Source organism: Flavobacterium sp. (genome assembly GCF_036782315.1).
GTDB lineage: Bacteria > Bacteroidota > Bacteroidia > Flavobacteriales > Flavobacteriaceae > Flavobacterium.
Genome location: NZ_DAIPZK010000007.1, coordinates 1 through 57671, shown reverse-complemented (window position 1 = coordinate 57671; position 57671 = coordinate 1). Strand labels below are relative to the sequence as shown.

Here is a 57671-nt window from a genome sequence, read left to right as displayed (position 1 = left end):
TAAGATTTTTTTTCCGTAAGGCGTTAAGACACTTTCTGGATGATATTGCACGCCTCGAATATCAAAATGTGCATGTTTCATTGACATAATTTGACCGTTTTCATCAGTAGAAGTTACGATTAAATCAGCCGGAAGGTTTTCGTTAGAAACAACCCAAGAATGGTAACGCCCAACTTCAAACTCGTTTGGTAAATCGTTGAAAATGAAGTCATCTTCGATTTTTGTGACTTTGGTTGCCACACCGTGATAGACTTTTTCTAAGTTGGTTAATTTTCCGCCAAAAACTTCACCAATAGCTTGTAAACCTAGACAAACTCCGAAAATACTTTTGCTTGAAGCATATTTTTTGATAACTTCTTTCAATAAACCCGCTTCATCTGGAATTCCTGGTCCTGGCGAAAGTAGAATTTTATCGAATTTTTCTAATTCATTCAATTCAAATTCATCGTTTCTGAAAACGGTTACGTTCGCATTCAAATCCTCTAAATAGTGGACTAAATTGTAAGTAAAACTATCGTAATTGTCTATAACTGCTATTTTCATTTCTTTAATTTTTTTCAATTTCAAGGACAAATTCAAGTTCAAAATTCAAGTTGTTTTTTTTGGAACACAGATTTAATAAATTTGATAAATCTAAAAAGTCTCGACTTCGCTCGACTTGACAATTTGTTATTGAACTTGTTCTTGCACTTGTTTATATGTTTTCTGCTAAATCTAATGCTTTTTGTAAAGCTCCTAATTTGTTGTACACTTCTTGCATTTCGTTTTCTTCTGATGAACTTTCTACAATTCCTGCACCAGCTTGAAAATGTAGCGTGTGATTTTTACTCAAAAAGGAACGAATCATAATCGCGTGATTAAAATTGCCTTGAAAATCCAACACTCCGATGGCGCCACCGTAGAAACTTCTATTAGTTTTCTCAATGTTTTCAATCAATTGCATGGCTTTTGCTTTTGGTGCTCCGGTTAATGTCCCTGCTGGAAATGTCTTCGCAACTAATTCCATAAAAGTATGATTTTCTTTTAATTTTCCGGATACTTTTGAAACCAAATGAATCACGTGAGAGAAAAACTGTACTTCTTTGTATTTTTCTACTTTCACATCATGACAACTTCGACTTAAATCGTTTCTTGCTAAATCGACTAGCATGACGTGTTCGCTGTTTTCTTTGGCGTCTTCGCCTAATTTTTTGGCTAATTCAGCATCTTGTTCGTCGTTTCCTGTGCGTTTGAATGTTCCTGCTATTGGGTGAATTTCGGCAAATTTTTTTTTGATTACCAATTGCGCTTCAGGCGATGAACCGAATATTTTGAAATTTCCGTAATCGAAATAAAATAGATACGGAGAAGGATTGATGTTTCGTAAAGCGCGATACACATTGAATTCGTCACCTTTAAATTCTTGCGAAAATCTTCTGGATAACACCAATTGGAATACATCGCCACGTAAACAATGTTTTTTCGCTAAAGAAACGTAGTTTTTGAATTCCTCATCAGTTAAGTTAGAAGTTCCGGTTCCTGATTTTTGAAACGAAAAAGAAGCAAAGTTTTTCGCTTGTAATAATTGTTCGATTTCAGCGATATTATTGCTACCATCATAGCTATGACAGAACAAATAAGCTTCATTTTTGAAATGATTGATGGCGATAATGTTTTGATAAACAGCGTAAAAGATTTCAGGAATTTTGTTTTCCAATGACTTTTTAGCAATTGAAACTTTTTCAAAATATTGAATCGCATCGTAGGCTAAATAGCCAAATAGTCCTTGCGTAATGAATTTAAAATCTGACTTTTCCGTTTGAAATTGATTAGAGAAATTCTCGATTTCTTTGGCAACATTAACATCAGCATCAATCGGAATAATTTCTGAATATCCATCTGGAAAATTCGTTTCAATTTTTTGATTTTCTACTTTTATGGAAGCAATCGGATTGAAACAGATGTACGAAAAACTGTTGTCATTCGCATGATAATCCGAACTTTCCAATAAAATGCTATTCGGAAATTTATCGCGAATTTTTAAATAAACACTTACTGGCGTAATGGTGTCGGCAAGAATTTGTTTGTAGTTGGTATGTAATTTATATTTTTTCATATTTCTTTAATTTTTGACAATAAAAAAAGGCTTGTCGTGATTGACAAGCCTTTTCTATGTATTGGTTTTAAATTATACTATAGCAGGTTTCGCTCACGACGTTTGACGTAAGTTAGACCACCACCAAGTATTGTTTAAAATTGAAATCATTTTCTTAATTGTATGTTGCAAATGTTTCTAAATATTTTTTAAATAACCAAATTTTTTAATACAAACTTGGATATTTTGTTGGATTTGCCTCATTCATAATCGCATATACTTTCTCAAAAATGTCTTCTGCAGAAGGTTTTGAGAAGTAATCGCCGTCTGTTCCATAAGCTGGTCGGTGTGCTTTTGATGTTAAGGTTTGAGGTGCGCTATCTAAATGTTTATAGGCATTTTGATTCTCTACAATTTCTTGTAAAATATAGGCACTTGCTCCACCAGGAACATCTTCGTCAATTACTAATAAGCGATTTGTTTTTGCAACCGATTTTACAATATCGTGATTGATATCGAAAGGTAAAAGCGATTGAATATCAATTATTTCTGCGCTAATTCCTACAGATTCTAACTCATTTGCAGCTTGTTCTACTAAGCGTAATGTTGATCCGTAAGAAACTAAGGTAATATCTGTACCTTGTTTGATTGTTTCAACCACTCCGATAGGCGTTTTGAATTCACCTAAATTCGTTGGCATTTTTTCTTTCAAACGGTAACCATTCAAACATTCAACTACTAATGCAGGTTCGTCAGTTTCTAACAAAGTGTTATAAAAACCTGCGGCTTTGGTCATGTTTCTTGGAACTAAAACGTGAATTCCTCTGATGGCATTGATAATCATTCCCATTGGAGAACCTGAATGCCAAACACCTTCTAAGCGATGACCACGAGTTCTGATGATTAACGGTGCTTTTTGACGACCAGCTGTTCTGTATTGTAACGTTGCTAAATCATCACTCATGATTTGAATAGCATACAGCAAATAATCTAAATATTGAATTTCAGCAATTGGACGTAATCCTCTCATTGCCATTCCGATTCCTTGACCTAAAATTGTTGCTTCACGAATTCCTACATCGGCAACACGTAATTCTCCGTATTTCTCTTGCATGCCTTCCAAACCTTGGTTTACGTCACCAATGTTTCCTGAATCTTCACCAAAAATTAACGTTTCTGGATATTTTGAGAAGATAGCATCGAAGTTGTCTCTTAACACCAAACGCGCATCCACATCTTCTGCAGTTGCATCGTAGGTTGGAGCTACTTCTTTCGTTTTTAAAACCGTTTTATCCGATTGCGAAAATAAGTGCGAACTGAATTTTGGTTGGATTTTTTCGGTATAATTTTCAATCCAAGTAGCTAAAGTAGCACGAGAATTTTCTTTGATAATCATACGCAATACTTTACGAGCTGCTACTAAAATATCTTTACGAATTGGTTCTTTTATTGAAGCAACATCGTTAGCAATTTTCTCGATAAAGACTTTATTTTCACTTTGTGAAGCGATGGTATTTAACAAACTAACCAACTCTTGTTGCTCAGCTTTAATTGGAGCTGTAAAGTTTGTCCAAGCGGCTTTTTTACCTTCTAAAACGTCTTTTTTAGCTTGGTTGTCAATCTCATCTAATTCTTCAGAAGTAGCGATATTGTTTTCAATTAACCAAGTTTTCATTTTAGCTACACAGTCAAATTCTGCTTCCCAAGCCAAACGTTCTGCATTTTTGTAGCGTTCGTGACTTCCAGAAGTTGAGTGACCTTGCGGTTGCGTTAATTCGCTTACGTGTACTAAAACAGGAACGTGTTCTTCACGCGCAATTTGCGATGCTTTTTGATACGTTTCAACTAAAGCTGGGTAATCCCAACCTTTAACTCGTAAGATTTCGTAACCGTTATTTTCTTCATCACGTTGGAAACCTTTTAAGATTTCAGAGATGTTTTCTTTTGTTGTTTGATGACGGGCGTGAACTGAAATTCCGTATTCGTCGTCCCAAACACTCATTACCATTGGTACTTGTAAAACACCAGCAGCATTGATAGTTTCAAAGAATAATCCTTCAGAAGTTGAAGCATTTCCGATAGTTCCCCAAGCTACTTCGTTTCCGTTTTCTGAGAAGTTGGTTTGGTTGATTCCTGAAACATTTCTGTATATTTTTGAAGCCTGAGCCAATCCTAATAAACGAGGCATTTGTCCAGCAGTAGGAGAGATGTCAGAACTCGAATTTTTTTGTTGGGTTAAATTTTTCCAATTTCCGTTTTCGTCTAAAGAATGCGTTGCGAAGTGTCCGCCCATTTGACGACCGGCACTCATTGGATCAAAATTAATATCAGTATGGCCGTATAATCCAGCGAAGAATTGCTCAATATTCATAGCACCAATTGCCATCATAAAGGTTTGGTCACGGTAGTATCCTGAACGGAAATCTCCATTTTGAAACGCCTTTGCCATGGCTAACTGTGGTACTTCTTTACCATCGCCAAAAATTCCGAATTTAGCTTTACCTGTAAGTACTTCTTTTCTTCCAAGAAGACTACATTCTCTACTGATTCGGGCGATTTTATAATCGTTAATGACTTCTTTTTTAAAATCTTCAAAAGAAACTACTTCCGATGTTGTTGCTGTTTTCATAAGCCGTTTATACGAAATTGATAATTCAACAAATTTAATTAAAACGACTTATAAAACAATACATGAGATAATATTTTTTTAATTATTATTAAATTAACAATAGTTTTGATTTGAAAAACGCAATGAATCTATTAAAAAATGATTTTTTATTATTAAATTATCAAATAAATAGATAAAAAGCTATTAAAACCATTTTCTAGTAAATAGTGAAATTAATGTTTTAGGACTTAATGTAACTACAAAACGAATTTTTTCGCCATAATTGTTAGAATTTATTTCTAAACCATTTGAAGAATAAACGGGTAAAAATAATTCAAAATAATCCGGTACTAAATTTAAATGTAGGCCAGAATCATATACAAATTTTGGGCTAGTATATTGATTTTTGAACATTCCTGCATCACCATATACTTGAATCCAATTCCAAATATTGAATGTTCCATTGATTGTTGTCATCCATTGATTTGCAAAACGAGTGTCTAATTTCGATTTAAAACCACCTTCAGCATATACATATTGTTGACTGTAAATCCCTGTAGTTTCACTTCTACCTAGCAAATTATAATCGAACATATAATCGTTTGGTCTGTCTAAACCAAAGTTGAAAAAATTTGAGTTGGTGCTTCTAAACATAAAGGCTCCAGCAAAAAAACGAAGACTAATTTGTCGATTGTTTTCAAATAGTTTTCGATAGTGAATTTCGGTTGAAATTTTGCCAAATGAATTTGCAATTTGTAAATCGTTTAGCAATGAAAAATGTTTTGTTCCTTCAGATTGATAGTTGCCATATTTTGCATTAAATATGTTGTAGTTTTCCGTATTGGCTTCGGTTATTAATGGAGATTTATCTCTGTTGACATAAACTTGTCTAAGCTGAATAAATTCGGTTTTATTAACTCTGAAATTTTCATCTCTAAATCTGAACTGAACTACAGGAACAAAATTTGTATAAAAAGCATCTTCAGTAAAATGAAAGCGACTACCAGTAACCATATATCGAATGTTATATAGTTTACCTTTTTCACGAATATTGTCCTCAACCATTGCAGAAAATTTTCCTACTAAAGTTCCTGTATTACTGGAATACATTGGTGTTGCACTAAATGTAAAAGGTTTGTTTAGAATGGATTTGTTGTTTAATCTCATTCCTAAAGCAATTCCATCATAAATATTAAATTCTACTTCAGGAACAAAGAAAAGTTGATTGTAATGAGGTTCTTCTAAGTCTTTGAAAAATAAAAATTTAAAAGGTCTGTTGTTGAAAAAGAAACCTTTCAACGATTTCCAGTTGTTTCTAAGATTATATTCTGGAACTTCATTGTAATAATTTAAAGTTAATTTATCAGCATTAAATCTTGGAATAACAATAGTAGAGTCTGAAGTAATATTTGTAATCCAACTTTTATGAATTACTTCATTATTTTTTATGTGATAGAGCGAAATAGGTACATTAGTTCCAGTTTTATTGATAATGTTGACAGTCAAAGAATCATTAGTTTTTGTTACTTTTCCAAATTTATAGTCGATTAAATTGCGAGTTTCTATTACAGTTCTAAAAAACCAATTTATGTCTTTTGTACTATTTTTAACAAGAACGGTTTCAAACTGTCGAGAATTAGTTCCAAAATATTGGTTTTCTTGAATATATTCTTTGATACTTTTATGAACAATGTCATTTCCTAAATAGCTGTCTAAATATTTTAAACTCAATCCTGCTCTATATTTACTAGCAATTTGTTCATTGAATTTTACTAAGCGATTTTTTGGTTCATTAAGAGGTTGATCTAAATTTTTACGCGCCATCAACATATACAAATAATTGTATTGTTGATTAAAATCGAGGTTTACAAAATGGTACGGTTTTAATATTTTTAAATGCGCCACATTTCCTGTCATTTTTAATTCAGGAAAATATTCATCTGCATATTGCATCATGAGAAATATCTGGATTCCGTCTGAAATCCAATAATCGCGTCTTTGGTTTAAATTTAGGTTTTCTTTTAAATAATTGTTTAAATAGGTTTTTAAGAATTTTAATTCAAACATCAATTCATTAGAAAATGGACTCAAAAAACTGGGCAATTGGTTCAAACCATAAAAAGGTTGACGTGCATAATCTTCTTGAGTAATTAAGATTTTTGAAGTAAGAGGTAAGCCTAGTTTGGAAGCTACAAATCGGCTTACTTTGTCAAAAATTAGTACTTTATCAATTTCATTAACTCTAGAATCTTCAATTCCACAACTTACTTCAATAATTTCATTTCGGTATGTTTGATAAGAGTTTTTTGGTTCTAAGGAAATGACAACTTCATTTTTGTTTTTTGAATTTAATAGTATTTTCTTAGTATCGATAAGTTCTATTGAATTGATTTCTTGCAAATTACTTGATAGGGAAAAGTTAACGGGTAATTCAAACTCTATTTCAAAATCAGAAAAAGCATTTGGAATATCATCTAAATTTTCATTGCTGTATTGTATAAATTGTTTGTGTTCAAAACGAGCAGGATGTAAATACCAGTTTTTTAATATTATTCGACCATTATTATCGTAACCATATTTGGTAAACTTGGAGTCGGGAATCTTTACAGTATAGGTAAAAGTGAATGTTTGTTTTGAACAAGGTAAAATGGGTTGATTGAGTTCTAGTTTTACTAAGTCAACTTTACCATTTGGTCGATTCCAAAAAACGGTTTGAAAATTATCATCTACAATCGATTTAATATGGGTAAAACCTCTTTCTTTTTCACTTGCTAAATGAAAAGCTCTTATAAATTCGTCTGAAAATTTTTTGGCTAAAGCGGATGATTTTGATGAAAATGCATGATTCCAATCATTTAAAATGATATGTTTTAAGGTATCGTTTCCTGTATTGTTGTAGGTTAAAATTTGTTGAATCAATAACGTTTTTTCTTCTGTATTAACTCTAACAGACATTCGGGTAGAATGTTGCGAGAAAATCAGAATTGGAAAAAAAAGAAATACTATTTTAACTACAAATTTCAAATTAAGATATGGTTTTTACAATTAGATGACAAAGTAAACTAAAAGTTGCTTACAAACCGCAAAATATAAAAATACTCGTACAATAGCATTAAAAATGCCTTAAAATTTGCAAGTATTGAAATAAATTGAAGGTAATTTCACTTTTATATTCGTAATTTTGATAAAAATAGTTTTTATGCTCCAAAAATTACTTATAAGTTTTTTTCTGTTGTTGGGAATTTCTGTTCGTTCTCAAACTGTTGTTATAAATGAGATTGATGCAGATACGCCTGGTTTTGATGTAGCAGAATTTGTTGAATTAAAATCATTTGATTCTAATGGAATTGCATTACCAAATTACCCATTAGATGGTTATGTTTTAGTTTTTTACAATGCAGGCTCAACCCCTTTCTTAGGAACTACTTGTTATTACTCTATTGATTTAGATGGGTTAGTAACTGATGTGAATGGTTTAATTTTAATAGGTAATTCAGGTGTTTCACCTTCACCTTTTAGATTTTTTCCTTCAAACACTTTGCAAAATGGTCCTGATGTTGTTGCACTATATATTGGTAATGATACAGATTTTTTGATTGGTTCAACAGCAACTAATACAAATTTGGTATCTGCTTTAGCTTATTCGAATGCATCAAATACTCAACCAACTACATTGATGTCAATTCTAAATTTGACGATTTGTATTAATGAAAACGCTACATCTAATGCAGCAAATCATTCAATTCAAAGAAAAAATGATGGGTCTTATGAGGTTAAAACGCCTACTCCAGCATTCAATAATGACGGTTCGGGTATTCCTATTAATTACATAACGGTTTCATTTCCTCAAACAAGTTTTAATGAAGGTGATAGTTTTAACATTACATTTACAACTAGTCAACCTGTTCAGAATGAAAACTTGATCATGAATTTTACATTAGCAAATGGAAATTTTACAAATCTAGATTTTTCAGGAGGTTTAACCGTTGTTATTCCAGTGGGTCAAACTACCGCTCAAAACGGGATAATTATATCGAATGATGGAATCGACGAAGGAGATGAGGAAATGAAGTTTGTTTTACAACCCTTACCAATAGGTTATGTTTCTTATAACAATAATATTGTAATCAGGGTAAATGACGCAAATTTTGCTACAGATCCATGGGGAACTCCTTTAAATCCTACGTATAATTTAGTTGCTCCCACAATTCCTCAAGGATATTATGATTCATTAGAAGGTTTGTCTGGAGCTGCATTGAAACAAGCAGTTCAAAATATAATAGCAAATCCGGCAGTGGTAAGATTGCATAGTTACGCTGATATTTGGGAAATTTTGAGAACTTCTGATCGAAATCCTAGAAATAACAATCAAGTTTGGTGTATGTATATCGAAGCCCCTATGTCAAAATTAGACCAGCAAAATACAAGTAGTATTGTGGGAAAATGGAATAGAGAGCATATTTTCCCCCAATCAAGAGGAGGTTTTGAAGTTAGAAATGGAGATATAGCAGATGGAATAAACGTTTGGACCACAACAGGACCTTATACAACTTCTGATGGTGTATCTGATGCTCACCATATTAGAGCAGAAAATGGTCAAGAAAATTCTTCTAGAGGAAATAAAAATTATGGTACTGTAAATACATCTACTGTTTATGCTGGTATGGCAGGAACACAAGGTTCGTGGCGTGGTGATGTGGCTAGAGCTTTATTTTATATGGCTGTACGCTTTGATGCGTTAAACATTGTGAATGGCGATCCGATGGAGTTAAGTGGCTCTAATCCTTCATTTCAAATAGGGGATTTGGCTACCTTGCTATCATGGAATACTGTTGATCCTAGAGACGATTTCGAAATGAATCGTAATAATTACATTTATACTTGGCAAATGAATCGTAATCCTTTTATAGATTATCCTAATTTAGCAAATTATATTTTTGGAGCAAATTATGGACAACAATGGTTTTCTACCTTATCTACGCAAAATCCAATTGAAAACAAAGTAGTAGTATATCCAAATCCAGCTTCAGATTATTTAATTATTTCTGGTTTAGACGGTGCTTCAAAAGTTGAAATTTTTACAATTACAGGTCAAATAATACAAAGTCAAGATTTTGAAAATGAAACCCGTTTGAATTTAGATTTAAATGCAGGAATCTACATGGTAAAAATCATTAATGGTGTACAAACGATCACAAAAAGAATTATTATTAAATAACTTTTGTTGTAGCAATTATATAGGAGTTTTTAAAAGTTAAAATTTTCTAAAGAAACAATTTTTGGCAGTATTATTTGTTTTAACATTTTATAACTATTAAATTTAATGACTATGGAAACTATTAAAAACAGAATAGCAACACTTTTTGGGGTATTAATTTTAATATTTATGTTGGTAGTTCCAACAGACGTTTTTTCTCAAGGCCCTCCACCTTGGGCACCTGCTCACGGATATAGAGCAAAAACAAGACATATTTATTTCCCTGATCAAAATATGTATTATGACATCCAAAGGGGAGTTTATATTTATTTTAATAATGGAAAATGGGCTGTTAGTGTAAAAGTACCTTCTATTTTTGTAGGTATTAATTTAGGAAGAAGTACTCAAATTGAATTGGATTTTTATGGTGATAGTCCTCAACGATATAATTATTCACATAAAGTTAAATATAAAAAGAATAAAGGAAACTCGTCAGTACACCCAAAATCAAAAGGAAATGGGCATCCTGGAAAAGGGAATAAAGGAAAAGGTAATGGTAAATAAAATATCTTTGATTTAAAAAAAAATCCTTATCTTTAAAAAGTTAAGGATTTTTTTATGAATAAAAACGAACAAGAAATTGAACGATTAAAGTCGTTAATGGCCTATAATATTATTGATACATTAAAAGAAAAAGAGTTTGACAAATTAGCTCAATTAGCTTCAATTATTTGTGAAACTCCAATTGCACTAATTTCATTAATAGATGATAAAAGACAATGGTTTAAAGCTAAAATTGGTATTGAAGCAGAAGAAATGCCAAAAGAACTTACATTTTGTCAATATACCATCCAAAAAAATGAATTGTGGGAAGTTGAAGATACCACAAAAAATGATTTACTCAAAGATAATCCAAATGTAACCGCTGAAAATGGAATTCGATATTATGCTGGATTACCCTTGCAATGTAGTTTAGGGTACAACATTGGAACACTTTGTGTTGCCGATTTAAAACCAAAAAAAATTACAAATAAAGAGAAAATTGCATTAGAAATTATCTCCGAGCAAATTATGATTTTGCTAGAAGCAAAAAAGAGAAATGAGAAATTAATTCATGAGTTAAAAGAAATAATTGAACAAAAAGAGCTTGAATCACAAAAAATTATTGAGAAAAGTTCTGAGGAGATTAAAATGTTTTATGATTCAATTTCTAATTCAAACGGTATCATTGAAATCAATCCTTTTGGTAAGATTATCAATTCAAATCAATTAATAGTTGAACTATTAGGCATTTCAACAAATGAGCTAATAGATAAACCTTTTTCTAACTTTTTTGAAATGGAATTAAATGAAAATTCCATCAATAACTTATTGGATGTCAAAAACCATACATTAAAATTTAACAGGAAGTTTAATTCTGAGAAATGGATTCAAGCTAACTTTATAAAGATAGAGAATATTGATGGTGATATGGAGAAACTCATCGTGGTTTGCCAAGATATAACTAATAGAATTCAAGGACAACAAGAGCTTGAAAATGCAAAGAATGTTTCAGATTATTTGAATAAACAAAAAGATCAATTCATTGCTACTGTTAGCCATGAAATTAGAACCCCAATTAATGCAATTCTTGGTTTTACAGATGTTTTGCTAGAAATTGAAGACGAAGATAATAAAGTTGATTATATAAGTTCCATCAAAATAGCTGGTTTAGGATTATTACATATAGTTAATGATATTCTAGATATTTCAAAAATTGAAGCTGGAATGCTCCAAATTGATGCAACACCTTTTCAATTGAATGAAGTAGTAAATAATGTTATATCTACATTAAAATTAAAAGCTAGCGAAAAAAACATCAAACTTTTGTATGCAATTGATTCTGATGTAACTAATAATTTAGTAGGTGATAAAAATAGATTAAATCAAATTTTAATTAATATTGTTGGGAACGCTATTAAGTTCACGGAAAAAGGAAAAGTTGAGTTGCGAATTGCTAATAAAAAAACTAAGAATAATACTATTTTCATTGAGTTTTCTATAAGTGACACTGGAATTGGTATCAATCACAATAAATTACAATCCATTTTTGATAGATTTTCTCAAGCTGAAGTTTCTACTTCTAGAAAATTTGGTGGAACAGGCTTAGGATTGAGTATTTCAAAAGAATTAATTGATATGCAAAATGGCTCAATTTCTGTTGATAGTACTGAAAATATTGGAACTACTTTTACATTTGTGATTCCATATGAAATTAGTTTATCAACTACACATTTTCTTGAAGACAAAAAAGAAGTTGAGTTATTTGCATCTTTTTCAAATAACATATTATTGTGTGAAGACAACGAATTAAATCAAAAATTAATAACTACTATTTTTGAGAAAACTAATCACAAAATCCAAATTGTTAATAATGGAGTTGAAGCTTTAGAATTACTCAAAAAAGAAGATTTTGATATTATTTTAATGGATTTACAAATGCCAAAAATGGATGGTTATGAAACTACAACTTTTATTAGGAATGAATTGCACTTAACCACTCCAATTATAGCGCTTACAGCTAATTCATTAATATATGAAAAAGAACGATGTATGAATATGGGAATGAATGATTATTTATCAAAGCCATTTTCAAAGAAAGAATTATTTGAAATTTTGAATAAGAACATTTTTTCTGAAGATAGAAAGATAACAACTCCCAAAATCGTTTCATTAGATAAACTTAAAGAGTTTATAGGAAAAGATGTGGAAGGCATTTTTTATTTTATAAAAATTTTTGAAGATCAATTATTAAAATTTTTATTGGAAATTGATCAAATTTCGATAAGTAAAAATTATGATGACATAAGAAAAAATGCACATAAATTAAAAACATCTTTCGGAATGTTTGGTATCTATGCAAAAGAATTAGAAAAGGTTGAATTTGCTAATGATAAAGAATTTGAATTAAATGCAGATGTAACGATTGTTCCCCTAAAAAAACAAATTAAACAAATTGTTGATGAAATAAAAGTTATTAAAAATGAAATTGGTACTTATTGAAGATGAAGAAATATTAAGAAAATCTTTAACTTTTTTTTTAAACGCAAATGGTTTTCAAGTCTATAATTATGATAATGGTTTAGAAGCTTTAAACTTTATAAATGAAAACCATAGCGAATTGAGTTTAATTATCACAGATTTGAATTTACCCTTCACTAGCGGTAAACAAATTGTCTTTGAAGTAAAGAAAAACTATGAAATTCCAGTGATTGTTTTGACTGCTTCTGGTGTTGAGCAAACAGAAATGGAAATTTTAGAGCTTGGTGCGGATGATTTTATTGTAAAACCATTCAGTCCTCCTGTTTTACTTCAAAGAATGAAAAGAATTGTAAAAAATAAAGAATAGGTTTTTATGTTGAAATGTAAGTTTTTACTTGTTTGTTTCTTGTATTCTATTGCTTTTTACGCTCAAAATGAAGAACTTTCAAAAATTACAACTTTAATCGAAAATAAACAATTTGATGAAAGTATTTATGAGCTATTGGTTTTAGAAAAAAAATATCCAACAGCTGTTGAGGTAAAGTTCAAATTAGCACAAGTGTATTTTTGGAATGCAAAGGATGATTTGGCTTTTGATAAAATTTCCGAAATTGAAACAACGGTAACGAACGAAGACATTATTAATTTAAAAATTCAAGTTCAGCAAAAAAGAAATCAATTTGAACAAGTAATAGCAATATGTGATTTTGGAATTTCAAATTATAACAATCCTGAATTTTATCATACTCAAAAAGCATTAGCTTATGCCGCTTTAGATGAAATAGATTTAGCACTAGCTAGTTTGTCAAAAATTGAAATTTCAGATTCGAATAAATCAAAAATTAATTATTTAAAAAAGGAAATTCTAAACAAAAGAAAAAACTTTATTACTGTTGGATATCTTCAAACTAATACCATTAGTGATGATTTTCCTACATGGTATTTGGGAAGTTTAGAATATGCTCGTAAATTTAAAAAACACACTGTTATTGGAAGAGTAAATTACTCTTATTTATCAGAAATTGATGCTGTTCAATTTGAAGTGGATTGGTATCCCAAGCTTTCTAAAAAGAATTATGGTTTTGTATCTTTAGGAAAATCTAATGACATTTTGTTTCCCAATTATAAAATTTCAGCCGAATTATTTCATGAAAATAAAGCTATAACGGCTTCTTTAGGTGGAAGAAAGTTAATTTTTGATCAATCGGATATTAATATGTTAACGGGGCATATTGGGTATTTGTTTCAATCGTATAAAATTAGCTATCGCGGTTTTTTAATTTTTCAGGAAAACCAAGACCATTCGTTTTCGCATTTGGTAAGTTTTATGAAGAAATTTGATGAAAAAGATACTTTTATTCAATTGGAGTTCATTTATGGTAACGCGCCATACTTTTATTATACAACCAACAATTTTTCTACTTTATCGAATTATCGAATTGGATTACTTTCTAAGTTCAAGATTACAGATTCTATTTACGGTCAACCCAATATTCAGTATGAAAAGGAAGAAATTTTACCCAATAATTTTAGAGAGAAAATAAACTTACAAGTTAACTTAATTTATGTTTTTTAATGTCGGTATTATCACAACATTCTTTATTTAATTTCCAAACTGAGCTATTCTTGCTTCTTATTTTAATTTCTTTCTTTTTGATTGGAAGTTTTTTTACACTTGTAATTACATTAGTTAAAAGACAGAAAAAAATCACTTTAGTAAAGACAAAAAAAGCGTATGAAAGCCAAATAGAATCTTATATTTTACGTTTTTTATTCGAAAATGATGAACAAGCAACAGCTGATTTTATAAAAAATCCGAATTCAAAAAAGACTTTGTTTAAGAAGTTAACCATGAAATATTGCTTAACCATGCATCAAAATTATACAGGAACAGTTCAAACCAGTATTTTAGATTTTTTGTATAAAACCAACATGATTTCTTATTCAAGAGAGAAAATAAAATCTAATATTTGGAAGCATAAAGTTGAAGCTATTCGTGATTTATCTACATTAAACGATAGAGAATCCTTGCCTACAATTCAAAAGTTAATATCACATTCCAATAAAAAAATTGCGATTGAATCTATTATAGCTTTAATTAAATTTGATGGAATTGGAACATTATCCCATTTAAAAACGATTTCATTTCCCATTGATGATTGGTCACAAGCTTTAATACTTTCGGTAATTAAAAATAATAAAATTCCTTATGATGATTCTATTAAAGTATTACAACAATCTAAAAATCAATCCATACAATTATTAGCATCTCGCATTATTCAATTTTACAATTAAAATTATGACTGAAATCGCTTGGCTAAATAAAGATATTGCAATTTTCAATTATTTCATATTAGCATTCGCTTTTACTGTAATGTTGTCTTATTTAGGTTTGGCAGTCATTTCGGCTTATTCATTAAAGCAGTATCTAAAAAGGAACCGATTAATTCCTTATAAATCGTTATTGGCTTTTAAAGATGCTCCAAAAATTTCGATTGTTGCACCAGCTTATAATGAAGGATTAACCATCAAAGAAAATATATTATCGCTTTTGTCTATCCAATACAACAACTTTGATGTAATTGTTGTCAACGACGGAAGTAAAGATAATTCAATGGAAATTTTACTTACGGCTTTTGATTTAATTGAAAGTAAGGATGTGTATGAGCCTAAAATAGCTACTAAAAATGTAAAGAGAGTTTATGTTTCTAAAAATCCTACATATTCCAAATTGATAGTAATTGATAAAGAAAATGGAGGCAAAGCAGATGCTTTAAATGCTGGTGTAAATTTTTCTAAAAACCCTTATGTATTATGTATTGATGTGGATTGTATCATTGAAAAAGATGCATTACTTAAATTAGCAAAACCATTTTTAGAATCTTCAAATAAAAGAATTATTGCAACAGGAGGCGTTGTCAGAATTGCTAATTCTTGTGAAATTAAAGGTGGAAAATTAGTTAAAGTAAACGTTCCTGATAATTTGTTGGCTCGAATACAAGTATTAGAATATTTAAGAGCTTTTATATTAGGAAGAATGGCTTGGGAAAAACTAGATGGTTTGTTGTTAATTAGCGGAGCTTTTGGAATGTTTGATAAAGATATTGTTTTAAAAGTGGGTGGTTATAATACTAAAACTGTTGGAGAAGACATGGAATTGGTTGTTCGTATGCGACGCTACATGAATGAAAACAAACTTCCATATACAGTAAAATTCATACCAGACCCTTTGTGTTGGACCGAAGCACCGGAATCGTACAAAATTTTAGGAAAACAAAGAAGCCGATGGACAAGAGGAACAATGGAAACCTTGTGGATTCACAAAAAAATGTTTCTAAATCCGAAATATAAAATTTTAGGGTTAGTTAGTTATCCTTATTGGTTGCTTTATGAATATTTAGCACCAATTATAGAATTAACAGGACTTTTGATTACGTTTTTAATGGCTTATTTGGGAATAATCAGTTGGACGTTTTTTGCTTTATTGTTTTTATTTGTTTATTCATTTGCTTTCTTCTTTTCATTACTTGCTATTTATTCAGAAGAAGCTACTTTTAAGAAATACGAATCCATTAAAGATATTTTTAAATTAGTCTGGGCAGCATTATTAGAGCCTTTTATTTTTCATCCTTTTACCATTTATGCCGCTTTGAAAGGAAATTGGGAAAAAATAAGAGGTAGTCATTCTTGGGGTGATATGACTCGAAAAGGATTTGAAAAAAAGCCAGAGTAAAACTCTGGCTTTAATATTTAAATTCCTGCTATTTCTTTTAATTCTTTAACGAATCTTTCAGCTAAAACATCCGCTTCATTTTGTGTTGGAGCTTCAGTATAAATTCTAATAATGGGTTCGGTGTTTGATTTTCTTAAATGCACCCATTCGGTTGGAAAATCAATTTTCACTCCATCAATATTAGATATGTTTTCTGATTTGTATTTTTCGGTTAATGTAGCTAAAACATTATCTACATCAATTTGTGGTGTTAACTCAATTTTGTTTTTACTCATATAATACTGAGGAAAGCTAGCTCTAATTTCAGCAACCGTTTTATCTTGATTTGCTAAATACGTTAAAAATAAAGCCGCACCTACAATACTATCTCTACCGTAGTGCGATGAAGGATAGATAATTCCGCCATTTCCTTCGCCACCAATGATTGCGTTAGTTTTCTTCATTAATTCAACTACATTTACTTCACCCACAGCACTTGCTTGATAGCTTCCGCCGTGTTTTTCTGTAATATCGCGTAAAGCACGAGACGATGACATATTGGAAACTGTATTTCCTGGAGTTTTTGATAAAACGTAATCCGCAACGGCTACTAAAGTATATTCTTCACCAAACATTTCACCGTCATTAGAAATGAAAGCTAATCGATCCACATCTGGGTCAACTACGATACCAAAATCCGCTTTTTCTTCTACAACTAATTTACAAATATCACCCAAATGCTCTTTCAAAGGTTCTGGATTATGCGGAAAATGTCCGTTTGGTTCGCAGTATAATTTTACGACTTCAACGCCCATTTGTTCTAGTAAATTCGGGATAATAATTCCTCCTGAGGAATTTATACCATCAACTACTACTTTGAATTTTTTAGTTTTTACCAAATCAGCATCTACCAAAGGTAATTCTAATACTTCATCAATGTGAATATCCATGTAAGCATGATTTTCAGTAACTTCTCCTAACGAATCTACATCAGCAAAATCAAACGCTTCGGCTTCTGCAATTTCTAAGATTTTAGCACCATCTGCTCCGCTTAAAAATTCACCTTTTGCATTTAATAATTTCAATGCATTCCATTGTTTTGGATTGTGAGAAGCCGTAAGAATAATTCCTCCATCTGCTTTTTCCATTGGAACGGCAATTTCAACGGTTGGAGTAGTGGATAAACCTAAATCGATAACGTCAATTCCTAATCCAATTAAGGTGTTCACTACCAAATTATGAATCATTGGTCCTGAAATTCTGGCATCTCTACCAATTACTACTTTGAGTTTATCTTTTGCAATGTTTTGTTTTAGAAAAGTTCCGTAAGCAGAAGCAAATTTTACGGCATCAACTGGAGTTAAATTATCACCCACTTTTCCGCCAATAGTTCCGCGAATTCCTGATATCGATTTTATTAGAGTCATTTTTTTTGTTTAAAAGTTTAGTATTAAACCGAATTAGACACAAATATAAAAAGTTCAACATTTGTATTCTATAAAAGATGTAAAGATTTTTATATATTTACGATATTGTTGAACTTTTAAACGTTTAACCTTGTAACCTTTTAACCTTTACAATTTGAATTTTCTAGCTCATATTTATTTGTCAGGTGAAGATGATTTTGTCAAAATTGGCAATTTTATGGCAGATAGTATTCGAGGCTCTCACTATTTGGATTATCCAAATGCCATTCAAAAAGGTATTTTATTACACCGTCATATTGATAGTTTTACAGATGCGCATCCGATTTATCGAAAAAGTAAACATCGTTTACATCACAAATACGGACATTATTCTGGTGTGATTATGGATATTGCCTACGATCATTTCTTAGCTAAAAATTGGAGTAAATATTCCAATGAAAAATTGGAAAATTATGCTGCAGATTTTTATCAATTAATGCAAGATAACTATGAAATTCTTACCGAGAGAACAAAAGGAATGTTGCCTTATATGATTGGTCGAAATTGGTTGGTAAGTTACGCTACCATTTCTGGTTTGGAAATGATTCTTTTTCAAATGGATTATCGAACAAAACATCGAGCACATATGCAAGAAGCGATTATGGAAATTCAAGATTTTTACACCGAGTTTGAATCCGAATTTTTTCAGTTTTTTGAAGAATTAGTAATTTCGTCCCAACAAAAATTAAAAGAACTCAATGAAGTTTTGTAACGAATTAGAAATTGGTTTTCGGAAAGAAGCTAATCCTGAGTTGGCTATTCCGATGGAGAATTATATGAAAAATAATTTTTCTTTTTTAGGAATACAAACTGAAAAAAGACGAGCTGTTTTAAAATCAATTCAAGAGCAAAACATTACAGAAATTAAAAATAATTTTAGAACAATTGCATGGGAATTATTTCAATTAAAAGAACGAGAATTTCATATAGCAGCAATTGATATATTAGTTAAAGAATTCAAGAAGAATTATTTTTTAGAAGACATTAAGTTAATTGAAAAACTTATAATTACTAATTCTTGGTGGGATTCTGTAGATACAATTGCTAAATATTTATTGGGTGGCTATTTGTTGCATTTTCCTTCAGAAACTTTAAAAGTAATTGAGCGTTTTTCCAATTCCGAAAACATGTGGTTAAACCGAAGCGCAATTTTGTTTCAATTGAGTTATAAAGAGAAAACCAATTTCGAAATTCTAAAATCAGAATGTGAAAAGCATAAAAATTCCAATGAGTTTTTCATTCAAAAAGCAATTGGTTGGGCATTACGCGATTATAGTCGTTTTAATCCAAATGGAGTTGCAACATATGTTAATTCAACCAATTTGAAACCATTAAGCAAAAGAGAAGCCTTACGTTTACTCTAATTTTGTTTTATTTTTGATATTAAAGATTTACCTTCGTAAAATACTTCAAAACAATGCCAAGAAAGAAATCTTTTTCCTTAAAAACGTTTTTACATAAAACCTTCAGACGTTTGGAGCGATTTGTTTTTCTTTTAAAATCGTTACTCACACCACGTCAATTTATTTATTTTTCATGTGTTTTAGTGGGAATTTCATCAGCATTAGCAGTAATTATTCTAAAAACATTTGCGCATTGGGTTTTTAAATCAGCTCAAAAGTTAGATGATATTTTTCATCTTCCTTACAGTAATAGTACTTTACCTATTATAGGAATTTTAATTACCGTAATCGTTATAAAAAAGGTTTTAGATGGTTCTATAGAAAAGGGAACTGCCCAAATTATGTATGCCGTTGCTAAAAAACGCGGTATTATGTCAAGAAAACAAATGTATGCCCAAATTGTCACAAGTTCGTTTACAGTAGGTATGGGTGGAAGCGCCGGTTTAGAGTCGCCAATTACCATTACTGGAGCCGCTTTTGGTAGTAATTATGCACAAAATTATCGTTTAAGTTATAAAGACCGAACGCTATTATTAGCTTGTGGTGTCGCTGCTGGAATTGGTGCTGCTTTTAACGCACCAATTGCTGGAGTTTTATTTGCTATCGAGGTAGTTTTAGCGGAAATTAGTATAACGGCGTTTATTCCTATCATGATTAGTGCAGCAACAGGAGCTTTAGTTTCAACCGTAATGTTAAATGAAGATATTTTGTTTTCGTTCAAAAAAGTACAATTTTTCGATTATCACAATTTGCCTTATTACATTTTACTTGGCGTTTTATGTGGTTTGGTTTCTATAAACTACGCACGAACTTTTAGAAAAATTGAACATTATTTTGCTCATTTGAAATTTAATACAATTAATAAAGCCCTTTTCGGAGCAGGAATTTTAGGGATTTTGATTTTCTTGTTTCCATCGCTATTTGGTGAAGGATATGAAAGCATTAAACTTTTAGCCGACAGTAATCCTGAACGATTAGTTCAAAATACCGTTTTTGAGCGTTTTGAAAATTCTAAGTGGATTTTGTTGTTGTTTGTTGGCGCTACCATGTTGATTAAAGTTTATGCTACAAGTTTAACACTAGGTGCTGGTGGAAATGGCGGAAATTTTGCACCTTCACTTTTCGTTGGTTCGTATTTAGGATTTTGTGTGGCTTATTTCTTCAATATCATTGGTTTTGCCAAATTGCCTATTGGAAATTTCACGCTTGTAGGAATGGCTGGAATTTTAAGTGGCTTATTTCATGCACCCTTAACTGCAATTTTCCTTATTGCCGAAATTACGGGTGGTTATAATTTAATGGTTCCGTTAATGATTGTTTCTTCGGTAAGTTTTGCGATTTCTAAACGTTTCGAGCCGTATTCATTTGATATTAAAAATTTAGCAGATAAAGGCGAAGTTTTTACAGATAATCGTGATGCTAATATTTTGAATTCTATTGATGTTGCTAAATTAATTCAAACCGATTTTAAAGCAATTTCGGTTAGTGATAATTTAAATGAATTAGTAGAGAAAATCCAACAATCGGATGCTGATATTTTTCCTGTTTTGGATGAAAAAAATAGGTTGTTAGGTTTGATTTTATTAGATGAAATCCGCCCAATTGTTTTCTCACAATTCAAAGTAAAATATACTTCTACAAATGAAGTTATGCAACCACCAAAAGAAATTATTTTCTATGACGAAACCTTAGAAACCATTATGGAAAAATTTGATGCTTCAGGTTGTAAAGTGTTACCCGTTTTAAAAGATGGCATCTTCCTCGGATTCATTTACAAACAACTTATCTTAGAAAAATACAGAATGCGATTGAAATCGATGATTATTGAGTAAATCAAGTTCAACTTCAAGTACAACCTCAAAATTCAACTTATTTTTTTTTGGAACACAGATTTTAGAAATTGGCGAAATCATTAAAAATCTTTCATCTAAAATCTAATTTCTATTGTCTAATATCTAAATATCGGATAAAATATTTTTTTTATCTATACGATATTAGTAACTTTGTGGTGAGAATAAATAAATTATGTGGAATATTGATTTATCATATCGCGAAGAATTTCAATCAACATTCGATAGATTGTATGATAAATTGGCTGTGCTCAATCAAAATAGACCACTTCCTAATGCCGCTATTTCAAAAATCAAAGAATCACTTTCCATTGAATGGACGTATAATTCTAACAGTATTGAAGGAAATACACTTTCACTCAGAGAAACACAAATGGTGCTTCAAGATGGAATTACGGTCAAAGGAAAATCATTGCGAGAACATTTTGAAGCAAAAAATCACGAGCATGCGATTAATTATTTATATCAAATTATCAATGATGATTATGTGTTAAGAAGTATTGATATTTTATCGCTACATGGCTTGGTGTTGCGCACCATTGAAGATGATTTTGCAGGAAGAATTAGAAATGCTGGCGTTCGAATCACTGGAGCAAATTTTGTTCCACCAAATGCAAATAAAGTTTCAGATTTGTTAGATGAATTAATTCAATTTGTAAATGAAAATCCATTGCAATTGAATGATATTGAGTTGGCTACTATTTTTCATCACAAACTCGTTTGGATTCATCCTTTTTTTGATGGAAATGGAAGAACTGTTCGTTTAGCTATGAATTTATTGCTCATACGAAGAGATTTTCCACCGGCAATCATCTTAAAAAATGATAGAAAGAAATATTATGATGCATTAAATCAGGCAAATAATGGTAACTATCAAAAGTTAACATTGTTAATGTGTCAAGCTTTGGAAAGAACCGTAAATATTTATTTAACTTCTATTCCAAGTGAAAACGATGAAGACTATCAATCCATTGCAAATATAGTTAGTGAACCAAATACGCCTTACAGTCAAGAATACGTGAGTTTGTTGGCGCGTCAAGGTAAAATTGATGCTTATAAAGAAGGAAGAAATTGGGTCACCACTAAAAAAGCCATTAACGATTACATTTCAAATAGACAGAGAAAGCGTTTACTTTAGCGCTTTCTTTTTTTAATTTCTTCACACTTGTCTACTACAAAAATTGGTTAAAATTGAATATCTTTGCGTTTTGCCAAAAAATATGCAACACACAGAAGAAACTATCGAAATTATTGGAGCAAGAGCTCATAATCTTAAGAACATAGATGTTACCATACCACGTGAAAAACTGGTGGTTATTACAGGTTTATCGGGTTCAGGGAAATCCTCATTGGCTTTTGATACGATTTATGCCGAAGGACAACGAAGATACATCGAAACTTTTTCGGCTTATGCACGTCAATTTCTTGGTGGATTAGAACGTCCCGATGTAGATAAAATAGACGGACTTTCACCTGTGATTGCTATTGAGCAAAAAACTACCAGTAAATCACCACGTTCTACTGTGGGAACGATTACCGAAATTTATGATTTCTTACGTCTGTTGTATGCTCGTGGAGCCGATGCTTACAGTTACAATACGGGCGAAAAGATGGTTTCGTATTCGGATGAACAAATCAAGCAATTAATTTTAGAGGATTTCAATGGAAAACGCATCAATATTTTAGCACCGGTTGTTCGTTCTCGTAAAGGACATTATCGCGAATTATTTGAGCAAATTGCCAAACAAGGCTTCTTAAAAGTTCGTGTAAATGGCGAAATTCGTGATTTAGAATACGGTATGAAAGTCGATCGTTATAAAACGCATGACATTGAAATCGTAATCGATAGAATGGCAATTGATACTGAAGAAGATACTGACAAACGCCTTTCAGAAAGCATAAAAACAGCCATGTATCATGGTGAAGACGTAATGATGGTCATCGAACAAGAAAGTCATGAAGTACGTTTTTATAGCCGTAATTTAATGTGTCCGTCTTCTGGAATTTCGTATCCAAATCCAGAACCCAATAACTTTTCATTCAACTCTCCAAAAGGCGCTTGTTCGTGTTGTAACGGATTAGGAACTGTAAATGAAATCAATCTTCAAAAAATTATCCCAAATCCAAAAGCTTCCATAAAAAATGGTGGTTTTGCACCTTTGGGAGAATACAAAAGTTCGTGGATTTTCAAACAATTGGAAATTATCGCTCAAAAATATAATTTCAAAATAACCGATGCCATTGAAGATATTCCGCAGGAAGCAATGGATATGATTTTGTATGGTGGAAACGAGAAATTCTCGGTCGTTTCAAAGGTTATGGGAATTACGAAAGATTATAAAATCGATTTTGAGGGAATTTCTAACTTCATTAAAAATCAATACGATAATTCCGATTCAGCAAGTATCAAACGTTGGGCAAAAGAATTTATGGATGAAAATGATTGTCCAGAATGCGAAGGAACGCGTTTGAGAAAAGAATCGTTGTATTTCAAACTAAACGGAAAAAATATTGGCGAATTAGTTCAAATGGACATAGCCGAATTGTCCGAATGGTTTGCCGATTTACCAAATCACCTTTCTGAAAAACAACAAGTTATTTCAACTGAAATTTTAAAAGAAATTACGGCTCGATTACAGTTTTTGTTGGATGTTGGTTTGAACTATTTATCCTTAAACCGAAGTTCAAAATCGCTATCTGGTGGTGAAGCGCAACGTATTCGATTGGCAACGCAAATTGGTTCGCAATTGGTTGGTGTTTTATATATTTTAGATGAACCAAGTATAGGTTTGCATCAAAGAGACAATGAGCGTTTGATTAAATCGTTAGAAAGTTTGCGCGATATCGGAAACTCAGTAATCGTGGTTGAACACGACAAAGACATGATTGAACGTGCTGATTATGTTATTGATATTGGTCCAAAAGCAGGTCGTTTTGGTGGACAAATCATCAGTAAAGGAACACCAAAAGAATTGCTAAAAGAAAATACGATTACGGCTCAGTACATGAGTGGTAAAATGCAAATTGAAGTACCAAAAACACGTAGAGAAGGCAACGGAAAATCCATCAAATTGTCAGGTGCTACGGGAAATAACTTGAAAAATGTTTCGATTGAAATTCCTTTAGGAAAATTGGTTTGTGTAACGGGTGTTTCAGGAAGTGGAAAATCGACTTTGATTAATGAAACCTTGTATCCAATATTAAATGCTCATTTTTTCAATGCTGTTAAAAAACCACAACCATACAAGAAAATCGAAGGTTTAGAACATATCGACAAAGTAATTGACATCGACCAAAGTCCGATTGGAAGAACACCGCGCTCTAATCCAGCGACATATACTGATGTTTTTTCGGAAATCAGAAGTTTGTTTACCCAAGTTCCAGAAGCGATGATTCGAGGTTATAAACCAGGAAGATTTAGTTTTAACGTTTCGGGAGGAAGATGTGAAACCTGTGAAGGTTCAGGAGTTCGAACGATAGAAATGAGCTTTCTACCAGATGTTTACGTGGAATGCGAAACTTGTCAAGGGAAGCGATTTAACCGAGAAACATTGGAAATTCGTTACAAAGGAAAATCAATCTCTGATGTTTTGAATATGACCGTAGATGAAGCAGTAGATTTCTTCGAAAATATTCCAAAAATCTACCGAAAAATTAAGACGATTCAAGATGTTGGATTGGGTTATATTACATTAGGCCAACAAAGTACCACACTTTCAGGCGGTGAAGCACAACGAATAAAATTAGCTACCGAACTATCTAAAAAAGATACTGGAAATACGTTTTATATTCTAGACGAACCAACAACAGGTTTACATTTTGAAGATATTCGAGTTCTTATGGATGTCATCAATAAGTTGGTTGATAAAGGAAATACGGTGTTAATTATCGAACATAATTTAGATGTTGTTAAATTATCGGATTACATTATCGACATTGGTTATGAAGGTGGAAAAGGTGGCGGAGAAGTTGTAGCAATAGGAACTCCTGAAGAAATTATAAAAAATAAAAAAAGCTATACAGCGCAGTTTTTGAAAAAAGAATTATCTTAGCACCCTAATTACTACACACAACAACACTGCTAAAACTTTATTAATTAATCGTAATAGTTTGTTTACAAACAAATTAACTAAAATTATTATGGCAGCAGATCAGTACGAAAACGAAGATCACAGAATTCAAGAGAAATTCAAGCAAAAAACTTGGAATGAAATAAGAACCAATGATTCATGGGCAATTTTTAAAATCATGTCTGAATTCGTAAATGGTTACGAATCAATGGGAAGAATTGGTCCTTGTGTATCTATTTTTGGTTCAGCTAGAACAAAACCAGAAGACAAATATTATTTATTAGCTGAAAAAATTGCTTATAAAATCAGTAAAGCAGGTTACGGAGTAATTACGGGTGGTGGTCCTGGTATCATGGAAGCCGGAAACAAAGGAGCTCATTACGGAGGAGGAACTTCTGTAGGTTTAAATATCGAATTGCCTTTTGAGCAACACTTTAATCCGTATATTGACAAAGATAAAAACTTAAATTTTGATTACTTCTTCGTGCGTAAAGTAATGTTTGTAAAATATTCACAAGGTTTCGTAGTAATGCCAGGAGGTTTTGGAACGTTAGACGAATTATTCGAAGCGGTTACTTTAATTCAAACAAAGAAAATTGGTAAATTCCCAATTATTCTTGTGGGAACCGAATTTTGGTCAGGTTTATTAGATTGGATTAAAACAGTTATGATTGACAAAATGAAAAATGCCAGTCCAGAAGATATGAACTTAATTAAAGTTGTAGATACAGAAGATGAGGTATTAGAAGCATTAGATAACTTCTACAAAAAATACAATTTATCACCTAACTTCTAAAAAAGCAAAAGTCCTTCAAACAGAAGGACTTTTTTATTTTGAAATGAAATCTTTAATTTTATTTATTACATTTTCATCCCCCAGAATTTTACGATGGCCTAAACCTTCTGTAATCACAAGTTCTGAATTTTGTAAATGTTCATGAATATGAAACGCCGCTTTAACTGAAACATCATCATCTTCTTTATCGTGCATAATTAAAACAGGAATTTTAATTGTTTTAGCTGCTTTGTAGGCTGAATAATCATCCATTTTTCCAGTAAATCGTTTTTCAAAATGATCTCTTAATTTGATTCCATATTCAGGTTTTAATTGTAATTTTTGTATAAAATCATCAATTATATCCTGAATAATATCACCAGCTCCAATGGTTACTGCTTTCTTAACCTGAAGATTTTGTTTAATCGCATTTAAAACAGACATGCCTCCAAGAGAATGTCCAATAGCATATTCAAATGAACCATATTGTTTTTCCAATTCTAAAATGGAAGCAATAAATTCGGTCATAATTGAATAATTCCCTTTTGATTTTCCGTGAGCGGGTGCATCAAAACTAATAGTCATATAACCCATTTTAAGTAATTCATCTGCAATTTTAACCAATTGGGTTCCTCTACCAGACCAACCATGAACTAAAAGTATTTTTTTATTACTTTTCCCATATTCATATATCACAATTTCTTTATTTATAGCTGGAACTATAATACTTTTTTGAACACTTTCGCGTTCCATATGTAATTCACGTTTTGGTAATTTATGACGGATAGGAGTAGTAAAAAGTTTGGCAGCAAATTTGGTTGTCAAATTTGGAGATATAGCTTGTAAAAATTTAGCAGTAAACAAAATAGGCTTAGGAATTTCGATAACTTGCGATTGTTTTTGTTTCTTTTTAGGCATGTTGTAAAATTTTATGCAAGTTACAACTTATATAAAGTTAGAATCAAAAGGAGATTATAAAAAATAGTTAAAAAAGCCATTAAAGTGGGATTTTTATAACACAGAAAAAATTAAAAAGGTGTAAATTTGTAAAAAAATAATTACCATGAATTTAAAATTTAAAATTATTGTTCTTTTTGCTTTAGTACTTGCAGTTTCTTGTGCTAAAAATCCGTTTACAGGAAAAAGCACTATGGCTTTAGTTCCTAACAGTCAAATTTTTCCAATGGCATTTCAACAATATAATCAGTTTTTATCTGAAAATAAGGTAATTACTGGTACTACTGATGCTAAAAGAATTGAAACAATAGGAATGAAAATAAAAACGGCATCAGAAAGATGGTTAACAGCAAATAACCAGGCCGATTATTTAAAAGATTATGCTTGGGAATATAAATTAGTTGATAGTAAAGAAGTGAATGCATGGTGTATGCCAGGTGGAAAAATTGTTTTCTACACGGGTATATTACCTATTTGCAAAGACGATGCAGGAATTGCCGCTGTAATGGGACATGAAGTTGCTCACGCATTGGCAAATCATGGGCAACAACGTATGAGTGCGGGTTTACTACAACAATTAGGCGCAGTAGGTACTCAAGTTGCAGTTGGAAATAAAGATCCTCAAACCCAAGCTCTTGTTATGCAAGCGTATGGTATTGGTTCGCAAGTAGGAGGAATGTTACCTTTTAGTCGCGCTCATGAAAGTGAAGCAGATATGATAGGCTTAACTTTAATGGCCATTGCGGGTTATGATCCTATTAATGCAGTTAAAGTTTGGGAACGTATGTCTGCAAATTCAGGAGGACAAGCACCACCCGAAATCTTAAGTACACATCCAAGTAATGAAACACGTATTAAAGAATTAACTGCTTTGATTCCGCAAGCCAAAGCAGAAGCTGCTAAGTTTGGTGTTACTTTTAAATAATTAAAAAATTACTACTATATTTGAATCCCGACTATGTCGGGATTTTTATTTAATATGACTTTTATGCAACAACTTCAAAAAGGAGATTCAAAACTTTTAAATGCTTGGGCTTTCTATGATTGGGCAAATTCAGTTTATGCATTGGTAATTTCATCTACAATTTTTCCTTTGTATTACGGAGCTTTATTTCGTCAAAAAAATATTGAAGAAATTGTTTTATTTGGATTTTCTATTCGAAGTGAAGCTTTAATAAGTTATGTTACCGCTTTAGGATTTTTAATCATTGCTTTTATTTCGCCTTTATTATCAGGAATTGCTGATTACATGGGAAATAAAAAGTTTTTCCTGAAACTTTTCTGCTATGTTGGTGCTGTTTCTTGTATGTCGTTATATTTTTTCTCATTAGACACTGTTGTTTTAAGTTTAGTTTCTTACTTACTCGCATTGATTGGTTTTTGGGGAAGTTTAGTATTCTACAATTCTTATTTACCCGATATTGCTCACAAAGAACAACAAGATAAAATCAGTGCAAAAGGATTTAGTTTGGGATATGTGGGAAGTGTTGTTTTGCTTCTGATTTGTTTGGCATTGGTAATGTCTGTAGAAGATGAACAAAAACTAGAAATGATGCGCTATTCGTTTTTATTTGTTGGTATTTGGTGGCTGGGATTTAGTCAATATACTTACTATTATTTACCAAACAATAAAAACACGAATAAACTACATCGTAACATTGTTTTTAATGGATTTAAAGAATTACGCAAAGTTTGGTACCAACTCAAAGAGTTGAAACCGTTACGACGTTACTTAGCAGCTTTCTTTGTTTACAGTATGGCAGTACAAACCATCATGATTATTGCGGCTTATTTTGGAGAAAAAGAAGTGCAATGGGGAAGTGATAGCAAACGAACTATGGGTTTAATTGTTAGCATCTTATTAATTCAATTGATTGCCGTTTTTGGGGCTTGGTTAACCTCAAGAGCATCGGCTAAATTTGGTAATATAAAAGTATTGATTTTTATAAATTTCTCTTGGATTCTAATTTGCACTTATGCGTATTTCGTAATTACACCAAATGATTTTTATATTGCTGCAGCCTTTGTAGGATTGGTAATGGGAGGAATTCAATCTTTATCGCGTTCTACTTATTCTAAATTTATTCCAGAAAATACAGTTGATACCACTTCTTTCTTTAGTTTTTATGATGTAGCAGAGAAAATTGGTATTGTAATAGGAATGTTTACTTATGGTTATATCGCCGATGTAACAGGTAAAATCCAAAATGCCATCTTATTTTTAATCTTATTTTTTGTGATAGGATTACTTCTTTTGTTACGAGTTCCTAAAAAGTAAGGTTCTTGGCATACATCTTGAACTATAGTTGTTGAAATTAGTATTTAAAATTATTTTATGATTTGATTATCAATAAAATAACGCTTTTATGCGTAACTTTGAATACTATTTCAAATGAATAATACTGACAAAAAGACCATAAATTATATTATGCCGAATCAAAAAATACTAGCGCTTGACAATTTGTCACTTCAAGAAATGGATCCAGATGCGGAATTGATTCCGTTAATGACGCCTGAAGATGAAGAAGAAATGAATAACGAGGCTTTGCCCGAAGACATTGCCATATTACCTTTACGAAATACCGTTTTATTCCCCGGAGTTGTAATTCCAATTACTGCGGGAAGAGATAAGTCAATTAAATTAATTAATGATGCCAATGCCAAAGGAAAAATTATTGGTGTTGTGGCACAAATTGATGAAAACGTAGAAGAACCAACTCCAAATGACGTGCATCATGTGGGAACAGTGGCGCGAATTATGCGTGTTCTTAAAATGCCTGATGGTAATACAACCGTAATTCTTCAGGGTAAAAAGCGTTTTGAAATTGAAAGTTTTACTCAGGAAGAGCCTTATTTAAGAGCTACAATTAAAGAAGTTGCAGAAGAACGTCCTGATACAAAAGATGTTGAATTTAAAGCGATTGTAGAGTCAATCAAAGAATTGGCTATTCAAATTATCAAGGAAAGTCCAAATATCCCAACCGAAGCTACTTTTGCTATCAAAAACATTGAAAGTAATCCTTTTTTAATCAATTTTGTTTCTTCTAACATGAATCTTTCGGTAGAAGAAAAACAAGCATTACTATCAATTCCTAATTTAAAAGATAGAGCTTTAGAAACGTTGCGTTATATGAATTTAGAGCTTCAAAAATTAGAAGTTCGCAACGATATTCAGTCTAAAGTACGTTTCGACTTAGATCAGCAACAGCGCGAATATTTCTTGCAACAACAAATGAAAACTATTCAAGAAGAATTGGGTGGCGTTTCATATGAAGCAGAAATTGAAGAAATGCGGGCCAAAGGGAAAAAGAAAAAATGGGACGAAAAAACTGCGCAACATTTTGAAAAAGAATTGTCTAAGTTACAACGTACCAACCCCAATTCACCTGATTTTGGTATTCAAAGAAATTACATTGAGTTGTTTTTAGAATTGCCTTGGAATGAATTTACCAAAGATAATTTCGATTTAAAACGTGCTCAAAAAATTCTTGATAGAGACCATTATGGTTTAGAAGATGTTAAAAAGCGAATTATAGAACATTTAGCCGTTTTAAAATTGCGTAACGACATGAAATCGCCAATTCTTTGTTTATATGGACCTCCGGGTGTTGGTAAAACATCTATTGGTAAATCTATCGCGGAAGCATTAGGTAGAGAATATATCAGAATGTCATTAGGTGGTTTGCGAGATGAAGCTGAAATTCGTGGTCACAGAAAAACCTATATTGGAGCGATGCCAGGACGAATTCTTCAAAATATAAAAAAGGCTAAAACGTCAAATCCTGTTTTTGTTTTAGATGAAATTGATAAATTATCAATGAGCCATAATGGTGATCCATCTTCGGCTTTGTTAGAAGTTTTAGATCCAGAACAAAACAAAGAATTCCATGATAATTTCTTGGAATTGGGTTATGATTTGTCAAAAGTAATGTTCATTGCAACATCAAATAGTTTGTCAACGATTCAACCTGCGCTTCGTGATCGTATGGAAATTATCGAAATGACAGGTTATACAATTGAAGAGAAAATCGAAATTGCTAAAACGCACTTGTTACCAAAACAATTAAAAGAACACGGATTAACAGCTAAAGATTTACAAATTGGTAAAAAGCAGTTAGAAAGAATCGTAGTAGGTTACACACGCGAATCAGGTGTTCGTGGTTTAGAAAAGAAAATTGCTCAAATGGTACGTCATGCGGCAAAATCGATTGCTATGGAGGAGCCGTATAATGTTAAAGTTACTGATGCCGATATTTTAGAAGTATTGAAATCGCCACGTATGGAGCGCGATAAATATGAAAATAATGATGTGGCGGGAGTAGTTACAGGTTTAGCATGGACATCTGTTGGTGGTGATATTTTATTTATCGAATCCTTAATTTCAAAAGGAAAAGGAGCAATGACAATGACCGGAAATTTAGGAACGGTCATGAAAGAATCGGTAACGATTGCTTTAGAATATATTCGAGCTAATGCAGAATTTTTAGGCATCAATCCAGAAGTTTTAAATAATTATAACATTCACATTCACGTTCCTGAAGGGGCAACGCCAAAAGATGGACCAAGTGCTGGAATTGCAATGTTAACATCTATGGTGTCTTCTTTCACACAAAAAAGAGTGAAAAAACACATTGCAATGACAGGTGAAATCACACTTCGTGGAAAAGTGTTGCCAGTAGGTGGAATCAAAGAAAAGATTTTAGCTGCGAAAAGAGCCAATATCAAAGAAATCATTTTGTGTAAAGAAAACAAACGTGATATTGAAGAAATTAAAGCGGATTACATCGAAGGATTAACGTTCCATTACGTGGATAGAATGAGTGAAGTTTTAGATATTGCTATTACCAATCAAAAGGTAAAGAATCCTAAAAATCTGGAAGTCAAAAAGTAATTTTTATAAATAAAAAAAGAACTCTCAATAATTAACGTATTGGGAGTTCTTTTTTTGTTTCCTAACCGATATAATTTTATCTTCGCAGTTGCGTTATAAGTAAGATTAACAATAAAAAATGCTAAGAAAACTCGTATTCCTCTTATCCCTACTACTATCGGCTACTTCATTTGGCCAAATAGGAGGTCAGAGCGTATATCAGTTTTTAAACTTAGTACAATCGCCAAGACAAGCCGCTTTGGGAGGAAAAACCGTTACCGTTGTGGATTATGATGTAAACCAAGCGTTTTATAATCCTGCTACAATTAATGAAAAAATGAGCAATCGCTTGTCGGCCAATTATGGTAGTTATTACGGTGAAGTATCTTATGGAACGGCGGCTTATGCTTACACTTACGACCGACATCTACAAACCTTTCATGCTGGAATTAGTTATATCAACTACGGAACTTTTGAAGGAAGAGACGAATTAGGAAATCTAACGTCTGATTTTACAGGAAGTGAAGCTGCTTTATCTTTTGGATATGCTTATAATATTCCTTGGACAGATATGTTTGTGGGTGCTAATGCAAAATTAATTTCTTCTACTTTAGAAAGTTATAATTCTTGGGGTGCTGCGGTTGATTTAGGTTTTTTGTATGTGGATTATGACAATGATATTAATTATGGTTTAACGGTTCGAAATTTAGGATTCCAAATTAAGCCGTATGAAAATACGAATGAAAAATTACCCTTAGCTATTGATGCTGGAATTTCTCAATTGATGGAAAATGTACCCATTCGTTGGCATTTAACGTTAGAAAATTTACAGCAATGGAATATCGCTTTTTCTAATCCCAATAGAGCAGAAGGAAGTTTAGATGGCGGTTCTAAAGAAGAAAAGGTATCGTTTTTCAATAACGCTTTGCGTCACGTAATTGTAGGAGCCGAATTATTTCCAGAAAAAGGTTTTAATGTACGTTTAGGATATAATTTTAGACGTGGTGAAGAATTAAGAATTGTTGACAAACGTAATTTCTCTGGAATTTCAGTTGGTTTTGGAATTCGATTCGGAAAAATTAAATTTGATTATTCGTATTCGAGATATACTATCGCTGCCAACACGAGTTTGTTTGGTTTGATGATCGATTTGAATTAAAGAAGAGTAAAGAGCAAGAACAAAGAAATGAAAAAAATTACCATAGCAATAGACGGTTTTTCGTCAACTGGAAAAAGTACATTAGCAAAGCAATTGGCTGCAGCATTAGGTTACGTATATGTAGATACAGGAGCAATGTATCGTGCGGTGGCTTATTATGCGATGCAACACAATTTAGTTTCTGAAACCCATTTAGATGCAGCGGGATTAGTAGCTCAATTACCTAATATCAATTTGCGTTTTCAATTCAATCCTACTTTAGGATTTGCCGAAATGTATTTGAATAACGAAAACATCGAAACACAAATCAGAACGATTGAAGTTTCGCGTATGGTGAGTAAAGTAGCCGAAATTTCAGAAGTGCGTGCTAAATTAGTCGAGCAACAACAAACTATGGGCAAAGACAAAGGCATTGTGATGGATGGAAGAGATATCGGAACCGTAGTTTTCCCTGATGCCGAGTTGAAATTATTCATGACAGCAAGTTCGAAAACCAGAGCCCAACGCAGATTTGACGAATTAGTTGAAAAAGGACAACACATTACTTTTGAAGAAGTGCTTCAAAACGTAGAAGAGCGCGATTACATTGATACACACAGAGAAGATTCGCCACTTGTTAAAGCAGCCGACGCTATCGAAGTAGATAACTCAAGTCTTACCAAAAAAGAACAATTTGAATTGGTTTTGAATTTGGTTAAGGATAAACTTTAATTTTTCCCCTGTTTCGCTTTCTCCTTCGCTTGTTTCTTAAAATAACCTCTAAACAAGAAATTGTGTTTCAAAGCTTCTAAATCTTCGTTTAGTTTTATGCTCGCTTTGTTGATATTAGTAATTGTGGAATCAATTTGCTTTACCAATTTTGGATCATTCGAAAGATAATTTATTGCACCTTTTCCTTCTTTTACATTGGTAATGGTCGTATTTAAATTGGTAACTACTTTATTAATTTCGACACTCGATTTTTCTAAGTTCACAATAATTTTTTTCATTCTATTCGCCACAACCGTATCGTTTAAAGTACCAATAACATTGTCTTTTCGGTTTAATTCATTTATTAGTTTATTCAAATTAGCCACTGATTCAGAAGTTCCTTTTGAAGTTTGTCTCAAATAACTCATAGTTGCTTTTAAATCTTGTGCCATAAGTGTATCTCTTATCAAAAGTCCAACCGTTCCTTTTCCTTGCGTGATTTCTTGTGTAATTTTCAATAAATCTGCGGTTAGCATGGCGGCATTTTCATTGGTAACATTCAGCGTTTCTAACATCGCATCAGTTCCAATGCGACTATAGGATTGAATCGTATCGCCATTTTTTACTTTTGGAGCAGCTCCTTTTCCTGGAATAATATTGATAATCATATTGCCCACCAAACCATCCGAACTTATCGTAGCAATTGCATTTGTTTTAATGTGTTCCATAATTTTGTTATCAATAATCATATGAACGCTAATAGTAGTATCGTTAATCATTTCGATTTCTTTCACCGTACCAATGTCAATTCCTGCATAACGAACATTATTTCCAGGTTGCAATCCATTTACATTAACAAAAACAGCTTTTAAATGCGACGTATTGCCAAACATATTTTGCTTGTTTCCAATAAAATAAATCGCGGCTAAGAATACCAATGTTCCAATGATAACAAAGATTCCGAGTTGTATTTTTTGTGAATTTGATTTTTCCATTACTAAAACTATTTAAAAAATGCTTGCACTTTTGGATCTGTTGAACTGGCTAACTCATCAAAAGTTCCTTCTATATAATTGATACCATCTATCAATAAAATCATACGATTGGCGATTACTTTGGCACAATCCACATCATGAGTAATGATAATTGAAGACGTGTTGTATTGTTTTTGTATCGAATTCATCAAAAGTACAATTTCTTTTGATGTAATGGGGTCTAAACCGGTTGTGGGTTCGTCGTATAAGATAATTTTGGGTTTTAAAATTAAGGTTCTGGCTAAAGCAATTCGGCGTTTCATACCGCCCGAAAGTTCATTCGGCATCAAATCAATTGCATGTGCTAAACCAACACTTTCTAAGGCTTCCATCACCAAAGGAGTTGTATCTTCTATTACACCAAACTTTTTCGTGTGACGACGCAATGGAAACTCTAAATTCTCACGAACCGACATCGAATCATACAAAGCACTTCCTTGAAATAAAAATCCGATTTCGGTGCGCAATTCGTCTAAATCTTCTTGTTCGAGTTTGTTGATTTCCTGATTCATAACTAAAATCGAACCGCTATCAGGCTGTTCTAAGCCAATCACACATTTAATCATCACCGATTTTCCCGAACCTGATTTTCCCATCACCACTAGATTTTCTCCTTCAAAGAGTTCCAAATCGAATCCATTCAAAACCACATTGCTCCCAAATTGTTTGTGCAAATCTTTAATCGTGATAATCGCATTTTTCGTTGGAGTTGTCATGGCTATAAATCGTAAAAAATGTTCGTTACAAAAACCGCTACAAAGTCAATAATAAAAAGCAACATCGAAGTATAAACTACCGCTGCATTTGCTGCCTTTCCTACGCCAGCCGTACCTTTTTTACAGTTGTAGCCTTTGTAGCAACCCACTAAACCAATCGCAAACCCAAAAAAGAAGGTTTTGATGGTAGCCGGTACAATATCGCTGTATTCCAAAATATTAAAAACCTGATTAAAATATAAGGTAAACGACACATTTCCTTTAATGTTTTCCACTAAAAACGAACCGTAAATGGCAATGAAATCGCCCACTATTACAAGTAACGGCAACATTAAAGTAGTCGCTAAAATTCGCGTAATGACTAAATATTTGAAGGGATTGGTTCCCGAAACTTCCATAGCATCAATTTGTTCGGTTACTTTCATAGAACCTAATTCGGCACCAATTCCTGAGCCAATTCTTCCGGCGCAAATTAAAGCGGTGATAATAGGACCAATTTCACGAATAATAGAAACACTCACCATAGACGCCATCCAAGAAACAGCACCAAATTCCTGCAACGTAGGTCGCGATTGCAAGGTAAATACCAAACCAATGATAAAACCCGTAACGCTTACCAACAATAAAGAGCGATTTCCAATATAAAAACACTGACGTAACAATTCTTTGAATTCGTATGGCGGTTTCCAAAATTCCTTGAAAAAACGCCCTGCAAAGTAGGAGAGTTCGCCCACTTCGATGAGGAAGTTTTGTAAAGCTTCAGTAAGATTGTCGAAATATTTTTTCATGAAGCATCTTAATTACAACCAAATATAGTGATTTTTAGTTAGATAAAACATGATATTTGTAAGAGTTGTAGTAAAAAATAGGAGTTGTGGTGGAGTTAGATTTTTGTTTGTTTTACTTTTTGGGCAAGGAATGGAAATCTTCGCTATCGGGTTAAAACTTATTACTAAATTCTTTTTTCCATTTGTTTTTTGGTTCTAAATATTTAGTCGTTAAAGAATCAGGTATAAATAAAAAAGAATGAATAATTCTTATTATTAAACCAAGACATATTAATAATATAAAATTATTTGAATGGGAAAAAATTTCATCTTCAAAATGAAGCATAATATTAAATAGTGAAAACATTATGTAGCCCAAAAAAATAATATTTATTACAATCCAATATCTTGGTTCTGTATGTAAAATTTGTCCAGTTTCTGATATTCTACCTACAACAGAAATATGACCTTTATGTTTTATTTCTAAAGCAAAATATTTTGATGAATCTAAGTATTCTATATCTATATTTATTTTATTTTTTTTTGGATAAAATTTTACCATTTTAGTTTCTTCTAATGTTCTAACAGATAAAATCTCTTTATTTGTGGTTATTATGAGATTTTTTATTTCAGATTTAGATAAAGTTTTTCTTCCGTTGTTGTAAAATAGAACTCTTGTTATATAAACATCTTGTTCGTGAACCCAATCTCCAAGTTCTTTAATGTTTTCACATATTGTTTCTGTTGAATAAACTAATCGATAAAAAGTTTTGAAGTATAAAAATAGAGATATTATTATTCCAATTAATAAGGCAAATATTGTTAATGCATTACTATTGCCTCCAACTAATTCAATTAAAAAGTTAATATCTTCAATCATAAACCATTCGTTTTCTAAAATATATGATATAAACGGGAATTATCAAATATAATAATTTTTCTTACAAACCCTTTCCAAGTTTTCAACAAAAAAATCCGATCTGCTTTCACAAATCGGATTTAATCTATTTTCTTTGTTCTAAAGACTACAAGTGAATTACCTCACCATAAGCATCAGCAACCGCTTCCATAACCGCTTCACTCATGGTTGGGTGAGGGTGAACTGCTTTCAAGATTTCGTGTCCTGTAGTTTCTAATTTACGGGCTACAACTGCTTCTGCAATCATATCAGTAACACCAGCACCAATCATGTGGCAACCTAACCATTCACCGTATTTCGCATCAAAAATTACTTTTACAAATCCGTCTGGAGTTCCAGCAGCTTTTGCTTTTCCTGAAGCTGAGAATGGGAATTTACCCACTTTGATTTCGTATCCTTTTTCTTTCGCTTGTTTTTCAGTCATACCCACAGAAGCAATTTCTGGAGTCGCATACGTACAACCTGGAATGTTTCCGTAATCTAATGGCTCAACGTGTAAACCTGCAATTTTCTCCACACATAAAATACCTTCAGCAGAAGCAACGTGCGCTAAAGCTTGTCCTGGCGTTACATCACCAATAGCGTAGTAACCTGGAACGTTTGTTTGGTAATACGCGTTAACTAAGATTTTATCTCTATCGGTAGCAATACCCGTTTCTTCTAATCCGATGTTTTCGATGTTGGTTTTAATTCCAACCGCTGATAATAAGATATCCGCTTCTAAAACTTCTTCTCCTTTTGCAGTTTTAACGAATGCTTTTACGCCGTTTCCAGAAGTATCAATTCTTTCCACAGAAGAATTTGTCATTACGTTGATTCCTGCTTTTTTCAACGAACGCTCAAATTGTTTTGAGATGTCTTCGTCTTCTACTGGAACTACGTTTGGCATGAATTCAACAATCGTAACTTCAGTTCCCATTGCGTTATAGAAATGAGCAAACTCAACTCCAATCGCACCAGAACCAACAACAATCATTTTCTTTGGTTGCTCAGGTAATGTCATTGCTTGACGGTATCCGATTACTTTTTTACCATCTTGTGGTAAGTTTGGTAATTCGCGAGAACGCGCTCCTGTTGCAATGATGATATGATCTGCTGAATATTCAGTAACTTTTCCGTCAGCAGCAGTAACGTCAACTTTTTTACCTGGTTTTACTTTTCCAAAACCATCAATAACGTCGATTTTATTTTTCTTCATTAAGAATTGAACTCCTTTGCTCATTCCTTCTGCAACCGAACGCGAACGTGCAATTACAGCATTGAAGTCTTTATCAAATTCCTTAACGGTTAATCCGTAATCTGAAGCATGTTTTAGGTAATCAAAAACTTGAGCTGATTTTAATAATGCTTTCGTTGGAATACAACCCCAATTCAAACAAATTCCACCCAAATTTTCTTTTTCGATAACGGCTACTTTGAAGCCTAATTGTGATGCTCTAATAGCAGTTACATAACCACCAGGACCACTTCCTAAAACTATGATATCGTATTTCATTTTTTATAAAGTATTTCAGTTTTATTTATAAGTTGCGAATTTAAGGAAATAATTTAAAACAAGTGCAAGGTCAAGAACAATTTCAAAGTCAAATTCAAGTTCAATTGCAAATTCAATTTAAAGTACAAAAAGTAAAACGTCTCTGTGTAGCTCTATCAACACAAAGCAAATTAAAAAAAAACTCGGTGAATCTCTGTGTAAAAAGTTTAACCACAAAGGGCACAATGAAAGCACAAGGAACACAAAAAAATCAGCGATAATCCATTCAATCTGTGTTATCCGCGTTCTAAAACTATATCGTTAGTTCAAAAGATACTTAACAGCAAGACAAACGTTGCGTTTAACCTGAAACCTGAAACCTGAAACTACTCAACTTCCACAGCAAACTGCGAATCGTACAATTTCTTGTAATAACCATTTGGCTTATTAACCAATTCGCTATGTTTACCGAATTCTACGATTTGTCCCTTGTCCATTACGATGATTTTACTCGCGTTGATAACGGTTGCTAATCGGTGTGCGATAACGATAGAAGTTCTATCTTTTGTAATGGTTTCGGTAGCTTTTTGAATCAATTCTTCTGAATGCGTATCGATTGACGAAGTCGCTTCATCCAAAATCAAAATACTTGGATTACTCACATACGCTCTCAAAAAGGCAATCAACTGGCGTTGTCCCGAAGAAAGCATCACACCACGTTCTTTTACGTTATAATCGTAGCCTTCAGGTAAAGACATGATGAAATCGTGCACACCAATTTTCTTAGCGGCTTTGATTACATCTTCTCTAGTAATTGCGTCGTTATGAAGTGTAATGTTGTTGTAAATGGTATCAGCAAATAAGAATACATCTTGCAACACAATAGCAATTTGCTTGCGAAGACTTTCTAAGGTATAGTCGTTAATATTTCGGTTATCAATCGTAATTTCACCCGAATCAATTTCGTAAAAACGATTCAATAAATTTATAATTGTTGATTTTCCAGCACCCGTACTTCCAACAATAGCAATAGTTTCACCCGGTTGGACTTCTAAATTGATGCCTTTTAAAACTTCTTCGTTTTTGATATAACTAAAACGAACGTCTTTCAATTGAATCAACCCTTTAAAATGCGTTGCTTCAACTGTTCCGTTATCTTGAACATCATCATCTTTTTCTAAGATTTCAAAAACTCTATCAGCGGCGATAATTCCCATCTGCATTACGTTGAATTTATCCGCAATTTGACGCAATGGATTGAATAACATGTTGATTAACATGGTGTAAGCGAATAAATCTCCCACAGTAGTTAACGTATCGCCATTTATGATGGAAATTCCAGCGTAATATACAATTGCACCAAGGGTTAACGAAGAAACGATATCGGCAATAGGGAAGAAGATGGAGTTGTACAAAATGTTTTTCAACCAAGCTACGTTGTGTTTTTGGTTGATTTCTTTGAATTTTTCTAATTCAATCGCTTCTCTGTTGAACAATTGCACAATTTTCATTCCGGTTAATCGCTCTTGCACAAAAGTGTTTAAGTTGGCTACTTCGTTTCGAACTTCATTAAAAGCAACTTTCATTTTCTTTTGGAAAATATCGGTAGCGTATATTAAAACGGGCATTGCGGCTAATACGATTAATGATAATTTCCAGTTCATGAAGAACATAATTCCCAAAATCACAATCATTTTCAGAACATCACTCACAATCATAAACAAACCTTGACTGAAAATACTAGCAATTGATTCGATATCGGAAACCGAACGTGTGACTAATTTCCCAACAGGTTCATTATCAAAATACTTCATTTTAAACGAAGTAATATGATGGAATAATTTTTCGCGAATATCTTTAATAATGTCTTGTCCGAGCCAGTTTGCCCAATAGGTAAAGTAAAACTGCGCTAATACTTCTAATAAAAGTACCACTGCCATAATGATTACATATAAAAGTAATCCGTGTTTGTCTTCAGGTTTGATGTATTCATCAACCGTTTGCTTTAGTAAATAAGGTCGCGCTGCAGCAAAAATAGAAAGTAAGATAGCCCAAACGATTACCCAATTGAACCTTTTTTGGTAAGGCTTCGCATAGTGCAATACTTTTTTTAGTGAATTGGATTTGATGAGCTTCATTTATCTATTTTCTATATTCTGTGTTCTATTTTCTAAAATCTATTTTCTGTCTTCAATGTACGGATACCTAACATTCACCAAATACAATCCGTGTGCTGGAACTGAAAATCCGGCTTTTCCTCTGTTTTTACTTTCGATAATCGTTCTTAAATCAGCAACTTCTATTTTGCCTAGACCGATGTTTACCATAGTTCCCACAATCGCTCTTACCATATTGCGCAAAAATCGATCCGCGGTGATGGTAAAGATAAGCTGATTTCCCGATTGTTTCCAATGCGCTTCCGAAATTTTACAATTAAAGGTATTCACATCAGTATGTACTTTCGAAAAACACTCAAAATCGATGTATTCAAACAAAATTTTACACGCTTCATTCATTTTGTCCAAATCCAAACGATGAGAATGGTACCAACTTCCATCGGTAATAAACGCATCTTTAAACGTGTGGATGTAATATTCGTAAGTTCTCGAAGTCGCATCAAAACGCGCATGAGCATCATCTGCCACTTTAAAAAGACGATACACTACAATCGATGGCGGTAAAAATGAATTCAATTTGTGTGTCCAATAGTCGGAATCCAATTCCAATTTGGTTTCAAAATGCGCATACATTTGCTTGGCATGCACACCCGAATCGGTTCTTCCGGCACCTACAATAGCGATAGTCTCTCTTAAAAGGGTAGAAAGTGCCTTTTCCAAAGTTTCCTGTACCGAAGCGGCGTCAGGCTGACTCTGAAATCCGTGGAAGTTTTTTCCGTTGTAGGCAAATTCAATGAAATATCTCAAAATTGGGTGTTTCGTTTTCTTAAATAGCTTGCAAATTTACAAAATTCAAAAGTAAAGTTCGTTTCAAATTGTGATAATAAAAACTTAATTTTGTCTTATGAAGAAAATTCTATTGTTATCCGATACGCACAGTCACATTGATGATGCTATTTTGAAATACGTCAACCAAGCCGATGAAGTTTGGCACGCAGGTGATATTGGAAATTTAGAAGTCACAGATACGATTAAAAAATTAAAACCACTTCGTGCCGTTTATGGCAACATCGACGATGAAAAAGCACGTTTAGAATTTCCATTACACAATCGTTTTTTCTGTGAAGGAGTCGATGTTTGGATTACACATATTGGTGGTTATCCTGATAAATACAATCAAGCAATTCGAGCTGAAATCACAAAAAATCCTCCGAAATTATTCATTTGTGGTCACTCGCACATTCTAAAAGTGCAATTCGATAAAAAATTGAATTTATTACACATGAATCCAGGTGCTTGTGGAAAATATGGTTTTCACCAAGTACGAACCATGTTGCGTTTTGAAATTGATGGCGATAAAATTCAGAGTTTGGAGGTAATTGAACTAGGGAAGAAGTAGTTTTCAGTATTTATCCCGAAACTTCGGGGGCAGTGTTCAGTTTAAATAAAAAAATCCGAAACTTTCGAATCGGATTTTTCACGCACTAATAAACTAAGATGATAGGTTTATCGTAATCGATCAACAGATTTTACGAGATCTTCGTCCTTTTTTATTGCCTTGTTGGCCAAGACTAATAAAACGATAGAAATTGCAGGAAGAAACATCCCAATACCCTTCTCAGAAACTACAGCTTCTCCGGATAAGTTTAGCGAGCGATACACAAAAAATCCTAGTAAAATAAAGTTAAATATCATGTTCAATCTGTTTAACACAAATTGATGTTGTCTCTTTTTAAAATTAATAATACTAAAAACTGCTAATAAAGCCGAAACCACAAATAGGATAATATACAATAAAGAAGAAGTAAAAAACACTTCTTTTTTATCAGTAGTTGTCCATAAAGAAAACACAAATGGCAAAGCTCCCATCACAATTGCGCTGATTGCCATATAAACCGTTTGAATTCTTTGTATCATTTCGAATTAATTTGTTGAGCAAAAATAGTATTTCTTTTCAATTAAAACTATTGTTATATTCAAATTTATTCGTATTATTGCAGTGTATTAGTCGTAAGTACTTCATTCTGCGACACCTTACACCTCAAAAAAAATCTATCATTTTTTTGTTTTAACTCAATCAACAATTTTATTCAACTTATATCCATGTTTGATATTGAAGTATTAAAGGAGATGAAACTCTCTGATTTGCAAGAGATTGCAAAAGTTGCAAAAATCAATAAGTACCGTTCGCTAAAAAAAGACGACTTGGTGTACATGATTCTAGATTTGCAAGCGGCACAGCCAGAAGTTATTAAATCAGATATAGCTCCTGAAACCCCAGAAGAAAAGCCTAAAGAAAAAAGAACACGAATTACCCCAAAAAAAGGAATTGCTAAAGCATCGGAAGTTAAAAAAGATTTATTTTCCGAACCTGTAAAAGTTGAAGAAATTCAATCAGAAAGCAAAGTAAAAGAAGAAGTTTCTGAATCGGCTCCAAAACAAACCCCTAAACAACCTCGTAAAGAGTTTAAAGATAAAAAACCTTTACCAGCAACTAAAAGTGAAGTAACCTCTTCAGAAGAGAAAACAACAACAGAGGCAGTTGCTGCAGAAACCATTTCAAAAGAAAAGATTCAGCCTAAAAACCCTAATCATAAGGCGAATCAAAATAACCCCAACCATCCTGATTACAAAAAGAATGCTCTTACTGAAGTACCAAATGGTAATAATGGGAATGGTAACAAAAATCAAAACCAACATCCAAATAAAAAACAAAATTTCAGAGAACCTGATTATGAGTTTGATGGAATTATCGAAAGTGAAGGCGTTTTAGAAATGATGCCTGATGGTTACGGATTTTTACGTTCGTCAGATTACAACTACTTAGCGTCTCCAGATGATATTTATCTGTCAACTTCTCAAATTCGTTTATTCGGATTAAAAACGGGTGATACTGTAAAAGGAGTAGTGCGCCCTCCAAAAGAAGGAGAGAAGTATTTTCCATTGGTAAAAGTATTGAAAATCAACGGTCACGATCCACAAGTAGTGCGTGATAGAATTGCTTTTGATCATTTAACACCAATTTTCCCAAAAGAGAAATTCAATTTAGCAGAACGCAATAGTACCATTTCGACTCGTATTATTGATTTGTTTTCGCCAATTGGAAAAGGACAACGTGGTATGATTGTAGCCCAACCAAAAACGGGTAAAACCATGTTATTGAAAGATGTTGCGAATGCTATTGCAGCGAATCATCCAGAAGTTTATCTAATTGTTTTATTGATTGATGAACGTCCAGAAGAGGTAACGGATATGCAACGTAGTGTTCGTGGTGAAGTAATCGCTTCTACTTTCGACAGAGAGCCACAAGAGCACGTTAAAATTGCTAATATTGTATTAGAAAAAGCAAAACGTTTAGTAGAATGTGGTCATGATGTTGTGATATTATTAGATTCAATTACGCGTTTAGCAAGAGCTTATAATACAGTTCAACCCGCATCAGGAAAAGTATTGAGTGGTGGTGTAGATGCGAATGCGTTACAAAAACCAAAACGTTTCTTTGGAGCGGCTCGTAATGTAGAAAATGGAGGTTCGTTAAGTATCATTGCAACCGCATTAACAGAAACCGGTTCTAAAATGGACGAAGTAATCTTCGAAGAATTTAAAGGAACTGGAAACATGGAATTACAGTTGGACAGAAGAATTGCCAATAAACGTATTTTCCCTGCAATCGATTTGGTTTCTTCAAGTACGCGTCGTGATGACTTATTATTAGATGAAAATACAATTCAAAGAATGTGGATTATGCGCAAATACTTAGCCGATATGAACCCAGTAGAAGCTATGGATTTCATCCACGACCGTTTCAAGAAAACCAGAAACAACGAAGAATTCTTAATTTCAATGAATGAATAAAAACAGAAACTCCGATGAAAATCGGAGTTTTTTTTATTTTAACCTTTCCAAAACTCCTTTTCGTTGTACAATATTCTTGTAATCCCACTGAATTTCTTTTGCTTTTTGAAGCCAAATTTTTAAATCAGTAGAGTCGATTTCGTTAACCGAATTATAAAAAATAGAAGCATCTTGAAATTTTGCTCCTAAAACATTGAGTTTAGTTTCTTCAAATGACTTTCCGCTCCAAAACATCAATCTAATGCCTTTCTTTTGTTTGCTGTAACCTACAATGGGATTGCCATCTAAAAACCAAACCGGATGGGCATGCCAAATTTTATTTTCTGCTTCTGGTAAATGCAAGTTGATTTGTTCTGCTAATGCATCACAAATTAATTTATCTTCTGTAGATTGCGAGTTGTTATATGTCTGAATATCTAAATTCATAAAACTATTGTTTCAACCAAATGTAATAAAAAACTCCGAGAAGTCTCGGAGTTTAATAATAGTTTTATTTTGAAATAACACATTTAAAAGATCGGTGAAAATCCGTTAAATCTATGTTATCTGTGTTCCAAAAAAATTAAAACCCATTCACAATTGCCAAAAAGTCATCAGCTTTTAACGCAGCGCCACCAATTAATCCGCCATCAACATCAGGTTTAGAAAAAATTTCTTTAGCGTTGTCTGGTTTTACACTTCCACCGTATAAAATGGTTAAGTTGTCTGCGATATCAAATCCGTATACTTTTTCAACTAAAGTTCTTATGAATTTATGCATTTCTTGTGCTTGTTCTGGAGAAGCCGTTTCGCCTGTTCCAATTGCCCAAACCGGTTCGTAAGCCAAAACAATATTCGCCCAATCTTTCTTTTCTAAATGAAACAATCCATCGCGAAGTTGGTATTCCACAACATTAAAATGGTTATTTTGTTGACGGTCTTTCAACTCTTCACCAAAACAAAAAATAACGAGCATTTCGTGTTTTAAAGCGGTATCGACTTTACTAGCTAATAAAGCATCGGTTTCATGAAAATAGGCACGTCTTTCACTGTGACCTAAGATGACAGTTGTTACGCCGATATCGGTTAACATTGAAGCTGCAATCTCACCTGTAAAAGCGCCACCTTCTGCTTGGTGCATGTTTTGAGCCGCAACTGTAATTCCTTTTCCATTCGTAATTTCAACTGCTTTTGATAGGTTGACAAACGTTGGAGCTACAATAATTTCAGTAGTTGTATTTGGTTTTTTTGCGATAATTTCTTCTATTAATGCAACGGTTTCTTTTTGAGTTTTGTGCATTTTCCAGTTTCCGGCAACGATATTTTTTCTCATTGAAATTTCATTTTTATTAATTTCAAAAGTATTAATTTGTTTGTTTAATTAGTACTTTTTGGTCACCTCATTGTAATAAATTTACGCAAAGGTTTGCGAAGATTCGACATTTATTTAACCTTGTTTAATACCTCTTTTATTTTGTCAAAGTCTTTTTCTATGGCTCTGTATAAAACAATTTTACCGGTTTTGTCCACTATTAAATATCTTGGAATCCAATCTACATCTAATGATTTTCCAAATGTTCCTTTCATGTTATCACCAATGAAGTAATTCTCACCTTCCACTTCATATTTTTCGATTCCTTGAATCCATTTTTCAAATGTTTTGTCAAAGGATAAGTTTACAAAAACAACGTCTTTACCATACGTTTGGTTTAATTTTTTTACTTCTGGCATTGCTTTAATACAATCGGAACACCATGAAGCCCAAAGTTCTATAAATATCGTTTTTCCTTCATGTTTTTTTACTACTTCTTGGAAAGTAATTGGCTGATCATTTGTTGTTTTTAAAGTATGATTAAGACTTTCATTTTTAAATGCAGTTTCTTCTTTTTGAGCACATCCTAAAGTGCTGATTAGCATAGTAGCTAAAACGAATATTTTTTTCATAGCTTATTTTTTTAATTCCGAATACGGTTTTTTAATTAATTTTTTGAATTCAGTACCATTGAATTTATTTTCATTAATTCCGTCGTAGTATTTGAATTCGTTTCCATTCCATAAATATTTTACTCCAGGTGTATCTCTTCCTGAACCTAATTCGGTCCAAAACGGAATGACATCAATCATTTTGTATGGGAATTTCGTTCCTGCGAATTCAAAGAAAGTTGGAATTTTCTCTGGTTCTTCGTTCATGAAAATCACATAAATAGGAGGGAAATTCTTGTCTTTTTTACGCATTTCGTTCAATTCTTTTGCGGTATCCATACAGTGGTCGCAACCAGGAACAAAGTAGCACAGAATCTTTTTATCAGTATCAATACCTGGAAAATATTTCTCGTAACCCGATTTTACTTTTTTAGGAGCGTCTTCAGCTTTCTTTTCTTCTATTTTTTTTACGGTATCTTTAACGATTTCAGTTTTTGGTTCTTCTGTAGTTAAGACAGAAGTAGAATCCACAATTACACCTAAATTCTCTTGAATTTCAGAAGTGGGTTCTTCCACAACTTTTTCAACTGGACGAATAGGAGCCACCATAAACAGCCCTAAAATACAGCCTAATCCTACCGATTTTAACAACCAAAAATTCGATTTTCCATCAGCAGGTAGTATTTTGAATAACCAAACTAACAATCCAATAGCAATGATATTTTTAATGATGGCTTCCACCGGTGTCATTGGAATTAGTTCTCCAAAGCAACCACAGTTTCCTGCATTTCCACTCACAAAAGTCGTATAACTTAAATGAATCGTAAATACCGCCAACAATAAAATCGTAGCTGGAATCGTGATTTTTTTTAAGTAGTCTTTCAGTAAAATTGAAATTCCTAATGCAAATTCAATTCCGATTAAAATTCTTGAAAAATAAGGAGCAAAACCTTCTGAAAATCCTAGTGGATATAATTGTTTTACTTCAAAAGTAGAAATTGCAAAATACGGCGATGGATATAATTTGGCTACAGCTGATAGTATAAATAAAGCTGAAATGATAAGGCGTAAAATCCAAGATAGGGTTTCTTTCTTCATATTCAATTTTTAATTTTGATAAAAATACAACATTCAAAAAAAGGAAGCTGTTAACGACTTGTTATTTATTCTCCATTAAAATCAAGGCGAAAACCGAATAGTTAATCATGTCTTGGTAGTTTGCGTCAATTCCTTCCGAAACTAAAGTTTTTCCTTTGTTGTCTTCAATTTGCTTTACGCGAAGTAACTTTTGAATGATTAAATCGGTTAAAGAACTGATTCGCATATCGCGCCAAGCCTCGCCATAATCATGGTTTTTGTTTTCCATTAAGGCTTTCGTTTCCGCAATTTTCTCATCGTATAATCTTACAGCTTCATCAGCTGACATATCTGGTTGATTGGCAACTCCTTTCTCCATTTGAATCAAAGCCATCGCACAATAATTGATGATTCCGATGAATTCTGATGCTTCACCTTCATCCACTTTACGTACTTCGTTTTCTTGTAAACTACGGATTCGTTGTGCTTTAATAAAAATTTGATCGGTTAAAGAAGGTAAACGTAAAACACGCCATGCGGTGCCGTAATCATGTGCTTTTTTTGAAAATAAATCGCGACAAACCGCTATAACTTTATCATATTGTTGAGAAGTATTCGACATTATTTGCTGTATATTTGTGTGAAATTTTTCAAAAGTAAGCAATTAAGTGAAAAGTGAAAAGTGAAAAGTGAAAAGAAATACAAATTAAGATGAATATCAATTGTAACGGAAAATTAATCGATTTATCAACTCCAAAAGTGATGGGAATTTTAAATGTGACGCCCAATTCGTTTTACGATGGTGGCAAGCATAAAGAAATCAATTCGATTATTCATCAGGTAGATAAAATGATATCGGAAGGAGCTGATTTTATTGATATTGGAGCCTATTCGAGTAAGCCAAGTGCCGAGTTTGTTTCGGAAGCGGAAGAAATCAAGCGTTTGGAATCGATTATTAAATCATTGGTTGCTACTTTTCCTAATATTATTTTATCAGTAGATACTTTTAGAGCTAATGTTGCGAAAGCTGCTATTGAAAACGGAGTAGCGATGGTTAACGATATTTCGGCAGGTTTGTTAGATGATAAAATGTTGGAAACCGTTGCCCAGTTGAAAGTGCCATACATTATGATGCATATGCGAGGGAATCCACAAACGATGCAAAGTTTGACAGATTATAACGATATTGTTAAAGAAATGATTTTCTATTTTTCAGAGCGAATTCAAAAGGCGAGAAGCTATGGAATTTCTGATATTGTAATTGATCCTGGATTTGGTTTTGCTAAAACTTTAGAACAGAATTACGAAGTGCTACATAAAATGGAATTGTTTTCAATATTAGAATTGCCATTATTAGTGGGAATTTCAAGAAAATCGATGATTTATAAAGTATTAGAAAGTTCTCCACAAGAAGCCTTGAACGGAACATCTGTTTTAAACACAATCGCATTGCAAAAAGGAGCTAAAATTCTCCGAGTTCACGATGTAAAAGAAGTCGTCGAATGCATAAAATTAGTCAGTAAATTAAAATAATAGCATGAAAAAAATAGTTGCTTTAGTTGCCTTGATAGGTTTGTTTTCTTGTAACAATGAAGAAGTATTGTTGCCTCAAGAAAATGTATCGGTTTTAAAAGAAATGACCGATCATTCGCCAATTTATATGTTTTTTAAGACAGAAGAAAATCCAGAAAATAAAGAAAAATTAGATACGATTGTAGAAGTAAATCGCAAGAATTCTATCGCTTCAACCAATTGGGTTTTCAATATCGACAAACGTTTGCCTCTGAAATTAGTTATTCCAGAAGTGATGAATTTGCAAGATAAAAAGAAACGCAGTTCGCATTCAAAAGAAGGAACAATGAACGTTTTTACATATTCAGATAGTGTGGCGAAGAATTTAGCTTTTTTTCCTTTTACCGATGTAGAGTTTAAATACAGAAAACATTTCTCTAAGTTCTTCATTAAAAAACATGCCGAGCACTACAGAAATTATCACAATTTCACTGTTAATTTTAATAAAGACAATAAAATTACTGTTGATGGAGTAGAGGTTTCAAGAGAAGAATTTGCGACCTATATTAAAGAATTTACCGATTTCACAAGCGATGGAAAAATCACAATGCTACATTTGAATTTCGATAATCGCTTAACGTATGACCAATACATTCAAAATAAAATATTGGCATGGAAAGCAACAAATAACGAAATCCAATTATCTTCTTTTGAGTTTGTTTATGATGAGAAGAAATTACCAGAATGTGGGTGTAAGTTGTAAGTAATAAGTTAAGAATTGGATGAAGTAACTTCCTTTTATCCATTTACCTTATTCTCACTGATGATGATACGGTTCGTTTCTTAAAATCGTAAAACCTCTATAAATTTGTTCGATTACAAAAAGTCGTACCATTTGATGCGAAAATGTCATTTCGGATAACGAAACTTTTCCTTGGGCTTTTTGATAAACGGTTTCACTAAATCCGTATGGACCACCAATAACGAACACTAAGGTTTTAATTCCAGCATTCATTTTCTTTTGTAAAAAGTCAGAGAAACCTACGCTGCTGAATGTTTTTCCGTTTTCGTCGAGTAGAATTAATTGGTCGGTTGGGGTGATTTTGGATAAAATCAATTCGCCTTCTTTTTCTTTTTGTTGGGCTTCGGATAAATTCTTTACGTTTTTGATATCGGGAATGATTTCTAAATCAAATTTCACGTAAAACGACAAACGCTTGGTGTAATCATCAATTAAGGTTTGTAATGATTTATTGTCGGTTTTACCAATAGTTAAAAGACGAATGTTCATGAGGTTTGTTTTTTTAAAAGTATAATTACTCTTTTTGGAGTGATTATTTCACCACATAGAAGCATAGATTTGAACTAAAAAGTAAAAAGACGTTTTACTTTAGATAGTTAACATAGGCTTTGTGTAACCCAATTATTGGGCTATATCCCTCTTTTTTACCTATGTTTCTATGTGGTTTTTTAAAATTATGGAATTTAAAAACAAATTAATTAATTTCTTCCGTTTGTTTTTCTTTGAAATCTACTTCGCAAGCGTAAGAGAATAATTTTTCTTTCTTAATGATATCGGCAGTTCCTTCGGGAAGCATATCTTCCCAACCCGATTCTCCTCTACAAATCATTTTTAAAATTTTTCTAGAGAAGATATTTAAGTTCTTTTCATCATAATCTTTAATGTCAATTACTTTTCCATTGAATTTGAAGAATTTATACAATTCTTTCATTCTAGGATGAACTTTTAAGTTTTCAGAAGTAATGATATTGCCACTTTCGTCTTTCATTGGGTACAAGTACACTTTTAAATCGCGATAGAATAGTTTTCCAAACGCTTCTAAAATTCCTCCTGATAAATGGCGATAATATTTTTCGTCGAAAATTTCAATTAAGTTGTTTACACCCATGGCTAATCCCATACGCGCTTTAGAATAGTTTGAGAAATATTCAACAACTTTGAAATACTCTTGGAAGTTTGAAATCATTACGTTTTTCCCTAATTTACAAAGCAATTCAGCTCTGTCAAGGAAATCGCGTTCGTCAATTTCACCTTCAGCTTTTAAGTTAGAAAGCGTAATTTCGAAAACCACAAACGTATTATCTTCGGCTACTTTATTTTCTTTGATGAACATGTTATATGATTCTTCATACATGTCCATATTTACTTTAGTTACGGGTCTAAAACTTCCTCTTAAAGCTAAAATGTTTTTCTTGTATAATACTGCTGCTGGTAATATGTTTTTTCCATCAGGACCAAACATTACGGCATCGGTCATACCGTTTTTCACCAATTGTAAACTCATTAAACGATTGTCTACATTAGCAAAACGCGGACCGGAAAAATTTACAGTATCAATTTCTAATTGATCTTTGTCTAAATGATCATATAGATAACGTAACAGTTTTTTAGGATCGTTGTATTTATAAAAAGCTCCATAAATTAAATTTACCCCTAAGATTCCTAAAGTTTCTTGTTGTAATTTGGCGTCATTTTCTTTAAAACGAATATGAAGAATGATTTCGTTATAATCTTCATCAGGTTCTACTTGGTAAACTATTCCAACCCAGCCATGCCCTTTGTACTGTTTAGCAAAATCGATAGTAGCTACAGTATTGGCATAACTAAAAAATAATTTGTTTGGATGTTTGTCTCTGCTTAAACGTTGCTCCACAAGATTGATTTCGTGAGTTAACATTTTTCTAAGACGACTTTCGGTTACATATCGTCCGTCTTCTTCCACTCCATAAATGGCGTCGCTAAAGTCTTTATCGTAGGCTGACATTGCTTTTGCAATTGTTCCTGATGAAGCTCCAGCTCTAAAAAAGTTACGAACAGTTTCTTGTCCAGCACCAATTTCGGCAAAGGTTCCGTAAATACTTTCGTTAAGATTTATACGAAGTGCTTTGTCTTTAATTGATGGGATTTGTTCAATAACTTTATCTCCACGAACTTTAATATCTGTAACCATGCTTTTCATTAAAATAAATTTTGGAGGACTTAGTAATAATGTCTCTAATGGCAAAGTTAATCATTTTATAAAAACTACCATAATTATTGTTATTTTTGTGCAAAAGATAACGCTGTGAAAATTTACTTTTTAGGAACCGGAACATCACAAGGAATTCCAGTAATTGGAAGTCATCATTCTGTATGTTTGAGTTCAGATGAAAAAGATAAAAGATTACGTGTTTCCGTTTGGGTGGAAACCGAAAATAGTTCTATTGTTATTGATTGTGGCCCCGATTTTAGACAACAAATGCTCAATTCGAAATGTCAAAAAATTGATGCATTGTTATTTACACATGAACATGCCGATCATACTGCAGGTTTAGATGATATTCGTCCGTTCTTTTTTAAACAAGGTGCCATTGCAATTTATGCTCACAACAGAGTACTTAAAAACTTAGAAAAGCGATTTGATTATATTTTTGAAAATGAAAACAAATATCCTGGAGCTCCTTCAGTGGTTGAAAACGAAGTAATTCCAAACCAATCCTTTGTTGTAAATGAACAAATAATTATTCCAATTAATGCTTATCATGGTTCGTTACAAGTTTTTGGATATCGCATTCAAGATTTTGTGTATTTGACTGATGTTAAGACGATGGAATCATCTGAAATTGAAAAAATAAAGAATTGTAACGTTTTAGTTGTAAATTGTTTGCGAGAAGAGTCCCATGCAACACATTTTAATTTAGAAGAAGTTTTACATTTCATATCTTTGGTGCGTCCAAAAACGACATATTTAACTCACATTAGTCATTTGTTTGGTTTTCATGAAGAAATTCAGAAGAAATTACCACCAAATGTTTTTGTAGCTTATGATAATTTAGAAATTAATATTTAAGATTTATGAAGAACGTAATTTTGTATGCTTTGATTTTTTCATTGTTGTTTAATGTATTTCAATATGTAAATTCTACAAAAATATTAGATGCAAAAGACAAAGAAGTTGCAGGAATTAAAAAAAATCTTGAAACCGCTCGCGATTCAGTTTTAAAGCTTTCTAATGCAAATTATTTTGCTTTAGAAAGTGATGAAGATGCACAAGAATACTTGTATTCTAACAATTTGGATTATAAAGAAGTGGCCATTAAAGTACGAGAGGACTTAATTGCGTTAAACGAAAATAAAAACGGAAATCCATTAGTGCCTTACGAACCTATTAATGGTAAACCCTTTTTAGTAAATACTTCTAAAGTTTTAAATCACAGATGGATTATTGCCGAGTTTTCAAATGGAGAATTATGGGGACAAATATTGGTGAAATATTTTGTTACTGAAGGTAAACCTACAAATTTTGAAACAATAGAAACCGTTTTGTATCCTAAACAAAGAATAGATTAAATCGCAACACAATGTCAACTACAACTACAAAAACCCAATTAGAATGTTACTTTGATCAGTTTAGAAAGGATATAATTGGTATCAATCAAAGTTTTCAATCACCTTTTGGCGAAAAGAGAATAATTTATACCGATTGGACTGCCAGTGGAAGATTATACCGCCCAATTGAAGAGAAGTTAATGAATGAATTTGGTCCGTTTGTTGCCAATACCCATACAGAAACTTCGGTTACAGGAACGGCTATGACAATGGCATATCATGAAGCACGTCACATAATCAAACATCATGTGAATGCCAATGAAAATGATATTCTAATTACCGATGGAACAGGAATGACAGGAGTTGTAAATAAGTTCCAGCGCATTTTAGGACTTCGTATTCCAGAGAATTTAAAAGAATTTACTACTATTCCAAATGCTATTAAACCTATAGTTTTTATTTCACACATGGAACATCATTCTAATCAAACGTCATGGTTAGAAACGATTGCTGATGTTGAAATTATTCCAGCGGATGAAAATGGATTATTTAGTATCGAAAATTTAAAAGTTTTATTAGATAAATATAAAGACAGAAGTTTTAAAATAGCTTCAATTACCTCGTGTTCCAATGTAACCGGAATTAAAACACCTTATCATGAAGTGGCGAAATTGATGCATCAAAATAACGGAGTTTGTTTTGCTGATTTCGCTTGTTCGGGTCCGTATGTGAATATCAATATGCATCCGGAAGATCCAGAAGCTTATTTAGATGCGATTTTCTTTTCGCCTCATAAGTTTTTAGGTGGCCCTGGCACTTCGGGAGTTTTAATTTTTAACAAGAACTTATACAAAAATAACGTTCCTGATTGCCCAGGTGGTGGCACCGTGAGTTGGACCAATCCTTGGGGTGAGCACAAGTACATCGATAATATTGAAGATAGAGAAGATGGTGGAACTCCAGGTTTTTTACAAGTGATGAAAACCGCTTTGGCGATTCAATTGAAAGAAAAAATGGGTGTTCAGAATATTTTAGATCGCGAACACGAATTGATTGATTATATTTTTTCAGAATTAAATTCTATTGATAATTTACACATTTTAGCCAATCAGCATCAAAATAGACTAGGAGTAATTTCGTTTTATATTGATGATTTACATTATAACTTAGGAGTAAAATTACTAAATGATAAGTTTGGAATTCAAACACGTGGAGGTTGTAGTTGCGCGGGAACTTATGGTCATTATTTGTTACACGTTGACCAAGAAACGTCACACGATTTGGTTTGTAAAATAACTTCAGGTGATTTAATCCAAAAACCAGGATGGATTCGTATGTCAATTCATCCAACAACAACAACTGAGGAGATTGAATATGTTTGTGAAAACATCAAAGCTTTAGCAGCTAATCACAAAGAATGGGGTATAGATTATCAATATAATCCCAAAACAAATGAATTTGTTCATAAAGAGGCCAAAGGCGATATCAAAGAAATGGTTCACAATTGGTTTAATTTATAAAAAAGAAAGCTCAGTAATTACTGAGCTTTTTCTTTAATATGTTTCCATCTTTTATGTGTCCATAAGTAAAATTCAGGTGCTTCGTAGATTTGTTCTTCTACAAGTTTTAGAAATTTATCTGTGATTTCATAATTTGGAACCGATTTTACATCTTCTGAAAGTACTTCAAAACTAGCTTGGTAATAACCACGTTTTACTTTTTTAACTTTCAAAAAAATCACATTCATATCGAATCTTTTAGCTAGCATTTCGGCACCAGTGTGCACGGGAACAATATGCCCCATAAACGGAGCCCAATGATAAGCTGCATTTGCTTTTGGCGATTGATCACTTGCGAAGCCATACAATCCTAAAATATGGTTTTTATGATTTTCAGTAATAGTTGGGATAGTTTGCTTAGTTGTAATTAATTCGGCTTTAAACTTAGAACGAATACGTTTTACGAGTTTATCAAAATACGGATTAGCCAATTTTTTATAAATACCAAAACCTTTGAAATTAGTATAATAATTCATTGAAACTACCCATTCGTAACTCGCATAATGTGCACACATCAAGGCAATACTTTTATTCTTTTTTTCCATTTCGTAATACACTTCCATATTACTAAAAGAGAAACGTCTTTCAATTTCTTTTTGAGTAATGGTGATGGTTTTTATCATTTCTAAAAACATATCACACATATGACTGTAAAATTTCTTTTCTATAATCAATCTTTCTTTTTCTGATAAATGAGGTAAAGCCAGTTTAATGTTAGCACGCACTACTTTTTTTCTGTACCCAATGATATTATACGTTAAAAAACAAACAAAATCAGAAAACAAATAAAATATTGGGAAAGGTAATATGGAAATTAACCATAGAATTGGATAAATTATGATGTAAACTAATAATTGCATTCCTAAATTTTTTACAAATATACTTTTTTAGTTAGAAGTATATTCGCCAAACTATTCTTAAATTTACAAAAAAAACTTTATGAACATTGTTTTATTAGTGATTTTAGCAGCAAATGTTTTAATCAGTTACAAAGCTTTTAACGATACCCATTTCTTTAGAAAATACGAATTTCATATCGGAAGCATCCGTTCAGGAGAGCAATATAGGATGTTTTCTTCTGGTTTTTTACATGTTGATTTTGCTCATTTGTTTTTCAATATGTTTACGCTTTATATGTTTGCTCCATTTGTAATAGCGAATGTTGGAGCATTGTATTTTGCTTATTTATATTTTGGTAGTTTGATAGCGGGTAACTTACTAACCTTGTATTTTCATAAAGAAGACTATTATTACAGAGCAGTAGGAGCTTCAGGAGCTGTTACCGGAATCATTTATAGTGCCATTTTATTAGAGCCCAATTTGTATATGTACGGAATTATTCCGGGGTATGTTTTTGGATTTGCCTATTTACTATTTTCAATTTACGGAATGAAGGCCAAAAATGACAATATTGGTCATGTAGCACATTTTGGTGGCGCTATTGGCGGATTTGGGATAACATTAGCCAAACATCCATTTTTAATTTCTGAAGAGCCAATAACAGTAATTGCCTTATTAATACCAATAATAATCTTATTTATTTTGGCTAAAATGAGGAAAATATAAATCCCTACATTTTTGGCATAATACTTGAAAACTTCTAATTATTAAAACATACAGATATGAAAAAAATAATCTTATTATTAGCATTAGTCACTGCCTCAATTCAGGCTCAGGAAGTAAAACAAGTACCACAAATTAGCGTTTCGGGAGAAGGAAAAATTAAAGTAATTCCAGATGAAGCACTTATAACGGTAGCGGTTGAAAACACGGGAAAAGAAGCCGCCGAAGTGAAAAAGAAAAACGACGAAATCGTAGATAAAGTGTTGAAGCTAATCAAACAAAGAGGTATTCCAACAGCTGATTATCAAACGCAACGTGTGAATTTGTACAAAAACTACGATTATAATACGAAAAAATACAATTATGTAACAAATCAAACCATTTCTATTAATTTGAAAGATTTGTCTAAATATGATAAATTAATGATGGATTTAGTAGATAGCGGAATTAACTCGATACAAGGGGTAGAATTCAAATCATCTAAAATTAAAGAATATGAAACTCAAGCTCGCAAGAAAGCCATTTTAGATGCGAAACAAAAAGCAGAAGATTATGTTTCGGTTTTAGCGGGACAAAAAGTAGGGAAGGCCTTAGTAATTTCAGACAACTCTTATACAAATTACCCAAGACCAGTCTATGCTTCAATGAAGTCAGCAGATGTAGCTTATGAGCAAATGCCAAAAGAAACTCTAGCCATTGGAGAAATTGAGATTATTTCTAATGTATCAGTTTCGTTTGTGTTAGAATAAGAATTATTTAAATAAATAGAAAAGCCAGAATGAAAGTTCTGGCTTTTTACTATACTTTAAAATGGCGAGTAGCCATGAATAGTTTTTTTGGTTTTTTTGGATTGCGACTTAGCTAAGTGTCGGCTAGCTAAACAATTTATTTTCCTGCTAAGATGATTTTCTTGTGGAAGATTAACCATTTATTAAAACCGCTGTGCTTGTTGCACAACTCAAATATACAAATACTTGCATAAAAAAGAGATAAT

49 protein-coding genes (1 of these 49 running past the window's edge) are annotated in these 57671 nt (G+C 32.4%); 27 read left to right on the top strand and 22 right to left on the bottom strand.

Features of this window, described 5'->3' with window-relative positions:
* The 4 genes from V7P59_RS07525 to V7P59_RS07510 form a co-directional block, all read right to left on the bottom strand.
* Positions 1 to 543: the 5' portion of an anthranilate synthase component II gene (locus tag V7P59_RS07525; protein ID WP_333809545.1), read on the bottom strand. It extends 21 nt beyond the left edge of the window; 543 of the gene's 564 nt are visible here — the first part of the coding sequence; it begins with the start codon at positions 541 to 543; the stop codon falls past the left edge of the window.
* Between the two features lie 151 nt (positions 544 to 694).
* Positions 695 to 2095: an anthranilate synthase component I family protein gene (locus V7P59_RS07520; protein WP_333809544.1), complete on the bottom strand. Its 1401-nt coding sequence runs from the start codon at positions 2093 to 2095 to the stop codon at positions 695 to 697.
* Positions 2096 to 2300: 205 nt separating this feature from the next.
* The gene (locus tag V7P59_RS07515; RefSeq protein ID WP_333809543.1) at positions 2301 to 4703 is read right to left on the bottom strand and encodes an alpha-ketoacid dehydrogenase subunit alpha/beta; all 2403 of its coding nucleotides are present in this window, start codon (positions 4701 to 4703) and stop codon (positions 2301 to 2303) included.
* 183 nt (positions 4704 to 4886) lie between these two features.
* On the bottom strand, positions 4887 to 7637 hold the full coding sequence (locus tag V7P59_RS07510; protein WP_333809541.1) for an aminopeptidase: 2751 nt from the start codon (positions 7635 to 7637) through the stop codon (positions 4887 to 4889).
* Between the two features lie 244 nt (positions 7638 to 7881).
* On the opposite strand from V7P59_RS07510, the gene V7P59_RS07505 reads away from it, so the two are divergent.
* From V7P59_RS07505 to V7P59_RS07475, 7 genes are all read left to right on the top strand, one after another.
* Positions 7882 to 9900, top strand: coding sequence for an endonuclease (locus V7P59_RS07505; RefSeq protein ID WP_333809540.1), 2019 nt, complete (start codon positions 7882 to 7884; stop codon positions 9898 to 9900).
* Positions 9901 to 10011: 111 nt separating this feature from the next.
* Entirely contained in the window at positions 10012 to 10443 is a 432-nt protein-coding gene (locus V7P59_RS07500; protein WP_333809539.1) for a hypothetical protein, read from the top strand.
* Positions 10444 to 10497: 54 nt separating this feature from the next.
* Positions 10498 to 12921, top strand: a complete 2424-nt coding sequence (locus tag V7P59_RS07495; protein ID WP_333809538.1) for a response regulator — start codon at positions 10498 to 10500, stop codon at positions 12919 to 12921.
* Positions 12902 to 13267: a response regulator transcription factor gene (locus V7P59_RS07490; protein ID WP_333809537.1), complete on the top strand. Its 366-nt coding sequence runs from the start codon at positions 12902 to 12904 to the stop codon at positions 13265 to 13267. The genes V7P59_RS07495 and V7P59_RS07490 overlap by 20 nt, the downstream gene beginning before the upstream one ends.
* Before the next feature lie 6 nt (positions 13268 to 13273).
* Positions 13274 to 14476, top strand: a complete 1203-nt coding sequence (locus tag V7P59_RS07485) for a YaiO family outer membrane beta-barrel protein (protein ID WP_333809536.1) — start codon at positions 13274 to 13276, stop codon at positions 14474 to 14476.
* Positions 14477 to 14526: 50 nt separating this feature from the next.
* Complete coding sequence (locus V7P59_RS07480; RefSeq protein WP_333809535.1) at positions 14527 to 15195, top strand: HEAT repeat domain-containing protein; 669 nt, start codon at positions 14527 to 14529, stop codon at positions 15193 to 15195.
* Between the two features lie 4 nt (positions 15196 to 15199).
* Complete coding sequence (locus tag V7P59_RS07475) at positions 15200 to 16633, top strand: glycosyltransferase family 2 protein (RefSeq protein ID WP_333809534.1); 1434 nt, start codon at positions 15200 to 15202, stop codon at positions 16631 to 16633.
* A 17-nt stretch (positions 16634 to 16650) separates the two neighbouring features.
* On the opposite strand, the gene glmM is transcribed toward V7P59_RS07475, so the two are convergent.
* Positions 16651 to 18039 (bottom strand): phosphoglucosamine mutase, encoded by a 1389-nt coding sequence (glmM, locus tag V7P59_RS07470; RefSeq protein ID WP_333809533.1) that lies wholly within the window; start codon positions 18037 to 18039, stop codon positions 16651 to 16653.
* A 154-nt stretch (positions 18040 to 18193) separates the two neighbouring features.
* Here glmM and V7P59_RS07465 point away from each other — a divergent pair, with 154 nt between their 5' ends.
* The 6 genes from V7P59_RS07465 to V7P59_RS07440 all read left to right on the top strand — a co-directional run bounded on the left by V7P59_RS07465 (position 18194) and on the right by V7P59_RS07440 (position 26197).
* Positions 18194 to 18790, top strand: coding sequence for an acyl carrier protein phosphodiesterase (locus V7P59_RS07465; protein WP_333809532.1), 597 nt, complete (start codon positions 18194 to 18196; stop codon positions 18788 to 18790).
* A complete protein-coding gene (locus V7P59_RS07460; protein WP_333809531.1) occupies positions 18777 to 19442 on the top strand; it encodes a DNA alkylation repair protein in 666 nt (221 codons plus the stop codon). The genes V7P59_RS07465 and V7P59_RS07460 overlap by 14 nt, the downstream gene beginning before the upstream one ends.
* Positions 19443 to 19495: 53 nt before the next feature.
* Positions 19496 to 21313 (top strand): chloride channel protein, encoded by a 1818-nt coding sequence (locus V7P59_RS07455; RefSeq protein ID WP_333809530.1) that lies wholly within the window; start codon positions 19496 to 19498, stop codon positions 21311 to 21313.
* Positions 21314 to 21506: 193 nt separating this feature from the next.
* Positions 21507 to 22469 carry a Fic family protein gene (locus V7P59_RS07450; protein ID WP_333809529.1) on the top strand — a complete coding sequence of 321 codons (963 nt, stop codon included), beginning with the start codon at positions 21507 to 21509 and terminating at the stop codon, positions 22467 to 22469.
* Between the two features lie 82 nt (positions 22470 to 22551).
* Complete coding sequence (uvrA, locus tag V7P59_RS07445; RefSeq protein WP_333809528.1) at positions 22552 to 25383, top strand: excinuclease ABC subunit UvrA; 2832 nt, start codon at positions 22552 to 22554, stop codon at positions 25381 to 25383.
* 88 nt (positions 25384 to 25471) lie between these two features.
* Complete coding sequence (locus V7P59_RS07440) at positions 25472 to 26197, top strand: TIGR00730 family Rossman fold protein (protein WP_333809527.1); 726 nt, start codon at positions 25472 to 25474, stop codon at positions 26195 to 26197.
* Between the two features lie 33 nt (positions 26198 to 26230).
* Here V7P59_RS07440 and V7P59_RS07435 read toward each other — a convergent pair whose 3' ends face one another.
* Positions 26231 to 27094: an alpha/beta fold hydrolase gene (locus V7P59_RS07435; protein WP_333809526.1), complete on the bottom strand. Its 864-nt coding sequence runs from the start codon at positions 27092 to 27094 to the stop codon at positions 26231 to 26233.
* Positions 27095 to 27239: 145 nt separating this feature from the next.
* Between V7P59_RS07435 and V7P59_RS07430 the strand changes: the two genes are divergently transcribed.
* The 5 genes from V7P59_RS07430 to cmk all read left to right on the top strand — a co-directional run bounded on the left by V7P59_RS07430 (position 27240) and on the right by cmk (position 33873).
* Positions 27240 to 28058 (top strand): M48 family metallopeptidase, encoded by an 819-nt coding sequence (locus V7P59_RS07430; protein WP_333809525.1) that lies wholly within the window; start codon positions 27240 to 27242, stop codon positions 28056 to 28058.
* A 63-nt stretch (positions 28059 to 28121) separates the two neighbouring features.
* A complete protein-coding gene (locus V7P59_RS07425; protein ID WP_333809524.1) occupies positions 28122 to 29411 on the top strand; it encodes an MFS transporter in 1290 nt (429 codons plus the stop codon).
* Positions 29412 to 29561: 150 nt separating this feature from the next.
* Positions 29562 to 32024, top strand: a complete 2463-nt coding sequence (lon, locus tag V7P59_RS07420; protein WP_333809643.1) for an endopeptidase La — start codon at positions 29562 to 29564, stop codon at positions 32022 to 32024.
* A 118-nt stretch (positions 32025 to 32142) separates the two neighbouring features.
* Positions 32143 to 33162 carry a type IX secretion system protein PorQ gene (gene porQ / locus V7P59_RS07415; RefSeq protein WP_333809523.1) on the top strand — a complete coding sequence of 340 codons (1020 nt, stop codon included), beginning with the start codon at positions 32143 to 32145 and terminating at the stop codon, positions 33160 to 33162.
* Between the two features lie 27 nt (positions 33163 to 33189).
* The gene (gene cmk / locus V7P59_RS07410; protein ID WP_333809522.1) at positions 33190 to 33873 is read left to right on the top strand and encodes a (d)CMP kinase; all 684 of its coding nucleotides are present in this window, start codon (positions 33190 to 33192) and stop codon (positions 33871 to 33873) included.
* Here cmk and V7P59_RS07405 read toward each other — a convergent pair.
* The 7 genes from V7P59_RS07405 to truA form a co-directional block, all read right to left on the bottom strand.
* Entirely contained in the window at positions 33870 to 34847 is a 978-nt protein-coding gene (locus V7P59_RS07405) for an MlaD family protein (protein ID WP_333809521.1), read from the bottom strand. The genes cmk and V7P59_RS07405 overlap by 4 nt on opposite strands.
* Positions 34848 to 34855: 8 nt before the next feature.
* The gene (locus V7P59_RS07400) at positions 34856 to 35602 is read right to left on the bottom strand and encodes an ABC transporter ATP-binding protein (protein WP_333809520.1); all 747 of its coding nucleotides are present in this window, start codon (positions 35600 to 35602) and stop codon (positions 34856 to 34858) included.
* Between the two features lie 2 nt (positions 35603 to 35604).
* Entirely contained in the window at positions 35605 to 36390 is a 786-nt protein-coding gene (locus V7P59_RS07395; RefSeq protein ID WP_073583580.1) for an MlaE family ABC transporter permease, read from the bottom strand.
* A 151-nt stretch (positions 36391 to 36541) separates the two neighbouring features.
* A complete protein-coding gene (locus V7P59_RS07390) occupies positions 36542 to 37249 on the bottom strand; it encodes a hypothetical protein (RefSeq protein WP_333809519.1) in 708 nt (235 codons plus the stop codon).
* A 145-nt stretch (positions 37250 to 37394) separates the two neighbouring features.
* Positions 37395 to 38783, bottom strand: coding sequence for a dihydrolipoyl dehydrogenase (gene lpdA / locus V7P59_RS07385; protein WP_035692884.1), 1389 nt, complete (start codon positions 38781 to 38783; stop codon positions 37395 to 37397).
* Between the two features lie 365 nt (positions 38784 to 39148).
* Entirely contained in the window at positions 39149 to 40900 is a 1752-nt protein-coding gene (locus V7P59_RS07380; RefSeq protein ID WP_333809518.1) for an ABC transporter ATP-binding protein, read from the bottom strand.
* A 39-nt stretch (positions 40901 to 40939) separates the two neighbouring features.
* Positions 40940 to 41686 (bottom strand): tRNA pseudouridine(38-40) synthase TruA, encoded by a 747-nt coding sequence (truA, locus tag V7P59_RS07375; protein ID WP_333809517.1) that lies wholly within the window; start codon positions 41684 to 41686, stop codon positions 40940 to 40942.
* A 97-nt stretch (positions 41687 to 41783) separates the two neighbouring features.
* Between truA and V7P59_RS07370 the strand changes: the two genes are divergently transcribed.
* Positions 41784 to 42278 carry a metallophosphoesterase family protein gene (locus V7P59_RS07370; RefSeq protein WP_333809516.1) on the top strand — a complete coding sequence of 165 codons (495 nt, stop codon included), beginning with the start codon at positions 41784 to 41786 and terminating at the stop codon, positions 42276 to 42278.
* Positions 42279 to 42385: 107 nt separating this feature from the next.
* Here V7P59_RS07370 and V7P59_RS07365 read toward each other — a convergent pair whose 3' ends face one another.
* Positions 42386 to 42796 (bottom strand): DUF4293 domain-containing protein, encoded by a 411-nt coding sequence (locus V7P59_RS07365; protein ID WP_333809515.1) that lies wholly within the window; start codon positions 42794 to 42796, stop codon positions 42386 to 42388.
* Positions 42797 to 42982: 186 nt separating this feature from the next.
* Here V7P59_RS07365 and rho point away from each other — a divergent pair, with 186 nt between their 5' ends.
* The gene (gene rho / locus V7P59_RS07360; RefSeq protein WP_333809514.1) at positions 42983 to 44734 is read left to right on the top strand and encodes a transcription termination factor Rho; all 1752 of its coding nucleotides are present in this window, start codon (positions 42983 to 42985) and stop codon (positions 44732 to 44734) included.
* 33 nt (positions 44735 to 44767) lie between these two features.
* Here rho and V7P59_RS07355 read toward each other — a convergent pair whose 3' ends face one another.
* The 5 genes from V7P59_RS07355 to V7P59_RS07335 form a co-directional block, all read right to left on the bottom strand.
* Positions 44768 to 45160, bottom strand: a complete 393-nt coding sequence (locus tag V7P59_RS07355) for a DUF1801 domain-containing protein (RefSeq protein WP_333809513.1) — start codon at positions 45158 to 45160, stop codon at positions 44768 to 44770.
* 136 nt (positions 45161 to 45296) lie between these two features.
* Complete coding sequence (gene tpiA, locus V7P59_RS07350) at positions 45297 to 46046, bottom strand: triose-phosphate isomerase (RefSeq protein ID WP_333809512.1); 750 nt, start codon at positions 46044 to 46046, stop codon at positions 45297 to 45299.
* 110 nt (positions 46047 to 46156) lie between these two features.
* Entirely contained in the window at positions 46157 to 46657 is a 501-nt protein-coding gene (locus V7P59_RS07345) for a TlpA family protein disulfide reductase (protein ID WP_333809511.1), read from the bottom strand.
* Between the two features lie 3 nt (positions 46658 to 46660).
* Positions 46661 to 47734, bottom strand: a complete 1074-nt coding sequence (locus V7P59_RS07340; protein ID WP_333809510.1) for a MauE/DoxX family redox-associated membrane protein — start codon at positions 47732 to 47734, stop codon at positions 46661 to 46663.
* 61 nt (positions 47735 to 47795) lie between these two features.
* Complete coding sequence (locus tag V7P59_RS07335; RefSeq protein ID WP_333809509.1) at positions 47796 to 48335, bottom strand: DUF1599 domain-containing protein; 540 nt, start codon at positions 48333 to 48335, stop codon at positions 47796 to 47798.
* An 89-nt stretch (positions 48336 to 48424) separates the two neighbouring features.
* On the opposite strand from V7P59_RS07335, the gene folP reads away from it, so the two are divergent.
* Both folP and V7P59_RS07325 read left to right on the top strand, forming a co-directional pair.
* Complete coding sequence (gene folP, locus V7P59_RS07330; protein WP_333809508.1) at positions 48425 to 49246, top strand: dihydropteroate synthase; 822 nt, start codon at positions 48425 to 48427, stop codon at positions 49244 to 49246.
* Positions 49247 to 49250: 4 nt separating this feature from the next.
* Positions 49251 to 49988 (top strand): hypothetical protein, encoded by a 738-nt coding sequence (locus tag V7P59_RS07325; protein ID WP_333809507.1) that lies wholly within the window; start codon positions 49251 to 49253, stop codon positions 49986 to 49988.
* Between the two features lie 54 nt (positions 49989 to 50042).
* Here the strand turns inward: V7P59_RS07325 and rlmH are convergent, their stop codons facing one another.
* Positions 50043 to 50516: a 23S rRNA (pseudouridine(1915)-N(3))-methyltransferase RlmH gene (gene rlmH / locus V7P59_RS07320; RefSeq protein ID WP_333809506.1), complete on the bottom strand. Its 474-nt coding sequence runs from the start codon at positions 50514 to 50516 to the stop codon at positions 50043 to 50045.
* Positions 50517 to 50721: 205 nt separating this feature from the next.
* Complete coding sequence (locus tag V7P59_RS07315; protein WP_333809642.1) at positions 50722 to 52197, bottom strand: TonB-dependent receptor; 1476 nt, start codon at positions 52195 to 52197, stop codon at positions 50722 to 50724.
* A gap of 114 nt (positions 52198 to 52311) precedes the next feature.
* Here V7P59_RS07315 and V7P59_RS07310 point away from each other — a divergent pair, with 114 nt between their 5' ends.
* The 3 genes from V7P59_RS07310 to V7P59_RS07300 are packed head-to-tail and all read left to right on the top strand — an operon-like array spanning position 52312 to position 55075.
* Positions 52312 to 53076, top strand: coding sequence for an MBL fold metallo-hydrolase (locus V7P59_RS07310; protein ID WP_333809505.1), 765 nt, complete (start codon positions 52312 to 52314; stop codon positions 53074 to 53076).
* Between the two features lie 5 nt (positions 53077 to 53081).
* Entirely contained in the window at positions 53082 to 53576 is a 495-nt protein-coding gene (locus tag V7P59_RS07305; protein ID WP_333809504.1) for a hydrolase, read from the top strand.
* Positions 53577 to 53587: 11 nt separating this feature from the next.
* Positions 53588 to 55075 (top strand): aminotransferase class V-fold PLP-dependent enzyme, encoded by a 1488-nt coding sequence (locus V7P59_RS07300; RefSeq protein ID WP_333809503.1) that lies wholly within the window; start codon positions 53588 to 53590, stop codon positions 55073 to 55075.
* 17 nt (positions 55076 to 55092) lie between these two features.
* Here V7P59_RS07300 and V7P59_RS07295 read toward each other — a convergent pair whose 3' ends face one another.
* Positions 55093 to 55974 (bottom strand): lysophospholipid acyltransferase family protein, encoded by an 882-nt coding sequence (locus tag V7P59_RS07295; RefSeq protein ID WP_333809502.1) that lies wholly within the window; start codon positions 55972 to 55974, stop codon positions 55093 to 55095.
* A 79-nt stretch (positions 55975 to 56053) separates the two neighbouring features.
* Between V7P59_RS07295 and V7P59_RS07290 the strand changes: the two genes are divergently transcribed.
* Both V7P59_RS07290 and V7P59_RS07285 read left to right on the top strand, forming a co-directional pair.
* The gene (locus tag V7P59_RS07290; RefSeq protein WP_333809501.1) at positions 56054 to 56680 is read left to right on the top strand and encodes a rhomboid family intramembrane serine protease; all 627 of its coding nucleotides are present in this window, start codon (positions 56054 to 56056) and stop codon (positions 56678 to 56680) included.
* A gap of 56 nt (positions 56681 to 56736) precedes the next feature.
* Positions 56737 to 57426 carry an SIMPL domain-containing protein gene (locus tag V7P59_RS07285; protein ID WP_333809500.1) on the top strand — a complete coding sequence of 230 codons (690 nt, stop codon included), beginning with the start codon at positions 56737 to 56739 and terminating at the stop codon, positions 57424 to 57426.
* The last annotated feature ends 245 nt before the right edge of the window (positions 57427 to 57671 follow it).

Coding starts and splice junctions, on each gene's coding strand:
- V7P59_RS07520 (WP_333809544.1), bottom strand. CDS start 2,095: ATGAAAAAATATAAATTACATACCAACTACAAACAAATTCTTGCCGAC.
- V7P59_RS07390 (WP_333809519.1), bottom strand. CDS start 37,249: ATGATTGAAGATATTAACTTTTTAATTGAATTAGTTGGAGGCAATAGT.
- V7P59_RS07515 (WP_333809543.1), bottom strand. CDS start 4,703: ATGAAAACAGCAACAACATCGGAAGTAGTTTCTTTTGAAGATTTTAAA.
- V7P59_RS07455 (WP_333809530.1), top strand. CDS start 19,496: ATGCCAAGAAAGAAATCTTTTTCCTTAAAAACGTTTTTACATAAAACC.
- V7P59_RS07475 (WP_333809534.1), top strand. CDS start 15,200: ATGACTGAAATCGCTTGGCTAAATAAAGATATTGCAATTTTCAATTAT.
- V7P59_RS07340 (WP_333809510.1), bottom strand. CDS start 47,734: ATGAAGAAAGAAACCCTATCTTGGATTTTACGCCTTATCATTTCAGCT.
- porQ (WP_333809523.1), top strand. CDS start 32,143: ATGCTAAGAAAACTCGTATTCCTCTTATCCCTACTACTATCGGCTACT.
- V7P59_RS07315 (WP_333809642.1), bottom strand. CDS start 52,197: ATGGTTACAGATATTAAAGTTCGTGGAGATAAAGTTATTGAACAAATC.
- rho (WP_333809514.1), top strand. CDS start 42,983: ATGTTTGATATTGAAGTATTAAAGGAGATGAAACTCTCTGATTTGCAA.
- V7P59_RS07485 (WP_333809536.1), top strand. CDS start 13,274: ATGTTGAAATGTAAGTTTTTACTTGTTTGTTTCTTGTATTCTATTGCT.
- lpdA (WP_035692884.1), bottom strand. CDS start 38,783: ATGAAATACGATATCATAGTTTTAGGAAGTGGTCCTGGTGGTTATGTA.
- V7P59_RS07505 (WP_333809540.1), top strand. CDS start 7,882: ATGCTCCAAAAATTACTTATAAGTTTTTTTCTGTTGTTGGGAATTTCT.
- V7P59_RS07405 (WP_333809521.1), bottom strand. CDS start 34,847: ATGGAAAAATCAAATTCACAAAAAATACAACTCGGAATCTTTGTTATC.
- V7P59_RS07430 (WP_333809525.1), top strand. CDS start 27,240: ATGAATTTAAAATTTAAAATTATTGTTCTTTTTGCTTTAGTACTTGCA.
- V7P59_RS07290 (WP_333809501.1), top strand. CDS start 56,054: ATGAACATTGTTTTATTAGTGATTTTAGCAGCAAATGTTTTAATCAGT.
- V7P59_RS07435 (WP_333809526.1), bottom strand. CDS start 27,094: ATGCCTAAAAAGAAACAAAAACAATCGCAAGTTATCGAAATTCCTAAG.
- V7P59_RS07450 (WP_333809529.1), top strand. CDS start 21,507: ATGTGGAATATTGATTTATCATATCGCGAAGAATTTCAATCAACATTC.
- V7P59_RS07305 (WP_333809504.1), top strand. CDS start 53,082: ATGAAGAACGTAATTTTGTATGCTTTGATTTTTTCATTGTTGTTTAAT.
- cmk (WP_333809522.1), top strand. CDS start 33,190: ATGAAAAAAATTACCATAGCAATAGACGGTTTTTCGTCAACTGGAAAA.
- tpiA (WP_333809512.1), bottom strand. CDS start 46,046: ATGAGAAAAAATATCGTTGCCGGAAACTGGAAAATGCACAAAACTCAA.
- V7P59_RS07510 (WP_333809541.1), bottom strand. CDS start 7,637: ATGTCTGTTAGAGTTAATACAGAAGAAAAAACGTTATTGATTCAACAA.
- V7P59_RS07380 (WP_333809518.1), bottom strand. CDS start 40,900: ATGAAGCTCATCAAATCCAATTCACTAAAAAAAGTATTGCACTATGCG.
- uvrA (WP_333809528.1), top strand. CDS start 22,552: ATGCAACACACAGAAGAAACTATCGAAATTATTGGAGCAAGAGCTCAT.
- V7P59_RS07370 (WP_333809516.1), top strand. CDS start 41,784: ATGAAGAAAATTCTATTGTTATCCGATACGCACAGTCACATTGATGAT.
- V7P59_RS07500 (WP_333809539.1), top strand. CDS start 10,012: ATGGAAACTATTAAAAACAGAATAGCAACACTTTTTGGGGTATTAATT.
- V7P59_RS07295 (WP_333809502.1), bottom strand. CDS start 55,974: ATGCAATTATTAGTTTACATCATAATTTATCCAATTCTATGGTTAATT.
- lon (WP_333809643.1), top strand. CDS start 29,562: ATGCCGAATCAAAAAATACTAGCGCTTGACAATTTGTCACTTCAAGAA.
- V7P59_RS07285 (WP_333809500.1), top strand. CDS start 56,737: ATGAAAAAAATAATCTTATTATTAGCATTAGTCACTGCCTCAATTCAG.
- V7P59_RS07335 (WP_333809509.1), bottom strand. CDS start 48,335: ATGTCGAATACTTCTCAACAATATGATAAAGTTATAGCGGTTTGTCGC.
- folP (WP_333809508.1), top strand. CDS start 48,425: ATGAATATCAATTGTAACGGAAAATTAATCGATTTATCAACTCCAAAA.
- V7P59_RS07325 (WP_333809507.1), top strand. CDS start 49,251: ATGAAAAAAATAGTTGCTTTAGTTGCCTTGATAGGTTTGTTTTCTTGT.
- V7P59_RS07400 (WP_333809520.1), bottom strand. CDS start 35,602: ATGACAACTCCAACGAAAAATGCGATTATCACGATTAAAGATTTGCAC.
- V7P59_RS07495 (WP_333809538.1), top strand. CDS start 10,498: ATGAATAAAAACGAACAAGAAATTGAACGATTAAAGTCGTTAATGGCC.
- rlmH (WP_333809506.1), bottom strand. CDS start 50,516: ATGAACATTCGTCTTTTAACTATTGGTAAAACCGACAATAAATCATTA.
- V7P59_RS07490 (WP_333809537.1), top strand. CDS start 12,902: ATGAAATTGGTACTTATTGAAGATGAAGAAATATTAAGAAAATCTTTA.
- V7P59_RS07395 (WP_073583580.1), bottom strand. CDS start 36,390: ATGAAAAAATATTTCGACAATCTTACTGAAGCTTTACAAAACTTCCTC.
- V7P59_RS07425 (WP_333809524.1), top strand. CDS start 28,122: ATGCAACAACTTCAAAAAGGAGATTCAAAACTTTTAAATGCTTGGGCT.
- V7P59_RS07345 (WP_333809511.1), bottom strand. CDS start 46,657: ATGAAAAAAATATTCGTTTTAGCTACTATGCTAATCAGCACTTTAGGA.
- V7P59_RS07355 (WP_333809513.1), bottom strand. CDS start 45,160: ATGAATTTAGATATTCAGACATATAACAACTCGCAATCTACAGAAGAT.
- V7P59_RS07365 (WP_333809515.1), bottom strand. CDS start 42,796: ATGATACAAAGAATTCAAACGGTTTATATGGCAATCAGCGCAATTGTG.
- glmM (WP_333809533.1), bottom strand. CDS start 18,039: ATGACTCTAATAAAATCGATATCAGGAATTCGCGGAACTATTGGCGGA.
- V7P59_RS07440 (WP_333809527.1), top strand. CDS start 25,472: ATGGCAGCAGATCAGTACGAAAACGAAGATCACAGAATTCAAGAGAAA.
- V7P59_RS07300 (WP_333809503.1), top strand. CDS start 53,588: ATGTCAACTACAACTACAAAAACCCAATTAGAATGTTACTTTGATCAG.
- V7P59_RS07460 (WP_333809531.1), top strand. CDS start 18,777: ATGAAGTTTTGTAACGAATTAGAAATTGGTTTTCGGAAAGAAGCTAAT.